Source organism: Paraburkholderia sp. 2C, assembly GCF_054589215.1.
Map to the genome: position 1 here is coordinate 167,892 of NZ_BAAILL010000036.1, position 44,261 is coordinate 212,152.

General features: G+C 64.5%; 42 protein-coding genes. 22 read left to right on the forward strand and 20 right to left on the reverse strand.

Translation table 11 applies throughout. From position 1 onward, the window contains the following. From ACYPXD_RS13370 to thiC, 5 genes are all read right to left on the reverse strand, one after another. The coding region (locus ACYPXD_RS13370) for an EamA family transporter (protein ID WP_459711885.1) at positions 1-384 on the reverse strand (384 nt) is incomplete at its 3' end. A gap of 261 nt (positions 385-645) precedes the next feature. Continuing rightward, complete coding sequence (locus tag ACYPXD_RS13375; RefSeq protein ID WP_459711887.1) at positions 646-2,244, reverse strand: L-lactate permease; 1,599 nt, start codon at positions 2,242-2,244, stop codon at positions 646-648. A 322-nt stretch (positions 2,245-2,566) separates the two neighbouring features. Further along, positions 2,567-3,103, reverse strand: a complete 537-nt coding sequence (locus tag ACYPXD_RS13380; protein WP_459711890.1) for a hypothetical protein — start codon at positions 3,101-3,103, stop codon at positions 2,567-2,569. 213 nt (positions 3,104-3,316) lie between these two features. Further along, positions 3,317-3,529 carry a glycine zipper 2TM domain-containing protein gene (locus ACYPXD_RS13385; protein WP_459711892.1) on the reverse strand — a complete coding sequence of 71 codons (213 nt, stop codon included), beginning with the start codon at positions 3,527-3,529 and terminating at the stop codon, positions 3,317-3,319. 292 nt (positions 3,530-3,821) lie between these two features. Further along, a complete protein-coding gene (gene thiC / locus ACYPXD_RS13390; protein ID WP_459711895.1) occupies positions 3,822-5,768 on the reverse strand; it encodes a phosphomethylpyrimidine synthase ThiC in 1,947 nt (648 codons plus the stop codon). Between the two features lie 533 nt (positions 5,769-6,301). Between thiC and ACYPXD_RS13395 the strand changes: the two genes are divergently transcribed. The 5 genes from ACYPXD_RS13395 (at position 6,302) to ACYPXD_RS13415 (ending at position 10,542) form a co-directional block, all read left to right on the forward strand. Next, positions 6,302-6,976, forward strand: a complete 675-nt coding sequence (locus tag ACYPXD_RS13395; RefSeq protein WP_459711897.1) for a cytochrome b/b6 domain-containing protein — start codon at positions 6,302-6,304, stop codon at positions 6,974-6,976. Positions 6,977-6,986: 10 nt separating this feature from the next. Next, positions 6,987-7,787, forward strand: coding sequence for a molybdopterin-dependent oxidoreductase (locus ACYPXD_RS13400; protein WP_459711899.1), 801 nt, complete (start codon positions 6,987-6,989; stop codon positions 7,785-7,787). A gap of 99 nt (positions 7,788-7,886) precedes the next feature. Further along, complete coding sequence (locus ACYPXD_RS13405) at positions 7,887-8,144, forward strand: pentapeptide MXKDX repeat protein (RefSeq protein ID WP_459711902.1); 258 nt, start codon at positions 7,887-7,889, stop codon at positions 8,142-8,144. A gap of 277 nt (positions 8,145-8,421) precedes the next feature. Beyond that, on the forward strand, positions 8,422-9,339 hold the full coding sequence (locus tag ACYPXD_RS13410; protein WP_459711904.1) for an EamA family transporter: 918 nt from the start codon (positions 8,422-8,424) through the stop codon (positions 9,337-9,339). Positions 9,340-9,759: 420 nt separating this feature from the next. After that, positions 9,760-10,542, forward strand: a complete 783-nt coding sequence (locus ACYPXD_RS13415; RefSeq protein WP_459711906.1) for a DUF4397 domain-containing protein — start codon at positions 9,760-9,762, stop codon at positions 10,540-10,542. A 122-nt stretch (positions 10,543-10,664) separates the two neighbouring features. On the opposite strand, the gene ACYPXD_RS13420 is transcribed toward ACYPXD_RS13415, so the two are convergent. After that, positions 10,665-10,808 carry an entericidin A/B family lipoprotein gene (locus ACYPXD_RS13420; RefSeq protein WP_459711908.1) on the reverse strand — a complete coding sequence of 48 codons (144 nt, stop codon included), beginning with the start codon at positions 10,806-10,808 and terminating at the stop codon, positions 10,665-10,667. A gap of 231 nt (positions 10,809-11,039) precedes the next feature. On the opposite strand from ACYPXD_RS13420, the gene ACYPXD_RS13425 reads away from it, so the two are divergent. From ACYPXD_RS13425 to ACYPXD_RS13435, 3 genes are all read left to right on the forward strand, one after another. Then, entirely contained in the window at positions 11,040-11,216 is a 177-nt protein-coding gene (locus ACYPXD_RS13425; protein WP_134195119.1) for a DUF1328 domain-containing protein, read from the forward strand. 50 nt (positions 11,217-11,266) lie between these two features. Continuing rightward, positions 11,267-11,428 carry a DUF1328 domain-containing protein gene (locus tag ACYPXD_RS13430; protein WP_012400904.1) on the forward strand — a complete coding sequence of 54 codons (162 nt, stop codon included), beginning with the start codon at positions 11,267-11,269 and terminating at the stop codon, positions 11,426-11,428. An 82-nt stretch (positions 11,429-11,510) separates the two neighbouring features. Continuing rightward, on the forward strand, positions 11,511-12,074 hold the full coding sequence (locus tag ACYPXD_RS13435) for a ferritin-like domain-containing protein (RefSeq protein ID WP_459711911.1): 564 nt from the start codon (positions 11,511-11,513) through the stop codon (positions 12,072-12,074). 101 nt (positions 12,075-12,175) lie between these two features. Here ACYPXD_RS13435 and ACYPXD_RS13440 read toward each other — a convergent pair whose 3' ends face one another. From ACYPXD_RS13440 to ACYPXD_RS13470, 7 genes are all read right to left on the reverse strand, one after another. Then, a complete protein-coding gene (locus tag ACYPXD_RS13440) occupies positions 12,176-13,378 on the reverse strand; it encodes an MFS transporter (protein WP_459711914.1) in 1,203 nt (400 codons plus the stop codon). A gap of 163 nt (positions 13,379-13,541) precedes the next feature. Beyond that, positions 13,542-14,369, reverse strand: coding sequence for a phosphodiesterase (locus ACYPXD_RS13445; RefSeq protein ID WP_459711916.1), 828 nt, complete (start codon positions 14,367-14,369; stop codon positions 13,542-13,544). 88 nt (positions 14,370-14,457) lie between these two features. After that, complete coding sequence (locus tag ACYPXD_RS13450; RefSeq protein ID WP_459711918.1) at positions 14,458-15,504, reverse strand: ABC transporter ATP-binding protein; 1,047 nt, start codon at positions 15,502-15,504, stop codon at positions 14,458-14,460. Next, a complete protein-coding gene (locus ACYPXD_RS13455; RefSeq protein ID WP_459713286.1) occupies positions 15,501-16,460 on the reverse strand; it encodes an ABC transporter permease in 960 nt (319 codons plus the stop codon). Before ACYPXD_RS13455 ends, ACYPXD_RS13450 begins: the two co-directional genes overlap by 4 nt. 2 nt (positions 16,461-16,462) lie before the next feature. Then, positions 16,463-17,287, reverse strand: coding sequence for an ABC transporter permease (locus tag ACYPXD_RS13460; protein ID WP_459711920.1), 825 nt, complete (start codon positions 17,285-17,287; stop codon positions 16,463-16,465). After that, positions 17,284-18,294, reverse strand: coding sequence for an ABC transporter substrate-binding protein (locus ACYPXD_RS13465; protein ID WP_459713288.1), 1,011 nt, complete (start codon positions 18,292-18,294; stop codon positions 17,284-17,286). Before ACYPXD_RS13465 ends, ACYPXD_RS13460 begins: the two co-directional genes overlap by 4 nt. Before the next feature lie 270 nt (positions 18,295-18,564). After that, positions 18,565-19,731, reverse strand: coding sequence for a LacI family DNA-binding transcriptional regulator (locus ACYPXD_RS13470; RefSeq protein ID WP_459711922.1), 1,167 nt, complete (start codon positions 19,729-19,731; stop codon positions 18,565-18,567). A 677-nt stretch (positions 19,732-20,408) separates the two neighbouring features. Here ACYPXD_RS13470 and ACYPXD_RS13475 point away from each other — a divergent pair. The 8 genes from ACYPXD_RS13475 (at position 20,409) to ACYPXD_RS13510 (ending at position 26,630) form a co-directional block, all read left to right on the forward strand. Next, complete coding sequence (locus ACYPXD_RS13475; RefSeq protein ID WP_459711925.1) at positions 20,409-21,503, forward strand: hypothetical protein; 1,095 nt, start codon at positions 20,409-20,411, stop codon at positions 21,501-21,503. 203 nt (positions 21,504-21,706) lie between these two features. Beyond that, positions 21,707-22,336: a glutathione S-transferase family protein gene (locus tag ACYPXD_RS13480; RefSeq protein ID WP_459711927.1), complete on the forward strand. Its 630-nt coding sequence runs from the start codon at positions 21,707-21,709 to the stop codon at positions 22,334-22,336. Positions 22,337-22,544: 208 nt separating this feature from the next. After that, positions 22,545-22,751, forward strand: a complete 207-nt coding sequence (locus ACYPXD_RS13485; protein WP_459711929.1) for a hypothetical protein — start codon at positions 22,545-22,547, stop codon at positions 22,749-22,751. Positions 22,752-22,984: 233 nt separating this feature from the next. Further along, positions 22,985-24,385, forward strand: a complete 1,401-nt coding sequence (locus tag ACYPXD_RS13490) for an FAD-containing oxidoreductase (protein ID WP_459711932.1) — start codon at positions 22,985-22,987, stop codon at positions 24,383-24,385. A 16-nt stretch (positions 24,386-24,401) separates the two neighbouring features. Further along, entirely contained in the window at positions 24,402-24,821 is a 420-nt protein-coding gene (locus ACYPXD_RS13495) for a cupin domain-containing protein (RefSeq protein ID WP_459711934.1), read from the forward strand. Between the two features lie 100 nt (positions 24,822-24,921). Beyond that, the gene (locus tag ACYPXD_RS13500) at positions 24,922-25,497 is read left to right on the forward strand and encodes a TMEM175 family protein (protein ID WP_459711936.1); all 576 of its coding nucleotides are present in this window, start codon (positions 24,922-24,924) and stop codon (positions 25,495-25,497) included. 6 nt (positions 25,498-25,503) lie between these two features. Beyond that, entirely contained in the window at positions 25,504-25,995 is a 492-nt protein-coding gene (locus ACYPXD_RS13505; RefSeq protein WP_459711938.1) for a metallophosphoesterase family protein, read from the forward strand. A 296-nt stretch (positions 25,996-26,291) separates the two neighbouring features. Beyond that, entirely contained in the window at positions 26,292-26,630 is a 339-nt protein-coding gene (locus ACYPXD_RS13510; RefSeq protein WP_459711940.1) for a PRC-barrel domain-containing protein, read from the forward strand. Positions 26,631-26,655: 25 nt separating this feature from the next. On the opposite strand, the gene proP is transcribed toward ACYPXD_RS13510, so the two are convergent. The 5 genes from proP to argA form a co-directional block, all read right to left on the reverse strand. Beyond that, on the reverse strand, positions 26,656-28,125 hold the full coding sequence (gene proP, locus ACYPXD_RS13515; RefSeq protein ID WP_459711942.1) for a glycine betaine/L-proline transporter ProP: 1,470 nt from the start codon (positions 28,123-28,125) through the stop codon (positions 26,656-26,658). Next, positions 28,085-28,402, reverse strand: coding sequence for a hypothetical protein (locus ACYPXD_RS13520; RefSeq protein WP_459711944.1), 318 nt, complete (start codon positions 28,400-28,402; stop codon positions 28,085-28,087). The genes proP and ACYPXD_RS13520 overlap by 41 nt, the downstream gene beginning before the upstream one ends. 52 nt (positions 28,403-28,454) lie before the next feature. Continuing rightward, on the reverse strand, positions 28,455-28,580 hold the full coding sequence (locus tag ACYPXD_RS13525) for a hypothetical protein (protein WP_459711945.1): 126 nt from the start codon (positions 28,578-28,580) through the stop codon (positions 28,455-28,457). Between the two features lie 213 nt (positions 28,581-28,793). Continuing rightward, a complete protein-coding gene (locus ACYPXD_RS13530; protein ID WP_134195193.1) occupies positions 28,794-29,069 on the reverse strand; it encodes an oxidative damage protection protein in 276 nt (91 codons plus the stop codon). 44 nt (positions 29,070-29,113) lie between these two features. Then, positions 29,114-30,493, reverse strand: a complete 1,380-nt coding sequence (argA, locus tag ACYPXD_RS13535; protein WP_459711946.1) for an amino-acid N-acetyltransferase — start codon at positions 30,491-30,493, stop codon at positions 29,114-29,116. 23 nt (positions 30,494-30,516) lie between these two features. Here argA and hrpA point away from each other — a divergent pair, with 23 nt between their 5' ends. Further along, on the forward strand, positions 30,517-34,890 hold the full coding sequence (hrpA, locus tag ACYPXD_RS13540) for an ATP-dependent RNA helicase HrpA (protein WP_459711948.1): 4,374 nt from the start codon (positions 30,517-30,519) through the stop codon (positions 34,888-34,890). Positions 34,891-35,181: 291 nt separating this feature from the next. Here hrpA and ACYPXD_RS13545 read toward each other — a convergent pair whose 3' ends face one another. Continuing rightward, complete coding sequence (locus ACYPXD_RS13545) at positions 35,182-37,230, reverse strand: YadA family autotransporter adhesin (RefSeq protein WP_459711950.1); 2,049 nt, start codon at positions 37,228-37,230, stop codon at positions 35,182-35,184. 448 nt (positions 37,231-37,678) lie between these two features. Between ACYPXD_RS13545 and ACYPXD_RS13550 the strand changes: the two genes are divergently transcribed. The 4 genes from ACYPXD_RS13550 to ACYPXD_RS13565 all read left to right on the forward strand — a co-directional run bounded on the left by ACYPXD_RS13550 (position 37,679) and on the right by ACYPXD_RS13565 (position 41,761). Continuing rightward, positions 37,679-38,692: a YVTN family beta-propeller repeat protein gene (locus ACYPXD_RS13550; protein ID WP_459711952.1), complete on the forward strand. Its 1,014-nt coding sequence runs from the start codon at positions 37,679-37,681 to the stop codon at positions 38,690-38,692. Positions 38,693-38,761: 69 nt separating this feature from the next. Then, on the forward strand, positions 38,762-39,763 hold the full coding sequence (locus ACYPXD_RS13555; protein ID WP_459711954.1) for a sterol desaturase family protein: 1,002 nt from the start codon (positions 38,762-38,764) through the stop codon (positions 39,761-39,763). A gap of 205 nt (positions 39,764-39,968) precedes the next feature. Then, a complete protein-coding gene (locus tag ACYPXD_RS13560) occupies positions 39,969-40,799 on the forward strand; it encodes an EI24 domain-containing protein (protein ID WP_459711957.1) in 831 nt (276 codons plus the stop codon). Between the two features lie 125 nt (positions 40,800-40,924). Next, positions 40,925-41,761 carry a competence/damage-inducible protein A gene (locus ACYPXD_RS13565; RefSeq protein ID WP_459711960.1) on the forward strand — a complete coding sequence of 279 codons (837 nt, stop codon included), beginning with the start codon at positions 40,925-40,927 and terminating at the stop codon, positions 41,759-41,761. 129 nt (positions 41,762-41,890) lie between these two features. Here ACYPXD_RS13565 and ACYPXD_RS13570 read toward each other — a convergent pair whose 3' ends face one another. Further along, positions 41,891-42,355 carry a rhodanese-like domain-containing protein gene (locus ACYPXD_RS13570; RefSeq protein ID WP_459711963.1) on the reverse strand — a complete coding sequence of 155 codons (465 nt, stop codon included), beginning with the start codon at positions 42,353-42,355 and terminating at the stop codon, positions 41,891-41,893. Between the two features lie 462 nt (positions 42,356-42,817). Here ACYPXD_RS13570 and glnA point away from each other — a divergent pair, with 462 nt between their 5' ends. Continuing rightward, positions 42,818-44,233: a type I glutamate--ammonia ligase gene (gene glnA / locus ACYPXD_RS13575; protein WP_459711965.1), complete on the forward strand. Its 1,416-nt coding sequence runs from the start codon at positions 42,818-42,820 to the stop codon at positions 44,231-44,233. Positions 44,234-44,261 lie beyond the last annotated feature (28 nt).

Here is a 44,261-nt window from a genome sequence, read left to right on the forward strand (position 1 = left end):
GAACGCGACGAGCGCGCCCCACAGCGGCGTCGTCGCGTTGATTACCGACGTCACGCCGGCCGACAGCGTGAGCTCGGCATACGCGAAAAGGCAGAACGGCGCGGCCGAGTTGAGCACGCCGACGACCGCGAGCGGCCACGCGCGCTGCCTGAGCGTATCGACCGACGCCCGCAACGGACGCCGGATAATCAGCACGACGACAAGAAACAGCGCACCGATGCCGACGCGCAGCGCCATCAACGGTGCGACACCGAAATCGGTCACACCGATGCGGATAAAGAGGAACGACGCGCCCCATAGCGCGGCGAGAATCAACAGCTGAACGATATTGACTGGAGTCATGGGCGGGACGTCGCGCACAGTTGAGTCGAGACGCGCACGCATGGTATCACCGCGTGTAAGCCAGACAGTTCACGCTGGAATGAAATAGCAAGAAACGGGAAGGGAAATCGAAGCGAACGCGCGAACCGCGATGGATCGGGCACACAGGCGCACAGGCGCACAGACACATACGCACATACGCACATACGCACATACGCACATACGCACATACGAAAACGGGCGGCGCTTCGAAAGCGCCGCCCGTACAGATCGATCGTACCGCGCAACCGCGCAAAACCGCGCACAGGGCGCGGCTTGCGGCGATCAATGCGGGATCATCCCTTGCAGGTAATTCTGCTGCAGCCAGACCAGAATGCCGAGCAGGATCGTAAGGAAGATCGAGTGCTTGAAGGTCTTCGCGAAGACGACGCCTTCCTTGCCCTTCAGTTCCGTCGTCGCGACACCGGTCGAGATGTTTTGCGGCGAGATCATCTTCCCCATCACGCCGCCCGACGAGTTGGTCGCGGCCATCAGGACCGGATGCAGACCCAGCTGATTCGCGGCGACCACCTGCAGGTTGCCGAACAGCGCGTTGCCGGAGGTATCGCTGCCCGACAGGAACACCGCGACCCAGCCGAGGAACGCCGACACGAGCGGGAAGAATGCGCCGACCGACGCGACGCCGAGGCCCAGCGTGTAGTTGAGACCCGAGTAGTTCATCAGATACGCGAGACCGACGATCGTCGCGACCGTGAAGATCGCGATGCGCGTCTGCACCCACGTGTCGACGACTGCACGGCCGAACTCCGACGGCTTGAGCCCGACGACGAACGACGTGATGATCGCCGCGACGAGAATCGCGGTGCCGGTCGCCAGCGGCTGGAAGTCCCAGATCGCGCCGTACGGCTGGTTATACAGCGTGATGTAGACGGCCTTGTCGAGACCCGGCCACGGCACCTTGACGTCGCCGATCAGGAAGACCTTCGCGACCGTCCAGATGATCACGACTGCCGATACGATCAGCCACGGATACCAGCCCTGAATGCCGCCGATTTCGCTGCGCACTTCGCTCGCGCGATCGACGTTGATCGCGAATTCCGGATCGGGCGCGGGGCGCCAGACACGCAGAAAGAGAATCGTGACAACGAGCGACACGAGCGACGACAGCACGTCGGTCAGGCTGTAGTTGATGTAGTTCGACGTAATGAACTGCGTCAACGCGAAGCTGCCGCCCGACACAAGCAGCACCGGCCAGATCGCGACCATCTTGCGGAAGCCCGCGTAGACGGCCATCACATAGAACGGCAGCAGGAACGCGAAGAACGGCAACTGGCGTCCGACCATCTTGCCGAGCGTATCGGCGGGCAGGTGCGTGACCGCGCCGAGCACCGTGATCGGCACGCCGAGCGCGCCGAACGCAACCGGCGCGGTGTTGAAGATCAGCGTGAACGTCAGCGCTTCGAGCGTCGGGAAGCCCATCATGATGAGCAGCGAACTCGTGATCGCGATGGGCGTGCCGAAGCCCGAGATACCTTCGAGCAGCGCGCCGAACGAGAAGCCGATCACGACGAGCACGATGCGCCGGTCGTTGGGCAGGTGATCGATCATCCACATCCGGAATGCGGCGAAGCGGCCCGAGCGTACCGCGATGTTGTACAGCAGGATCGCGGTCACCACGATCCACATCACCGGCCAGACCGCGAACACCGCGCCCGCGACGACCGAATTGATCGCGAGTCCGACCGGGAACTGCCACACGAAGATCGCGACGATCAGGCCGACAATCAGGCCCGCAAGCGAAGCCTGCCATGCGGGCCGGCGAGCCCAGCCGAGCAGGATGAGTACGACGATGATGGGTAAGGCAGCAACGATGAACGACGGGAACAGCGAGTTACCGATGGGCGTCAACAGCTGGTGAAACATCACGTCTCCTTCTTTGTTGTTCGAATCGACATGCTTCTGTGCCTGGCCGCGCACCACATGGCGAGTCGAGGGCGAGCAGTACGGATGACGATGGCGCCGCGCGAACGCGGCTCCCCTTTTTTAAGCAGGCATAGCAGTGGCAACCGCAAGGATAGAGCGCGCGCGAATGCAGTCAATAGGGAAACAACCTTGAAACGCACGCTCGGCTCGCGAATGCCGCCAGAAGAGGTCAACACTTCTCGTTGGCCTCTATTCCGTCGTAATGAAAATGAATGGTTGCCGCTGAATATGCGATGGATGAGCGGCATGCCGCCGCGGTCGATCAGTGATGGTGGTAGCCGTAATGACCGTAGTGGCCATAGTGACCGTAGAAGCCGAAGTTGAGCGCGACGCCGGGCCCTCCCCAGCCGGGCCAGCCGTAACCGCCGTAATAGGGCGCACCGTAGTAGGGCGGATAGTACGCCGGATAAGCGGGATAGTACGCAGGCGCGGCGACGACCGGCGGCGCTGCATACACGCCGGGAGGCGGCGGCTCTTGCGGTCCCGGTTGTGTTTGTGCACCGGCTTGTGCACCTCGAGGCAGCGGCGCGGCATTGCCGTTCGCTGCGTCCGCATTCGGATCTGCGTCTTCCGGTTCCTCGTCGGGACCGGCGGGCACAGCGTACTGGCCGTTTGTTTCGTCGCCCGGTGCGGCGCCTTGTATCGCGCCGGGTGCCGCTCCGGTCGTCGCGTACGGAGACGGATACGGCGCCGCGCCGTAATAACCGTAGGGATAAGGGCCGACGTAATAGCAGCCGGCTAACGCGAGGGCAACAGCGGCAGCGCCGCTCACGCGAACTGCGGCGGGTAACGGATTCATGACGTGCTCCTGATACTGGTCGCGGCCATGCTGCCGTGGCGCGCATTTATTGATGCGAGGAGCTTACGTCAGCGCTGCAACGCTCGCGTTGCAAAGTGGTTACTGCATATTTCACAGCGTTGCAAAAGATCGCGGCGCGCGATACACAGCCCGTGTACACAGCCCATGTACACAGCCCATGCATCGCGCGCCCCCGCGCTTCGCGTTGGCCGCTTATTTACCGACTTCGTGACCGATAAGACCGCCGGCCGCCGCGCCGCCGACCGTCGACAGACCCGTGCCGCCGATTGCCGCGCCGGCCGCCGCGCCGACGCCGGCACCGACCGCTGTATCGCGCCCCTGGCGGGACATGTCACCGCACGCCGAAAGACCCGCGGCCAGCAGAGCCATCACCGCGCAGGCTCCGATTCGCTTCAACGATTTCATGATCTCACTCCTTATTCTTGAACGGGCGGACCGCGAACCGTCCGCAGCCCTTCAACCCTTACGGATCATGGTATCGCCACGTGAAGTTTCGATTTGTGTGGGCTTGTCAGCAAAGCGTCTGTTCGGTAATGAAATGTTTCACCGCGGCCTGATTCTTGCAGCGAAGCGGACGCATGGCCGCAGAGGGCGCAAAAAAGCCCGCACGTCCAATGGAACGGCGGGCTTTCGCGTCGCACTGCATCACGCAAAGATTGCGTGAGTCGACGCGTCGAGGCCTAAGAGAAGGCGCTTTTTACTGCCGCTGATAAATCTCGGCGCCGCTCTTCACGAATTCGACGGCCTTCACTTCCATGCCCTTGCGCAGCGCTTCGGCATCGCTCACGCCCTGTTGCGCGGCGAACTCGCGCACATCCTGCGTGATCTTCATCGAGCAGAAGTGAGGACCGCACATCGAGCAGAAGTGCGCGACTTTCGCCGAGTCTTTCGGCAGCGTTTCGTCGTGGAATTCGCGCGCCTTGTCCGGGTCGAGACCGAGGTTGAACTGGTCTTCCCAGCGGAACTCGAAGCGCGCCTTCGAGAGTGCGTTGTCGCGCACCTGCGCGCCCGGATGGCCTTTCGCCAGATCGGCCGCGTGCGCGGCGAGCTTGTACGTGATGATGCCTTCCTTCACGTCGTCCTTGTTCGGCAGGCCGAGGTGCTCCTTCGGCGTCACGTAGCAGAGCATCGCGGTGCCGAACCAGCCGATCATCGCGGCGCCGATTCCCGACGTGATGTGATCGTAGCCCGGCGCGATATCGGTCGTCAGCGGTCCGAGCGTGTAGAACGGCGCTTCCTTGCACCAGTCGAGCTGCAGATCCATGTTCTCCTTGATCAGCTGCATCGGCACATGGCCCGGGCCTTCGATCATCGTCTGCACGTCGTGCTTCCATGCAATCTGCGTGAGCTCGCCGAGCGTCTTCAGTTCGCCGAGCTGGGCTTCGTCGTTCGCGTCGTAGATCGAGCCGGGGCGCAGGCCGTCGCCGAGCGAGAAGCTCACGTCGTACGCCTTCATGATTTCGCAGATGTCCTCGAAATGCTCGTAGAGGAACGACTCGCGATGATGCGCGAGACACCATTTCGCCATGATCGAGCCGCCGCGCGACACGATGCCCGTCATCCGGTTGGCCGTGAGCGGCACATATTGCAGACGCACGCCGGCGTGAATCGTGAAGTAATCGACACCCTGTTCGGCCTGCTCGATGAGCGTGTCGCGGAAGATTTCCCACGTCAGTTCCTCGGCCTTGCCGTTCACCTTCTCGAGCGCCTGATAGATCGGCACGGTGCCGATCGGCACCGGGCTATTGCGGATGATCCATTCGCGCGTCTCATGAATGTGCTTGCCGGTGGAGAGATCCATGACCGTGTCGCCGCCCCAGCGGATCGCCCACGTCATCTTGTCGACTTCCTCGCCGATCGACGAGGTGACGGCCGAATTGCCGATGTTCGCGTTGACCTTCACGAGGAAGTTGCGGCCGATGATCATCGGTTCGCTTTCCGGGTGATTGATGTTGGCCGGAATGATGGCGCGGCCGCGCGCGACTTCTTCGCGCACGAAATCGGGCGTGATCTGGTTCAGCGTATTCGTGCCGGTCGCCGCTGTGCCGAATGCGGCGGCGCCGAAGGCCTGGCCCGGATGCTGGCGGCCCATCATGTCGGCCAGCTTCGCGCCGGTCGGGCCGCTGGTGCGCAGGCTCTCGATATATTCGGCGCGCCGCTGGTTCTCGCGAATCGCGATGTACTCCATTTCGGGCGTGACAATGCCCTTCCTCGCATAGTGCATTTGCGACACGTTCGCGCCGGCAGCCGCGCGGCGCGGCGTGCGGTGCAGGCCCGGGAAGCGCAGTTGCGCGGTGGCCGGGTCGGCGGCGCGCTCGCGGCCGTATTCGCTCGACAGGCCATCGAGCGAGACCGTGTCGCCGCGCGCTTCGATCCAGCGCTGGCGCAGCGCGGGCAGGCCCGCGCGGATATCGATGCGTGCCTCGGGGTCCGTGTACGGGCCCGACGTGTCGTACACATAGATCGGCGGATTCTTCTCGCCGCCGAAGCCGGTCGGCGTATCGGCTTGCGTGATCTCGCGCATCGGCACGCGGATATCGGGCTGCGACCCGGTGACGTAGACCTTGCGCGAATTCGGCAGCGGCTCGACAGCTGCTGCATCGACATGCGCTTCGGCGGAAATGAACTTCGGATTGGCGTTCACGTGGCTCTCCTGTGGCGGACCGCTTCTGGTTGAGCTACACGGGAGACGAGGAAGTGGGACGGGTTCGCGAGAGGCTTGCAATTGAAAGCGGCGTAACCCGGACGCTTCCCTGCGCTGGCATTATCCAGATCAGGTTCAAAGGGTATTTCTCACCCACGCTACGCGATATTGGCTGCCGATCCGGATTGACTGCGCGGATACTGCGCGGCCTGACTGTGCGGTTTGCCTGAACAATCGAGCCGGATGCGGCGGACAACGATGCGCAACGCAGGACCCCCGCGTTAGCAGCGGACAAGATAACCTGGCTCGGTGGTGCTTGGCAACCCGTCGATACGGGATGAGACACCCATACCTTCGTACGGCTGTCGCGCGCCGGCTCAACCACTAATATTTTGACAGGCACGTCGAAGATACCGGGCGCATCGCCCTCCCTCCTGATCGACGTGTTTCCCGGAGAAAAAAATTTCGCGCGCGGCTGTCATATCGACGGCGGCGCTTCGACAAACGTCTGAAACTGAATAACGGAGTCTGCCATGCAACCTTTCGCGAAGCTTGCCGTCAACCCGGGCGATACGCACCCCCCGGGTGACACCCAGGCCGCGCCGCCGCCCACTGCCGGCTCGCGCACGATCCACCCGCTGTGGGTGCGCATCGGACATTGGCTCAATGCGCTTGCCGCGATCGTCATGATGTTGTCGGGCTGGCGCATCTACGACGCGTCGCCGGTGTTTCACGGCTTCGAGATTCCGCCGGCCCTGACCTTGGGCGGCTGGCTCGGCGGGGCGCTGCAATGGCACTTCGCGGGCATGTGGCTGCTCGTGTTCAACGGCATCGTCTATCTCGCGCTGAACATGGCGAGCGGGCGCTTCTTTCACAAGTTCTTTCCGTTGTCGCCCCGCGCGATTCTGCGCGACTTTATCGCCGCGCTGACCGGCAAGCTCTCGCACGCGGACCTCTCGCATTACAACGCGGTGCAGAAGTTCGCGTATCTGTTTGTAATCTGCGATCTGATCGTGCTCGTGCTGTCGGGGCTCGCGATCTGGAAGTCGGTGCAGTTTCCGCTGTTGCGCGAACTGATGGGCGGCTACGACAACGCACGGGTCGTGCACTTCTGCGCGATGGCGCTGATGGCGGCGTTTATCGCCGTGCACGTCGCGATGGTGGCGCTCGTGCCGCGCTCGCTGATCGCGATGCTGCGTGGCCGGTGAGGAGAGCGCAATGAATAATGCACGCCAACCCGCACGCCAACCCGCACGCCAACCCGCCCACCAACTCGACCGGCAATCGATTTTGCAGGACGCGCAGCGCGAACTCGCGATGCCGTCGCGGCGCCTCTTCGGCAAGCAACTGCTGACGCTCGGCGGCTTGTCGATGCTGACCGGCTGTTCGCTGACCGACGACGATTCGGTCAACAAGTTTCTCATGGCGGTGTCGCGGCTCAACGATCGCGCGCAGGCCTTGCTGTTCAGTCCGACGCAGCTTGCGCCGACCTACACCGAAGCGCAGATCACGCGGCCGTTCCCGTTCAATGCGTATTACGGCATCGACCAGGTGCCGCACGTCGATGAAGCGTCGTACCGTCTGCAGGTGGGCGGCCTCGTCACGGGCAAGCGGACCTGGACGCTGCCCGAACTCGTCGCGCTGCCGCACGAGGAACAGATCACGCGGCATATCTGCGTCGAAGGCTGGAGCGCGGTGGGCCGCTGGGGCGGCACGCCGTTCGGCGATTTCCTGAAGCGGGTCGGCGCCGATACGAGTGCGAAGTACGTCGGTTTCAAATGCGCGGACGACTACTACGAAAGCATCGATATGCCGACCGCGCTGCATCCGCAGACGCTGCTCGCGTTCGACTACGACGGCGAGCGTCTGCCCGCGCAATACGGCTTTCCGATGAAGCTGCGGATGCCGACCAAGCTCGGCTACAAGAACCCGAAGCACATCGTCGAGATTTTCGTCACGAATACCTACCCCGGCGGCTACTGGAGCGATCAGGGGTACAACTGGTTCGGAGGCAGCTGATGTGTGTCATTGCTCGCGCGATGGCTTGCAGCAGCAGCTTCAGAAAGCACCCCGGCAGCGCCGGTTCATAAAAGGCAATACACACACACGGAGTCAATCATGAAGAAACTCGCAATGGCAGCCATGGCGGCAGCATTCCTCGCAACGGGCACGGCTGCATTCGCCCAGGCCAGCGGCGCGATGTCGAACGATGCCATGTCCAATGACGCAAAACACGGCGCCATGTCGCACGACAACATGTCTCACGACAGCATGTCGAAGTCGGGCTCGAAAGACAAAATGAAGCACGACAACATGAAGAAGGGCGACGACGCGATGGGCATGAGCCACGAGGCATCGGGTGCGATGAGCCACTAAGCCGCCGGCCGACCGGAGGCCGGCAGCGCGCCGGGGGCGGCACGGCGCGCGAACGATTCGTTACGATTGCGTCGCCATGATTTCGCCGGCAGGCGGAACGGTTACTGCATAATTGCGGGGCTTCGTTTCAAGCGCCCATCTATCGTTCCACTGCCATGCGTTTCCGCCCAGTCTGCTTTGCCGCCGCCGCGCCTCTTTGCGCGGCGTGCCCCGTCGTGTTGCCGCCCGATCGTCGTGGTCCGGCGCGAGCGTCGAGCGGCAGCGGCAGGCGGCGGCCATGCGCCTGAATCTGCCGGCCCGCTTTCCGTTCCGTTTGCCCGAATCGACGGGTGGCCGCATTGCGCTCGCGCTCGCGGTCGTCTATTTCGTCTGGGGCTCGACCTATCTGTGCGTGCACGTCGCGCTCGGCTCGTTCCCGCCGCTTCTGATGTCGGGCCTGCGAAACTGCTTCGCCGGTATCGGTCTCTTCATCTTCGCGATACGCCGTCGTCCGTCGTTGCCGAGCCTCGAACAGGTGCGCAATGCGGCGCTGGTCGGCACGATGCTCGTCGGGCTTTCGAGCGGGATGCTCGCCTACGGGATGCGCACGGTCGGCACCGGCACCGCGGCCGTGATGGTCGCGACGGTGCCGCTCTTCGCCACGGTGATCGCGGCGGTGGCCGGCCGGCGCATCGCGCGCGGCGAGTGGTTCGCCGTCGGCCTTGGCCTGATCGGCATCATGATCCTGAGCCACGGCGATACAGCACCGGGCTCCGCCGGCGGCAGTCTCGCGATTCTCTGCGGCGCGCTCTTCTGGGCCGGCGGCGCGCATCTGGCCGGGCGCCTCACGTTGCCGTCCGACCTGTTTCTGTCCACCGCGTTACAGATCGGTCTTGGCGGTGCGATCTCGACGCTCGTCGCGTGGGTGTCCGGCGAGCGGATGCTCGAACTGCACTTTCTGCCGCTCGTCGCATTTCTCTATCTGATGCTGATCGGCACGATGGCCGCGTATGTTGCGTACGGCTATCTGATCCGCCACACGAGTCCGATCATCGCGAGCAGTTGCATGTACGTGAATCCGCTCGTCGCGGTTGCACTCGGTGCGCTGCTGCTGGCCGAGCCCGTCACGCGTTCGACGGTGATCGCGACCGTCGTCATCCTGGCGAGCGTCGGGCTGTCGTTCTGGTTCGACTACCGGCAGCGCCCGCGCGCGTAGACGCGCCGCTGCGCGAACGCAATCCACGCCACCCGGTAAGCGCCGTACACGGGCATGTAACGCCGGCCATTCGCCGGCGGCGCTCGCGCCTCGCGCTGCTTCGCAGCAAGTAACTTCGATGAAGACCTCTAAACATCGGAGTCCTTTATCTGACAGGTCATCTTTGACGTTTGCACTGCGTACTGCTTTGCTGGCCTTCCTGCGGCACAGCGTTTGCTGATTGCGCACCGTCCAAACGACGCGGACAGCGACGAACGATAAAACGTCATTCGCCGCCGCCCGCGACCCAGGGACAGGAAAGGCGCGCCGCCGTTTGGAAGGCCCGCTGCGCATTCGGCAACAACCACCGGAAGCGCATCGTGCCTGCGGCAAGCCGCATATCAATGGGCGAGGGCATGCCCGATATCAGAGAGGTGGGAAATGAAGCTCATCCGTACGGTTGCGGCGCTGGTTAGTGCGGCGTCCTTGTTAACGGCTTGCGGCGGGGGCAGCGACGCGAGCAAGGAACTCGGTTTGACGAATCCGGAAATGCGTTTCGTGCATGCGATCGCGGGCGGTCCCGCCGTCGATTTCCTCGTCAATGGCGCCGCGTTGCAGACGAATATCAACTACAAGGGCGTCACCAATTTTGCAAACGTCAATACCGGCCAGAACGTGGTCGCCTATGCGGCGACGGGAACCACGACCGCGCTGGCGAGCGGCACATTTCCCGACGTCGCGAAAGGCCATGAATACACGGTGCTGGCCGTGCCCGGTTTGAGCGCGCCCGACATCGGCCTGATCGACGATCCGTTCGACAAGGGACTTCTGTCCAATAGTGCTCGCGTGCGCGCGTATAACGCCACGGTCAACGCACAGAACGTCGACCTCTATATCGTTCCGCAGGGGACCAACATCAACGCGGTGGGCCCGACGCTGTCGGCTGTGTCGTTCAAGAACGCGGTGCCTCCGTCCGGCCAGGATTCGGTCTATATGGACGGCGGCACCTATGTGCTGATCGCGACGACGGCCAACACCAAGACCATCATCTTCCAGTCCGGCACGTTCTCGCTTTCGAACAACGCGGACTGGCTGCTGACGACGGTGCCGATCGCCGGCGTATTGAGCCAGCTGCTGCCGAACCAGATCGATGTGCTCGTTGCGCAAGGCGGCAACACATCGCAGCCGGGCGTGCTGCTGACCAATACGTTGACGGGACAATAACGACGAGGCTTCAGGGAGGAGCTGTTGTGGCGGCCCGCGTGATGAACGCGGGCCGTTTTTTCGAGGATCGTTCAGAAGAGCGGCGCACACTGACCGCATTCGTGCGCCGTCTGACTGCGGCGTTACTCCTTCGCCTTGTCGGCGGAGTTGGTGATAGCCTGGCCACCCTTAGAAATATCCTGGCCGGCGCCGGAGACCGTATTGCAAGCAGAGAGCGTGGTCGTGCCTGCCGCCACGAACAGAAGCAAAGCGATGAGTCGAGCCATGAGTCTTCCCCTTGTCAAGGATGCACGATGGATTCGCGTGCGCCGCTCGAGCGAATCGAGCCGGCTCGCGTTACGTTTCGACCCGGCTGATGACGTCAGCCGATCCGGTCTGATTTCCATAGCGAGCAAGCGGCGTTCCCGCCCGCCGGGATCGCTCGCGGCGCGGCATACGGAGCAGGCCCGTTCCGTGCTAAGGACGATGATGTGATCGACCTGGAGGAGGAAATCATCATGCTGAAGTGGGCGCTGTTCTTTGCCATCGTGGCCGTGATCGCAGGATTGCTGGGCTTTACCGGTGTGGCGGCGGGCGCGGCGGCGATCGCGAAGATCCTGTTCATCGTGTTCGTGATCCTGTGCGTCGTGTTTCTCATACTCGGCTTCGTCGTGACGAAGAAGATCGTCGATTAGCGACGGCCAGCGAGGAGCAACCGCGCATCGTTGAAAAGGGGAACGTCGCCATGCTGCATTACGCACTCGTATTTTTCGTGATCGCGATCATCGCCGCGGTATTCGGTTTTACCGGCATTGCAGCCGGCGCCGCTGAAATCGCGAAAATTCTGTTCTACATCTTTCTCGTGGTGTTTGTCGTCACGCTGTTGCTGGGCGTGTTCCGAACGTAGCCACGGCATCTTTCCAATAAGCGCGGCGGCGCGCGAGATGCGTGCCGCCGCGGTCCTCACCCATCGCACAAGGAGCCGTTAAATGTCGAAGTCATCTGAAACGCAGGGCACTGCAACGAAAGGCCCATTCGTGATGGACCTCGAAAAAATCCGCGCGCAGGCGCGCCAGGATATGGAAGACGGTCCGGTGACGCAAAGTTACAACGCCGACCGCCAAACCGTGCTCAAGCTGTTGAACGGCGCGCTCGCGACGGAAATCGTCTGCACGCTGCGCTACAAGCGCCACTATTTCATGGCGAAGGGCATCAACTCGGAAGCGGTTGCGCAGGAGTTCCTCGAGCACGCTACCGAAGAGCAGCAGCATGCGGACCAGCTGGCCGCGCGCATCGTGCAACTGGGCGGCGAGCCGGATTTCGCGCCGGACAGCCTGACTGCGCGCTCGCACTCGGAATACAAGGAAGGCGCCAACCTCACGGACATGATCCGCGAGAATCTCGTTGCCGAGCGGATCGCGATCGACACATATCGCGAGATCGTGCGCTACCTGGGCGACGCGGATACGACGACCCGCCGTATCTTCGAGGAAATCCTCGCGGTCGAAGAGGAGCACGCGGACGATATGGCGGATCTGCTCGCGAGCCGCTGACACGGTGGTTGCGGACGCAACGTTAGCGTGCGAACGCACGTGCGTTGCGTCTAGCGGTGACGTCTAGCCGCGACTGCGATAGCGGCTGCGATCGTGGATCGTTACTGCGACGTGGCCACCACGTCGCGCGCGGTACGCAGATGATTCCACGCGGCGAGGCCTGTGAAGAGCAGCCCCGCGATACTCACGCCGACCCAGCCGAAGCGCGGCCACACGAGCGCGGCCACCAGCGAGCCCACTGAGCCGCCAATAAAGTAGCCGACCATATACACGGTATTCACGCGGCTGCGCGCCTCGGGTTTCAGCGCATAGATGCGCGACTGATTCGAAATCTGCGCGGCCTGCACGCCGATGTCGAGCACGATCACGCCGATCACGAGGCCGATCAGACTCGCGCCCGACAGCGCGAACACGATGAACGATAGCGCGCAAAGCGCGATCGACAGCGTAACGACGGCGCGCGGACCGCGACGGTCCGCCGATTTGCCGGCGAGCGGCGCGGCAAGCGCGCCCGCCGCGCCGACGATGCCGAACAGACCTGCGGCCTGCGGACCGAGATGGAAAGGCGGTCCGGCGAGCAGCAGCGCGAGCGTCGACCAGAACGCGCTGAAGCCGGCGAAAAGCGATGCGCCGGTAATGGCCGCTTCGCGCAGTCCGCGCAATTCGACGGTCAGATACCACATCGACGCGAACAACTGGCCATAGGGCAGCGTCGAGGTCGGCTTGCTGTGCGGCAGCCGCATGATGATCACGATGGCGAGCACGATGAGGACGACGATCGATACGCCGAATACCGCGCGCCAGCCGAAGTATTCGGCGACAAAACCCGCTGCGGTACGTGCGAGCAGGATGCCTAGCAGCAACCCGCTCATCACGATGCCGACTGCGTGGCCGCGCGCCGACGGTGACGCGATTTCGGCCGCGAACGGCACGGCCTGCTGCGCGATCGTCGCGAGGATGCCGATTGCGAGACTGGCCACGGCGAGTATCGACAGCGTTGGCGCGAAGGTCGCGCACAGGAGCGCGATGCACATGCCGGCGATTTGCAGCAGGATCAGCGCGCGCCGGTCGAATCGGTCGCCGAGCGGCGCGAGCAGCAGCATGCCGGCCGCATAGCCGAGCTGGGTCGCGGCCGGCACGACGCCGACCCATTCGGCGCTATGCGGATACGACTTGCGGAAATCGTCGAGCAGAGGCTGGTTGTAGTAGATGTTCGCGGCCGAGATACCGGCGATGGTCGCGAGGAGCAGCAGCAGGCCGCTGAGCGAGCGATCGGGCAGTTCGGAGCTTTCGGAAGTGGACATGAGGCGCGGCTGATGGTTGAAACGGCGGCGCGCCCCGTGGCAAGGCGCGCCTTGGTCGCACGTACCCGATCGGGACGCGCCTGGCGTGCCCGATGATACCGGACAGACGCCGATCGCGCACCGGCGAACGGCGCACGGACGCCGACTCCATCCACCGCCGTCTTCAGTCGATCAGCGCACCCGCGGGCTCATAGAACGGATAGGGGCCGTCGCCCGCATCGACATACGCATGATGCGTGACGAGCCCGGTCGCCGCGTCGTAGCGATGCAATGCGAAGGCCGGCGCTTCCATCCGGAATGCGGACGGCGCATCGTCGCGCAGATCGAGCGCGACCTGATGCGCGGGCGCCGGCACGGCCGACGCGATCGTGCCGGCAAAGCGCGCGAACATCGGCCGGTGTACATGCCCGCAGATCACGCGCTCGACATTGGGATGGCGCGCGATCAAGGTTTCGAAGTCGCGCGCGGCGTCAGGGTCGAGCCGCACGCGATCCATGTGACCGATTCCGGACACGAACGGCGGATGATGAAGCGCGACGATCACCGGTTTGCCGCGCGCCGCGCCGAGCTGCTGTTCGAGCCACGCGAGGCGCGCCGCGCATAGCGTGCCGCCGCTCGCGCCGGGCACCATCGAGTCGAGCGCGAGCACGCGCAGCGCGCCGACATCGACCGCGTATTGCACGAATGGGCCGCCGGCGAACAGTTCTTTCCGGTCGGCGAACACGGCTCGCAAGGCGGCGCGGTCGTCGTGATTGCCGACCAGCAGGTAGTACGGAATTCGCAGCGGCGCGAGCAGCGTTTTCAGGTGCTCGTATTGTTCGACGTCGCCTTGATCGACAAGGTCGCCGGTCACGATCACCGCGTCCGGACGCGGCTCGAGCGCGTTGAGCGCCGCGACGCAGCGGCTGAAATACGCCGCGGTGTCGACGCGGCGGTAGGCGAGCGCGCCGGGGCGTTTGATATGCAGGTCGCTGATCTGGGCTAGCAGCATGAAAGTCTCTGGCGGTTCGAAAAAGGGGCGGGGGTCGTCGCGGCGGGCGAGGCGTGCGGCGGCGCGCGTCGGCGGCGAGGCGTGTCGTTCACGATAGCGCAATCAGCGCATCCTGCGCGATCGAGATGCCGACGGCCGTGCCGCGCGCAAGCTCGACGCGGCCCGCGACGTCGACGATCAAGGCATCGGGTGCCGCATCGCGGATCGTGAGCCGCGTGCGTTCGCCGAGAAACGCCGCGTGCTCGACGGTGCCGCGCAACTGCGCGGTCGATGGATCGGCGAGCCATGCGTCTTCGGGGCGGAAAAACACTTCGTGCGATTCATGCGCGACGGCACGCGGCGGCGGCGCCGGCAGCGCGCCGCCGCGCGTCGTCAGCACGCCCTCGCGCCACGCGCCGGCCAGCCGGTTGAGGGTGCCGATAAACTGCGCGACCGCGCGATTGGCCGGGCGATAGTAGATGTCGCGCGGCGTGCCGATCTGTTCGATGCGTCCCTCGCTCATCACGACGATGCGGTCGCCGAGTTCCATCGCTTCGGCCTGGTCGTGCGTCACATAGACGGTGGTGATGCCGAGTTCGCGCAACAGCGCATTCATCTCGCCGCGCAGCGCATCGCGCAGCCGCGCATCGAGCGCGGTCAGCGGCTCGTCGAGCAGCAGTACGCGCGGCTGCGGCGCGAGCGCGCGGGCCAGCGCGACGCGCTGCCGCTGGCCGCCCGAGAGCTGGTCGACGGGTTTGTCCGCGTGCTCGGTAAGCCGCATCATCGCGAGCAGTTCATCGACGCGGCGATGTGTTTCGTCTGCGGCGACACGGCGGATTTTCAACCCGTAGCCGATGTTGCCGCGCACCGTCAGATTCGGAAACAGCGCGTAGTTCTGAAACACCATGCCCACGGCGCGTTTTTCGATCGGCAGCGTGGTGACGTCGTTGCCGCCGAAGCGTACGCGGCCGCCGGGGTCGGGTGTTTCGAGCCCGGCGATCAGCCTGAGCGTCGTGGTCTTGCCGCAGCCCGACGGGCCGAGCAGCACGAGCGTCTCGCCGGCGCCGATCTGCAATTCGAGCGGCTCGAGCACGCGTGTGCCGCGAAACGTCTTCGCGCAGTTCGACAGGGTGATGGAGACGGGAGCGAGCTTCATGATGGCGTGGTGTCGTCCGTGGAATCGGCAGGCGATGAACGCGCCGCGCTTGCAACTGCGGCTGCGGTGGCGGCTTTCGGCGCACGCGTCGCGCGGCGCTGACCGGTCGCGTCGACGCCGAGCCATTGCATCGCGACGAGCAGCGGCATCGTCATGATGAAAAACAGAATGGTGTAGGCGCTGCCGACTTCGATGCGCATCGAGGCATAGGTATCGGCGAGGCCGACCGGCAGCGTTTTCGTGTCGGGTGTATGCAGCATCCACGTGAGGTTGAATTCGCCGATCGACAGCGTGAGCACGGCGAGCGCGCCCGCGACGATGCCGGGCCGGATATTCGGCAACACGATCGTTACGAAGCGTTGTGTGAAGGTGGCGCCGAGGCTCGCCGCGCCTTCTTCGAGCGTGCGCAGGCCGGCGCTCGCGCAGATGGCCGCGACCGCGCGCACCATGAACGGCAGCGTAAACACGACATGGCCGACAACGATAAACGCCGCGCTCATGCGGAACGCGGTGAAGCCGCCATAGACGGTAAGGAGCGCGAGCGCCGACGCCAGTCCCGGCAAGGCCACGGGCAGCACCAGCAGTTCTTCGACGACGCGCGCAAAGCGCGCATTGCTGCGCGCGAGTGCGTAACCGGCCGGCACACCGGTGACGAGCGTAATGACAAGCGTGGCCGCCGCGACTTCGAGCGACAGGAACACCGATGCGTGATACTGCGTCCATACTTCGCCGAGCCAGCGCAGGGTGAGTCCGCTCGCGACACCGCGAAAGTAATTGACCGTCAGGCCCGCGACGATCGACATCACGATCGGCGCGATCAGGAAGGCGCACAGTGCGAGCGTGACGAACCATTGGCCGGCTGCAAGGCAACCGCGCCAACCGCGCAGCGACGGCCGCGCGATCGCATCGCCTCGCGGCCGTGCGGGCGCGTCGAGCGGGTCTTCCTGCGTGCGCATCGTCATGCGGTGGCCGCCACCGCCGAGCCGGTCGCACTGCGGGCCGCGGCGAGCACAGCCCACGTCACGATGCCGAGGATGATCGACAGGCCGGCCGCCGTCACCATGTTCGCGCTCAGCGTGAATTGCGTATAGATCGTGATCGGCAGCACGTCGATATCGGTGGCGAGCGTGAAGGCGGTGCCGAACGCGCCCATCGAGGTCGCGAAGCACACGGCGCCCGCCGCGATCAGCCCCGGCGCGAGCGCGGGCAGCACGATGTCGCACACGATCCGCCATGGCGATGCGCCGAGCGAGCGCGCCGCTTCTTCGAGCGACGCATCGAGCTTCGTGGCCGACGCCATCACGGTCACGATCACGCGCGGAATCGAGAAATACAGATAGCCGATGAAAAGGCCCGCCATCGAGTAGGCGAACACCCAGCGGTCGCCGGTCAGCTTCATCGACAGCGTGCCGATCAGGCCTTGCCGTCCCGCGAGCATGATCACCATAAAGCCGACCACGACGCCCGGAAACGCAAGCGGAAACGTCAGCAGCGCGAGCAGCGTGCGCTTGCCGGCGAATTCGCGGCGCGCGAGCAGCAGGCCGGCGATGACCGACAGCACTAATGTGGTTACCGTGACAGCCGCGGACAGCACGACGGTTTCGCCGAGGCTCTGCATATAGCGCGCGTTGGTCAGGAGCGCCGTGTAAGTCGCAAACGGATGACCGTCGCCGCTCACCTGCACGAGCGCGGCGATCGGCAGCAGCCAGAAGGCGATAAACACCGACAGCGCCGGTGCAACGAACGCCATGCGCCAGTGCCGCGGGAACGTGATGTCGTTCAATGCATCACCTGCAGATATTGCTCGCCGAAGCTTTGCTGCTTGCCGGCCATCTTCGCGAAGTCGACGGCTTTGGCGCGCGCGTAGTCGCTTGCCGGCAAAAACCTGCTTGCCGCCTCGGCGCTGATTTCGTTCGCGCGCACCGGGCGCAGATACGCGTTGGCCCACAGCTTCTGGCCTTCGTCGGACAACACGAAATCGAGCACCTTCCTGCCGTTCGCATCGTGCGGCGCGTGCTTCACGAGGCTCATCACGTACGGCACGGAAATCGTGCCTTCCTGCGGAATCACGAATTCGACGTTGGCGTGGTCGTTGTACTTCGCGCGATACGCGTCGAAGTCGTAGTCGAGCAGAATCGGAATCTCGCCGGAGAGTACGCGTGCATACGCGGTCTGCTTCGGCACGATCGGGTCGTTCGCCTTGAGCTTGCGGAACCAGTCGAGACCGGGCTTGAAGTCATCGAAGCTGCCGCCCAGCGCCTGATTGACGGCAACCGCGCCCGCATAGCCGACGAACGCGCTCGACGGATCGAGATAACCGATCATCCCTTTGTATTCCGGTTTCAGCAGATCGGCCCATGAGCGCGGCACGGGCTTGCCTTCGAGCGCGTCCTTGTTGACGAAAAAGCCGAGCGTGCCCGAGTGGATCGCGAACCAGTAGCCCTGCGGGTCCTTCATGTTCGCCGGGATGTCGTTCCAGTGCGCGGGCTTGTACGGCTCGATCACGCCCTTGTCCTTCGCCTGGAAGGCCGACGACACGCCGAGATAGACGACATCCGCGACCGGGCTCTTTTGCTCGGCGATCAGTTGCGCGATGGCCTGGCCGGAGTTTTTGTTGTCGAACGGCACGCGGATGCCGGTCTTTTGCTGGATCGCCTTGATCTGGCTCGCCCAGTCGGCCCATTCGGGCGGGCAGTTGTAGCAGATCGCGGTTTCTTCCGCATGCGCGAGCGGTGCGGCGCCGAGTGTGCCGAATGTGGCGAGCGCGGCGAGCGTCGCGGCGGCTGCGATGCGGGCCGTGAACGCGGAGACGGCACGGCGTCGCCGGGCGAACGGGCGGAGCAGCGTAGCGAGGATCGTGCGGCGAGGCGGATTCACAGCGTTTCTCCAGGGCGGTGAGAAAGAAGTCGGGGCGAAGTGGCGGACGGCTCGGTCGTGGTCGGTTGTGTCGTGCGCTGCGGATGCCTCGGACGCATCGGTTGCGTGGGGTGCTTCGCGTGTTTTCTTCGGCATCGATGGCGCGTGGCATGCATGCACAGGTGCAATCGGCGGTATGCGGCGTTATTCGGTTGAAGCGGCGGTCGAGTGCGCTGCCGGACGCGCGACCGCGTGCGAGCCCGTGCGCAGCGCGTGATGCGCACGGGCGGGCTGCTGTGCGACGGTATGCGTCGAGTGTGTCGAGTGCGGCGCGTCATGCATGCGCGGCATCGACACCGTATCGGCGTTATTCGAGATCGCCGCGATCGTCGCGCCTTCGCGCAGCGTGTGCGGCAGGGTCAGCGAAAGCGACGCGTCCGTATAGGTGCCGTCGATCCGCGCGATCAGGCGCCGCCACGCGGAGCAGCCGATCTCGCGATTGGGCGAGCCGATGCTGGCGAGCGGCGGCGCGAGCAGTTCGCCCATCGCGAGGCCGTCGAAGCCGAGAATCGACATGTCGCGCGGCACGTCGAAGCGGGCGCGGCGCAGGCCGCGCATGACGACCATCGCGAGCAGATCGTTGCTGCAGAAGAGGGCGGTGGGGCGCTGGCTGCCGGTCAGATGCGCGAGCACCGACGGTGCGAGCTCGTCCGCGTTGAAATCGATTTCCAGAGCGGGGGCGGGTGTGAGGCCGGCCTGCTGCATCGCCTGCGTGTAGCCGACGTGGCGCAGCCGCGCGCGGTCCGACGCGGCAAGCGTGCCGGCCAGCATCAGGATGCGCCGGTGGCCGTGCGCGATCAGCATGCGCACGCCTTCGAACGCGGCGAGCCGGTTATCGACCGACACCGACGGGCGGCGCACCGTGTCGTTGTGCATCAGCACGTAGAGCATGCCGGAGCGATCGAGTTCGTCGAGCAGCGGGTGGGTGTCGGCGTCGGCGACGGTCAGGATCAGCCCTTCGACACGCTGCTCGCGCAGCGTTTCGATCGCATGGCGTTCGCGTTCGGCGTCGTATTGGGTGGTCATCAGCATGAGCCGGTAGCCCTGCGCGGCGGCGAGTTCGTCGATGCCTTGCAGGCATTCAGCGAAGACGGGATTGGCGAGCGTCGGCAGCACGACGCCGATCAGGCGGCTGCGCTCGCCGCGCAGCTGGCGGCCAAGCGGGCTCGGGCGAAAGTCGAGCGCATCGATTGACTGGCGGACTTTTTCGAGCGTCACCGGGTTGACGGTGTGCGGCGCGTTGATGGCGCGCGAAACCGTCGCGATCGAAAAGCCCGCGTGCGCAGCGACATCCTTGATGGTGGGAGTCATCGTGTCGGCCCGGTTCGTGTAAACGTTTTCGTCGCGCGCATTATCGGGAACGAATATGACGGAACCGTGACGTACAAAAGGCTGACACGCCGTTTTGGTGCGGTTCGCCGGGCGATGGTAGAATCCGGTCCGCCCTTGCCGGGGTGATGAAATTGGTAAACATAGCGGACTTAAATGATTGAGTGCCTGGCCGGAAACGGCTGGTGCAGAACCCCTCAAATTCGGCGAAACCCCTGGACGGCTCATCGCATATGAGCTGCCGCGGCAACGCCGAGCCAAGCCCGCCGCCGCTCATGAGGCGAACGCGCGGAAGGTGTAGAGACTAGACGGGGGGCGCCTAAGGCGGCACGCAGCTCGATGCTGCGGCTCGCGGCGATGGCGAAGGCATAGTCCAGCGCACGAACGGCAATACCGCCCGGTATCCGCCGGCGTCGAAAGACGTGGTGTGAAGAAAATCCGCCGCTTAACGGCTTGCCGGTTCGAGTCCGGTCCCCGGCACCAGCTGCTTGCAGCGTCTCGGGCTTGACTTCCCATCTCCCCTCGGCGGCGGGACGTTTCCATTTCATGCAAACCCTCAAGCCGCGCCCCCAATCTGCCGATATCGTCAGACAAGCACCGGCGGGTTGGCCATCGTGGCGGCCCGCGGTATCCGGAAACCACCCCTCCGACCACCTGACATGTCGACTCCTATTAGCGGCAATACCGTCGCCGGCTTGCTGGGCGCACTCAATCCCCAGACCCAGTCCGCCAATGCAAACCGGACCAGGTCCAGCCAGACCGGTACGGCGTCCGACGCCGGGTCGCTGGCGGCCGCGGCGCTTGCTGCCGCGATGCAGGCAGCGGCAAGCGTCACTCAGCTTGCGCAGGCATTCGGCCAGGCCGCGCAAGGCGCGTCGACCGTCGATCCGTCGACCGGTCTGCGCGAAGTGTCGGCGACCTCGAGCGCCCAGCTGGGTTCGGCGCTCGACCAGTTCCTCGTGCAAAGCGGTTTCAGCCAGCAGCAGGCCGACGCGGCGAGCCAAAGCTTCGTCGAAGAGCTGCAAAAGGGCGGTCCGGTCGACCTGAACGCGAGCTTCGACGAATCGACGACGGTCGCGATGGCGATGTCCGCCAGCTACGGCTCGACGACGATGTCGGCGTCGTCGGTTGCAGTCAACGAGCGCTCGGGCTCGGTCTCGATCGACTTCGATCCGACGAGCGGCAAACTGTCGATTTCGCTGAAGGAACAGCAGATCAGCTCGGTCACGTCGGTCACCGAAATCTCAGGGCCAGGCGCCACGGCGCTGCCAATTCTCGCGCTGCAGGCGCCGAACGGGATCCTGAATCTGCTGCCCGGCCAGGCAGGGCACGGCAACGGCGACGGCGAGGACGCAACCAACGATCAGAATCCCGCCACGCCGCCCGCTGGGTCCAACGGCAGCATCGCGTCGGCCAACGATGCAGCCCAGATATTGAGCCAGCTGCTCGCCGCGCTCGCGCACCCGACGCTGCACGGCACGGAGGACGCGTCGAACCGGTTGAGCCAGGTGAACAAAAACAAGGACTCTGGAACGGCCAGCGCCGACGGCGCCGACAGCGCAGACGAAACGAACAACGCGGCGGCGGCTGCCGATCAAGGCTCCGACGAACCCGTCTCCGTAACGATCGGCTTCACGCAGACCTTGTCGATCTCGCTGCTCGATCTGAGCGGCCATGGCACGACGATCTTCAGGCGCCCGGACGGCAACACGGGCGCCATGTCGTTCGAACCGACGCACGTCGTCGCAACCTGAGTCCGGCTCGCGCGTGGTGCGGTGTGCACTCGTGCCGCGCGCGATATGGGTAGAAGCTTCCGGTCGCGGCAGGCTGCGCCCGCTCGCAGCGCGCGCAACTGCCGCTCGCCACTCGCTCTCCATTCGTCTAAAGTAGCCGCTCGGTCGTGCCGGTCTCGCGCACGACTGACCGAAAAATTAGACCCCATGGAGGAGCCCGGACCATGCAACTGATCGGCATGCTCGATTCCCCGTTCGTGCGTCGCGTTGCGATCTCGCTTGCGATGTACGGCATCCCGTACGAGCACCGCGCGCTATCGGTGTTTCGTCACTTCGACGAATTCTCGAAAACGAACCCGGCCGTCAAGGCGCCCACGCTCGTCACCGACGACGGCACGACGCTGACCGACTCGACGCTGATCCTCGACTACCTCGAGCGCATGGCCGCGCCCGAGCGGCGGCTGATGCCCGAAGACCTCGGCGCGCGTGCGAAAGCGCTGCACCTGATCGGCTTCGCGCTCGCCGCATGCGAAAAGACCATGCATACCGTCTACGAGAACCTGCTGCGGCCGGAAGAGAAGCGGCATGAGCCGTGGCTCGAGCGCGTGCAGCGCCAGTTGCACGGTGCATACGGTCAGCTGGAAGCGGCGCTCGCCGGGCACAACGGGACGCCGCGCGACGGCTGGCTGCTCGGCGAGCGGATGATGCAGCCCGATATCACGGTCGCGATTGCGTGGCGCTTTACGCAGTACATGTTGCCCGGCGCCGTCGATCCCGCACGTTATCCGGCGCTCGTCGCGTTTTCCGCGCGCGCCGAGGCGTTGCCCGTATTCATCGACACGCCACTCGAGTAGCCGCCGTCCGCCGCACAGCCACAGGGCGCGCGGTGCCGGCCGGGTTGGGTCGACCGTGGCCACGTGCCGGGATTGTTGTCTCTGATTGACAAGTGACTTCGTCCTGGCGGCATTTATCCACAGGGCGCCTATCTCTAGAATTGCTTCCATAGAAACGTAGGTTGGCGGCGCGCTCGGCATAGCCAGGCGCCGCGCATTGGGAGCAGTCATGAAATCCTTGATCGAGCGGCAGATTTATCATCCGGCAGTCGTGTTGCCGATGTTGTCGCTGATGCAAATGATGGTGTCCACCGACTTCAATCTCGGACAGGTTGGCGTGCTGGTCGCGACCAACGGCGCGCGCGCCGCGCTGCAGCGCTCGCGCGAATTGATGTGCCATATGGTTTGCCATTCCGACGAAGAACGGGCGCATTGAAACGGCGACATCTGAATCCAGGCCTGAGGCAACGGCAAAATTCATTGGTCAGGCCGCAACCCGCAACAAGGTTGGCGCGCACATAACCCGCGGCTGCCGATCGAACCGGGCGCATGTCGCCCGGTTTTGTTTTTGTTGCACGCTTTTAGCATGGGCTTGCGACTGCCGCGCGGGCTCCGACCATCGAGCTGGCGTAAGATGACCGATCCTCGACCGCGCTTGGGAGATCCGCCATGCCACAGCACTTCGACGCAATCGTGATCGGTACAGGACAAGGCGGTTCGCCGCTTGCGGTACGGCTCGGCAAGAGCGGCCGCAAGACGGCCATTGTCGAGCGCGAGCTGTTCGGCGGCACCTGCGTAAATGTCGGCTGCACGCCGACGAAGGCGTATGTCGCCAGTGCGCGTGCGGCGCATGTGGCGCGCCACGCGGCCGCTTTCGGCGTGCACGTGAGCGGCGATGTGACGGTCGATCTCGCCGAGGTCAAGGCGCGCAAGGACCGCATCATCGGCCAGTCGCGCACCGGCGTGGAGAAGTGGCTGCGCACGGCGCCAAACGTGTCGGTATTCACGGGCCATGCGCGTTTTATCGGCCCGCATCGAATCTCGATTGCCGATCATGAAGGCCGCGTCATCGACGAACTGAGCGCCGACGAATTCTTCCTCAACACGGGTACGCGTCCGATCATTCCGCAGATCGACGGTCTCGAGCGGATCCGCTACTTCACGAACGCGTCGCTGCTCGATCTGACCGAGCTCCCCGAGCATCTGGTGATTGTCGGCGCGAGCTATATCGCGCTCGAATTCGCGCAGGTGTTTCGCCGCTTCGGCAGTCGCGTCACGGTGCTCGCGCGCGGTGGGAGCGTGCTGTCGCGCGAGGACGCGGACTTCTCGGACGCCGTGCAAAAGGTGCTCGCGCGCGAGGGCATCGCGTTCCGTTTCCAGTCGGCGCCTGTGCGCATCGAGCCGCTGAACGGCGAAGGCTCGACGGCCGTGCGCGTGTCGTGCGCTTCAGGCATTCCCGTCGAAGGGTCGCATCTGCTGTTCGCGACCGGCCGCCGGCCGAACACCGACGACCTCGGTCTCGATGCCGCAGGCGTCCATGCGGACGCGCACGGCACGATCCCGGTCGATGGCCAGTTGCGCACGAATGTGCCCGGCATCTGGGCGATCGGCGACGTCAACGGCCGCGGTGCGTTCACGCACACGTCATACGACGATTTCCAGATCGTCGCCGCGAACCTGCTCGATGGCGGCAAGCGTAGCGTCGACGACCGCATCATGGCGTACGCGGTATTCGTCGACCCGCCGCTCGCGCGCGTCGGCTTATCGGAAACGGAGGTTCGCCAGGCGGGCCGCGCGGCGCTGATCTCCACCATGCCGATGACGCGCGTGGGCCGCGCGCGCGAGCGCGGCGAGACCGACGGTTTCATGAAGGTGCTCGTCGATGCGCAAACGAAGCAGATTCTCGGCGCGACGATTCTCGGCATCGAAGGCGACGAAGCGATTCACACGATCATCGACATCATGACGGCGCGTGCACCGTATCCGACGCTGCAATACGCGGTGCACATCCATCCGACGATCAGCGAACTGGTGCCGACGCTGCTCGACGGTCTGAAGCCGCTCGACTAGGGCAGGGCGCGCTCGCATGAAGCCCGGCGCAAAGAAACCGCTATGGCCCGCCGATGCCGGCAATCTGTTCAGCCTCGTCGAACACGGCCCGCTCGAGCATGTCGAGGTGCTGGTCGAACGCGGCGATCTGACGATCGAACGCATCGTCTCGATGGGGCATACGAGTGCGCCGGACTTCTGGTTCGACAGCCCGCGCGACGAGTGGGTCGTGCTGCTCAGCGGCGCGGCGGCGCTCGAGTTCGAACACGGCGAAGCACTGCACGAAATGCAGCCGGGCCACTATATCCGCATCGAAGCGCATCGCCGGCATCGCGTCGCATGGACGCATCCGGATCAGCCTTCCGTGTGGCTGGCCGTTCACTACCGCGCCTCGGCCGAGCCCGCGCCCGAGCCCGAGGCCAGGTCCGAAGTCGACAAGTCGCCGGATGATCGCTGATAATCGGCCGCAGCGCGCACTTTTCAGCACGGCGGCGTCCTGGCCCGGTTGCCGTGCGCACACCGTCGTCATCGAATCGATTAAAAAAGGAAACCGGCAGATGGGCAAAGGGCGTATCGAAGCGTTCAGCGATGGTGTGATCGCGATCATCATCACGATCATGGTGCTCGAGCTCAAGGTGCCCGAAGGTTTCGATCTCGAGTCGCTGCGGCCTGTTGCGCCGGTGTTCAGCGCCTATGTGTTGAGCTTTATCTATGTCGGCATCTACTGGAACAACCATCACCATATGTTCCATACGGTGCAGAAGGTCAACGGCGCGACGCTGTGGGCCAATCTGCATCTGCTGTTCTGGCTGTCGCTGCTGCCCGCGGTCACGCACTGGCTCGGCGAGAGCCATCTGTCCGCGTGGCCGACCGCGCTGTACGGCATCGTGCTGTTCATGGCGGCAATCGCGTATTTCATTCTCGCGCACGTGATGATTCGTCAGCACGGCCCCGACTCGACACTTGCTCGTGCGCTCGGGCGCGACAGGAAAGGGAAGCTGTCTGTCGTGCTGTATCTGGCGGGTGTCGTGTGCGCGTTCGTGATGCCGTCGGTGTCGGCCGCGCTGTACACGCTGACCGCGGCGATCTGGCTCGTGCCGGATCGCCGCATCGAACACGTGCTCAAGGAGTGAAGGGCGATGGGTTCGAGGTCTCCGGCTGGTTCGAAGGCGGCGCGTATCGGCCTCATTTCCGATACGCATAACCTTCTGCGGCCCGAGGCGCTACGGCATCTCGACGGTTGCGATGCCATCGTTCATGCCGGCGACATCTGCGAGCCGGCGGTGCTCGACGCCTTGCGCGAGATCGCCCCGCTCACGGCAGTGCGCGGCAACAACGACATCGGCGCATGGGCCGCGGCCTTGCCGACGCACGCCACCCTGAGCGTGCAGGACGTGACGATTCTCGTCGTTCACGATATCGCCGACGTCGGCACTCGCGCGCAGCGAGACGGCGTGCGCGTCGTCGTCACCGGCCACTCGCACAAGCCGCGCATCGACGAGCGCGATGGCGTGCTGTACGTGAACCCGGGCAGCGCCGGGCCAAGGCGCTTCACGCTGCCCATCTCCGCCGGCATCCTGCTGATCGACGGCGCGCAGGTTCATGCGACGCTGCATACGTTGGTGGCCTGATCGCATCCAGTCGCAGGGGCGCAAGCGCGCAAAGGCGGTCCGATCTTGCGTGGACCTCGCCGTCGTTCGCGCGCGCCCAGCCCTGCGATACGCGGCACGGCCCTTGCTCAGTCTGCTGAAAAGACGCATCGGAGCGCGGCGCCCGCCCCGCGCGCATGCGCTTTGCCGAATTCATTCAACGATTGCGCGGCCTGCCCGTACAGGAAGGCATCGGCGCGAAGGGAGGAGCCGTGATCCAGCGACCTGTTTTTATGCTTGTAGCCGGACTCGTCGCCGCATGCTCGACGATAGGCGCGATGTCGGACGCCATCGCGCAAGGCGCGCCGCAGTCGGTGACGGAACGGCGCGTCGACGTCGTTCAGACCGGGCAAGGTTTTCGCGCGTCGAAACTCGCCGGCGCGACCGTGTATAACCGTGACAAGGATCGCATCGGCACGATCGACGACCTGATCCTCTCGCCGGCGGACCGCAATGCGTTCGCGATTGTGTCGGTCGGCGGCTTCCTCGGGATCGGCAAGCACTACGTCGCGGTGCCGTTCAGCAGCCTGCAGATCAGCGACAAGCAGGTCCTGCTGCCCGACGCGACGAAGCAGTCGATCGAATCGCTGCCCGAATTCAAATACGCGCCGGACTGATTGCCGGCGCGTCCTCAAGCCTGATTCAAGCCCGCACCGCGGCCGTTGCCGCGTAGGCTTCTTCGAGTTCTTCCGCCTCGCGGTGGCCGCGCAGCACCGCATGGGCTTCGGCACGCGTCGCCACGCACGGCGCTGAGCCGAGCAGCGGTTTCTTCGCGGTCTCGCGCAACGCCACCACCGACACGATGCCGATCAGCGACGCACCCATCAGGTAATACGCAGGCATCATCAGATTGCCCGTGTGCTCGACGAGCCACGCGGCGACGAGCGGCGTCGTGCCGCCAAACAGCGACACCGACACGTTGAAGCCGATCGCAAGCGCGCCATAGCGGATCTTCGTCGGAAACAGCGCGGGCAGCGCGGACGGCATCACGCCGGTGAACGTGGACAGCAGCGCGCCCAGAATCAGCAGGCCGGCGAACACCGGCAGCACCGTGCCCATGCGGATCAGCAGCAGCGCGGGCGCGGCCAGCACGAAGAGGCCGACGCAGCCGAACAGCATCACGGGCTTGCGGCCAATCGTGTCCGACAGGCGGCCGGCGAAGAGCGTCATCGGCATCATCAGCACCATCACGAGCAGCACAAGGAAGAGACCGTGCGTTTCGTTGAAGTGGAGCGTGGCCGACAGGTAGCTCGGCAGGTAAGACAGCGCCATGTAGTCGGTCACGTTGAAGATCAGCACGAGACCCACGCACAGCAGCAGCGGCTTCCATTGTTGCGCCATCAACTCGCGCAGCGTCTGTTGCGGACGCGACTTTTCTTCCGCTTCACGCGCCTCGGCTTCCTTCCTGAACGCCGGCGTTTCCTCGAGCTTCATGCGGATGTACAGGCCGACCAGACCGAGCGGCCCGGCGATCATGAACGGCACGCGCCAGCCCCACGACAGCAACGCCTCCTGCGACAGCGTTGCCGTCAGCACGGCAACGGTGCCCGCGCCGAGGATATAGCCGACCAGCGTGCCGAATTCGAGGAAGCTGCCCATAAAGCCGCGCCGACGATCGGTCGAAAACTCGGCGATGAAGGTGGCTGCGCCGCCGTATTCGCCGCCCGTCGAAAATCCCTGCACCAGACGCGCGACGAGCAGCAACGCGGGCGCCATGATGCCGATCGACGTGTAGCTCGGAATCAGGCCGATCGCGAAGGTGCCGATCGCCATCATGATCATCGTCATCGCGAGTACGCGCTGACGGCCGATGCGATCGCCAAGCGGCCCGAACACCATGCCGCCGACCGGCCGCACCAGAAACGCGGCGGCGAACGTGCCGAACGTGGCGATCAGTTGCGCGGACGGGCTGCTGGACGGGAAGAATACTTTGCCGAGCGTGACGGCGATGTAGCTGTACACGCCGAAGTCGAACCATTCCATCGCGTTGCCGAGCGCCATGGCGCCGACGGCACGTTTGAGAAGGCTGTTGTCGACGATCGTGATGTCGTCAAGCGATAGACGGTTGTCGTTATTGTGGTTTCGCCAGAAGCCGTTGCTGGAAGCGGTCAAGGTGGTCAATCTCCAATGACTGCGGCCGAACGCCGATGCGTTGAGCCACGGGTGCTGGGGAAAGTGCGGTTTCGTCGACGGCCGGCCTGGAGCGGTTCCGGCGGAATCGGGTCTGTTCCGGGCCCCGATACGCGGCGAGCGCAAAAAACAGGGCGCCCTGTGCGTCGCGGGTCGTCGCGAAATTGCACTCGGTCAGGTACTGCTGCAGGTTTGCATCCGCTTCGCGGTCAAGCCGCGAACCCGCGTAGCGGGCGCAGATGCAGGATGGCGTGGGCAATCGGGCGGGTTGCCGCGCTTGCTTACGCCGGTTGAAGGGCTAGCGGCAAGGCTTAGCCTTCGGTTGAAAACGATTCGACACCGACGATGGATGATGCGGCGCGCAGGCGCGCAAATGATCCGACCAATGCGGGGCGAATGGCGAAATGCAGGTGAATTGCTGTTAAAACGATGAACATGTTAGCACGATGACAGAGGATCGTGCAAACGCCTTGTCCGGAAAGGCTCGGCCGGAAGCGCTGTATCCCTTACCGGGCGGGGGATACAGCTTATTTTGGAGACCGCGCGCGAACAAGGTCGGTGTACGGGGTCCGGTGTAAAAAAGGTAAAAAAAATCCGCGCAGGAACGCGCGGATTTTTGGGGCTTGCAGCGTGTGATTTTTAGCGTTGATTTAGCCCTGAGACGGCGGCACGTAGCCTGACGCCTGATCGGCGCCTTCACCGAAGAAAAACTTCTCGGTCTGCTTCATCAGATACTGGCGCGCACGCGGGTCGGCCATATTGAGGCGGTTTTCGTTGATCAGCATCGTCTGCTGCTTGAGCCATGCCTGCCACGCTTCCTTCGACACGCTCTCATAAATCCGCTTGCCGAGTTCGCCCGGCAGCGGCGGGAAATCGAGGCCTTCGGCTTCCTTGCCGAGCTTCGTGCATTGAACCATGCGAGCCATACTGTGCTTCTCCTGAGAAATAGGGGTGGCGGGCGCGGCTGCGCTCAAAGCTGCTTCATCAGCACGAGCGACTTGCGTTGCCAGTTGTAGAGGCGGCGGCGGTCTTCGGGCAGGTCGTCGACCGTTGCCTTCACGAAGCCGCGCTTCAGGAACCAGTGTTCGGTACGGGTGGTGAGCACGAAGATGCGCGTGAGGCCGCGCGCCCGCGCGCGCTGTTCGATGCGGCGCAAGAGTCGTTCGCCGTCGCCGGAGTTTTGCGCTTCGGGGGAGACCGTCAGGCACGCCATCTCGCCGATGCGCTCCTGCGTGTACGGGTACAGCGCCGCGCAGCCGAACAGCACGCCGTCGTGCTCGATGACCGAGAAGTGATCGATGTCGCGTTCGATCTGGTGCCGGCCGCGCCGCACGAGCGTGCCGTCGGTCTCGAGCGGCTCGATCAGCGTGAGGATGCCGCCGACGTCGTCCGGGCTCGCTTCGCGCAGGCTCTCGAGGTTCTCGTACGAGATCATCGTGCCGACGCCGTCGTGCAGGAACAGTTCGAGCAGCAGGCTGCCGTCGAGCGCGTACGGAATGATGTGCGCGCGCGCGACGCCGCCGCGGCATGCGCGGATAGAGTGCTTCAGATAGAAACCCGCGTCGCCTTGCACCTGGCCGCTTTCCTGCAGCCGGTACGCGTCGTCGAGCGACAGTTCGCGGATCAGTTCGCCGCCTTCGACCAGCCCGTCGGTTTCGGTCAGAAACACGAGCTTGTCGGCGCGCAGCGCAATCGCCGCGGCGGAGGCGACATCTTCCATCGCGAGGTTGAACGCTTCGCCGGTCGGCGAGAAGCCGAGCGGCGACAGCAGCACGAGCTTACGGCTTGCGAGCGAATGGCGGATCGACTCGGCATCGATCTTGCGCACGACGCCTGTATGCTGGAAATCGACGCCATCGAGAATGCCGACCGGCCGCGCGGTCACAAAATTGCCCGACACGACGCTAATGTGCGCGTGCGCCATCGGCGTGTTCGGCAAGCCCTGGCTGATCGCCGCTTCGATATCGAGGCGCACTTCGCCGGCGGCTTCCTTCGCGGATTCGAGGGCGCGCGCATCGGTAATGCGCATACCCTGCGAGAATTCGGATTGCACGCCGTGCAGGCTCATCTGTTCTTCGACCTGCGGGCGCGAGCCGTGGACGAGCACGATCTGAATGCCCATCGCCTGCAAGAGCGCGATATCGGACACCAGCGCGTTGAGCAGCCCCTGATGCACCACTTCGCCGCCGAATCCGACAACGAACGTCTTGTTGTGGAACGCGTGGATGTACGGGGCGACCGAGCGCATCCAGTCGACGAATTGCGCGTGCTGCGCGGGACTTGCGATCGCGCCGCCGGTGGCGACCGGTGCGCTCGCGGATGCGGGGATGAGGTCGGTTTGGGAATTCATGCCCAGGATTATAATGCGCCCCCATGTCGAATGTACCCAAAAGTCCTGCCGCCGATGACGTGAAAACCACGCCTGAGCGAGGGCCCGGGAAGTTGCCTGACGCAGCTGGCAAGAGCGCTGGCAGGAGCGCCGGCAAAACCGGTAGTGAAACAGCGCGTGGCGACGATGCCGGGCGGGACCGTGCGCGCGGCGACGATGCGCGCCCGCCGCGGCAGCGGCCCGTACCCGAACAGCAGCAGCGGCGCGCTCCAGAGCAGCAGCGGCACGTACCGGAACCACAGCAGCGGCGCGCTCCGCAACAGCAGCGCGTGTCCCAGCAGCCGCGTTCGCCCGACCCTTCCCGCGAGTCACAGCCGTCGCGCGCTTTGCGTCCAGCGCGCGCGCCGCGCGTCGTCGAACCGAATCCGATCCCGCCGGTTACGTTCCCCGAAGCGTTGCCGGTGTCGGGCCGGCGCGACGAGATTGCGCGCGCGATTGCCGGCCATCAGGTGGTGATCGTGAGCGGCGAGACCGGCTCGGGCAAGACGACGCAGTTGCCGAAAATCTGTCTCACGCTCGGGCGCGGTCTCGGCGCCGGCGGCAGCGGTCTGATCGGCCACACGCAGCCGCGCCGGATCGCGGCGTCGGCGACGGGCCGGCGCATCGCCGAGGAACTCGGCACGCCGTTCGGCGAAGTGGTCGGCTACAAGGTGCGCTTTACCGACAATCTCGCGCCGGGCGCGTCGGTCAAACTGATGACCGACGGCATCCTGCTCGCCGAGACGCAGACCGACCCGCTGCTCAAGGCGTACGACACGCTGATCATCGACGAAGCGCACGAGCGCAGTCTCAACATCGATTTTCTGCTCGGCTATCTGAAGGAAATCCTGCCGAAGCGCCCGGACCTGAAGCTGATCGTCACGTCCGCGACGATCGATGCGGAACGCTTCGCCCGCCACTTCGGCAGCGACGAGAAGCCTGCGCCGGTCATCGAGGTCAGCGGGCGCCTGTATCCGGTCGAGCTGCGCTACCGGCCGGTGGTCGAGGAAAGCGCGGCGGTCAAGTCCGCGCAGGGCACGCCGTTGCGCGGCGATCGTCCCGAGCGCCAGAAATCGCAGCGCGAGACCGACCGCGATCTGATCGACGCGATCGTCGATGCCGCCGACGAATTGTGTCGCGAAGGTCCGGGCGATGTGCTCGTCTTTCTGCCCGGCGAGCGCGAAATTCGCGACGCGGCCGAGGCGCTCAGAAAGCACCATCCGCCGCATACGGAAATCTTGCCGCTGTTCGCGCGGCTTTCGGCGGCCGAACAGGAGCGCGTGTTCCGGCCGTCCAATGCGCGCCGCATCGTGCTCGCGACCAACGTCGCCGAAACCTCGCTGACGGTGCCCGGCATCCGCTATGTGATCGATACGGGTCTCGCGCGCGTGAAGCGCTATTCGTATCGCAACAAGGTCGAGCAGCTGCAGGTCGAGCCGATTTCACAAGCGGCCGCGAACCAGCGCGCGGGCCGCTGCGGGCGCGTCGCCGACGGCATCTGTATACGTCTTTACGACGAAGACGACTACGCCGCGCGTCCGCGTTTCACGGACCCCGAGATTCTTCGCTCGTCGCTCGCGGCCGTGATTTTGCGGATGAAGTCGCTGCATCTCACGGCGATCGAGACGTTCCCGTTTATCGAGCCGCCGCCCGGACGCGCGATCGCGGACGGCTATCAGTTACTGAACGAACTCGGCGCCGTCGACGACGACAACGCGCTGACGCCGCTCGGCCGCGAGCTCGCGCGGCTGCCGCTCGACCCGCGCGTCGGCCGCATGATTCTCGCCGCGCGCGACCAGCAGGCGCTGCGCGAAGTGCTGATCATCGCAAGCGCGCTGTCGGTGCAGGACCCGCGCGACCGGCCGATCGAGGCGCAGGAGCAGGCCGACCAGGCGCATCGCCGCTTTGCCGACGAGCGCTCGGAGTTTCTGCAGTGGCCGAAGATCTGGGCGTGGTTCGACGAAGCGATCGCGCACAAGAAATCGAACCGGCAGCTCGCCGACGCGTGCCGCGCGAACTTCCTGTCGCATGTGCGGCTGCGCGAATGGCGCGATGTGCATTCGCAATTGCTGACCGTCGTGCGCGAGCACGGCTGGCGGCTGAACGAATCGGACGCGACCTTCGAGCAGATCCATCTTGCCTTGCTCACGGGGCTGCTCGGCAATATCGGCCTGAAGGCCGACGACGAGCCGTATTACCTCGGCGCGCGCGGCATCAAGTTCTATCTATGGCCCGGTTCCGCGCTCGCGAAGAAAGCGGGGCGCTGGGTGATGGCCGCGGAACTGGTCGAGACGAGCCGGCTCTACGCGCGCGGCATCGCGAAGATCGAGCCCGAGTGGGTCGAAAAAGTCGGCGCGCATCTGCTGAAGAAGTCGCTGTCCGAGCCGCATTGGGAGAAGCGTGCGGCGCAGGTCAGCGCGTTCGAGCGGGCGATGCTGTATGGGCTGACGATCTACCATCGGCGCCGCGTGAGCTTCGGCCAGCAGGATCCGGCGCGCGCGCGGGAACTGTTTATCCGCGGCGCCCTTGTCGAAGGCGAGTTCGACACGAAGCTCGCGTTCTTCGCGCATAACCGCAAGCTGCTCGCCGAGATCGAACAGCTCGAGCACAAGTCGCGCCGTCAGGATGTGCTCGTCGACGACGAACTGATCTTCGGGTTCTACGACGAGGTGATTCCGCAGGGCATCCATACCGGCGCCGCGTTCGAGCGCTGGTATCGCGACGAGGTGAAGAAGAGCGGGCAGGCCGAAGACAAGCTGCGCCTTCTGTATCTGTCGCGCGACGATCTGATGCGCCATGAAGCGGCCGGCGTGACGACCGATCTGTTTCCGAAGCGGCTGACGATGGCCGGCATCGAAATGGCGCTTACGTATCACTTCGAGCCCGGCTCGCCGCGCGACGGCGTGACGCTCGCGGTGCCGCTTTATGCGCTGAATCAGCTCGATGCGCGGCGCGCCGAATGGCTTGTGCGCGGCATGGTGAAAGAGAAGGCGCAACTGCTGCTGAAGTCGCTGCCGCAGAAGCTGCGCCGTCACGTCGTGCCGTTGCCGCAGTATGCGGCGGGCTTTGCCGAGCGCACGAGCGATGGCGCGCGCTTCGGCGCGGGCGGTCTGATCGATGCGCTGATTGCCGACGTGCGCGGCGAGACGCAGGTCGCGCTAAAGCAGTCGGACTTCAAGCTCGAGACGTTGCCCGCGCATCTGTTCATGAACTTCAAGGTGATCGACGAACATGGGCGGCAGCTTGCGATGGGACGCAATCTCGCGCAACTGCGCGCCGAGCTCGGCGGTGAAGCGCAACAGCAGTTTCAGAAACTGGCGGCGAGCGCAACGCTTGTCGATCAGGCCGGCGATGCGCTGGGTCGAGGTGGCGAGGCGCGTGGGGCGGGCCGTTCGGGAGCCGGCGTGGCGGGCGTTGCAGCGGGCGCTTCCAGCGCATCGGCTGCGGTGCGCGGCGCTGGCAGTGCTGCCGGTGGCGCTGCTCCGCATACGACGCCGCCGGGCGCCGATGCTGCGCCTGCCACCGCGCTCTACGAAAACCTGACGACGTGGAACTTCGGCAAGCTGCCCGAGCTGCTCGAGATACGCCGTCGCGGGCAGACGCTGTTCGGCTATCCGGCGCTCGTCGATCGCGGCACGCACTGCGACGTCGAAGTGTTCGATTCGCCCGACGAGGCGGCGCGGATTCACCGCGCGGGCTTGCGGCGCCTGTTCGCGCTGCAATTGCGCGAGCCGATCAAATACCTCGAAAAAAACCTGCCGGGCCTGCGCGAGATGGCGATGCAGTTTATGGCTCGCGCGACGCAGGAAGAACTGCGCGATCAGCTGGTCGACACGGCGCTCGACCGCGCGTGTCTGCAAGACCCGCTACCCGACGACGACGCGAGCTTTCACGCGCGACGCGACGAAGGCCGCAGCCGGCTTACGTTGCTGGCTCAGGAAATCTCGCGACTCGTCGGGCAGGTTCTCGGCGAGTACGCGACGGTGCTGAAAAAGCTCGCGCAGGCCAAGCCGTTTGCGGCCGCGTATGCCGATATGCAGAGCCAGCTCGACGCGCTGATCGGCAAGCGATTCGTGGTCGATACGCCGTACACGCAATTGACGCATTTCCCGCGCTACCTGAAAGGGATCGGCTTGCGCATCGACAAGCTGAAGGCCGAACCGGCGCGCGATGCCCGGCAATTCGCGGAATTCGCGCCGCTTGCGCAGCACTATCAGCGCGCGCTTGCTCAACGCGGTGGCGTGATGGATGCGCGGCTCGCCGAGTTCCGCTGGCTGCTCGAGGAACTGCGCGTTTCGCTGTTCGCGCAGGAATTGCGTACGCCGATGCCGGTTTCGGTGAAGCGGCTGCATAAGGTTTGGGAATCGATGCAGCGGTGAGCGGGCGGCGGGTATCGCGCACGAGACGGGCGAACTTGGCGAACTTGGGCAGCGGACAAGGCTGGAGAAACTGGCAGGTGAAACTGGCCGGCGCGTGCGGCGCGAGGATCGCCGGGGGGCACTGCGAAACTCGCGAAGCGAAACACAGGAGCGGCAAGAACGGCAGGCCCGTTCAAACACAAAAAAGGACGCGACACCGATGGATCCCGACATCGGCATCGCGCCAAAAGAATGCAGGCACATGGGGACATGCCTGCATCCGTCCCACCGATTCCTGGAACCGGGACGCGCTTAAAAATGCGCGCCCGCGCCTAGTGCCGCGCCGACTTCGCCGCGGGAGCTCGCCGTGCCTTGCACGCCGTACGCCCACTGGCCGGTTTCCGACAGATGCGACACACCGAAGGCCAATGCGGACTGTCCGCCGTACGAACCGCCCGCCATCGCGACCATGCCGCGGCCCGGCAGCACCGCGCGTGGTAAGGCGGCGACCGCGAGCGCCGCGGCCGCGCCGCCATACGCGTCACGACGCACCGAGCGCACCTTGTCGTCGGTGTAGCGGTTGGCCGTTGCGAGCGAGCCGCGCATCGTCTGATTCAGCTGGTTCAGATTGACGGCGTCGGTTCCTTCCAGCGCGGGGGCGACGTGCGTGATGTGCCGCTCGTTGCCGTTAGCGCCGATCGAGACGCTGTTTGCGCGGTCCGCGACCGAACCGTAGCCGAGCGCAACCGAGTTGTCGGCGTTCGCATGAGACGCTGCGCCGAGCGCGAGTGCATTCGCTCCGCTTGCCCGGCTGTTCGTGCCGATCGCAACCGATTGCGCGGCTAATGCCTGCGCGTTTGCTCCCGCGGCGACCGAATGCACGCCACTGGCATGAGCCGTTTCGCCTGCGGCGTCGCCCGCGGCGGCAAAGAGCGGATTGCCTCCCGCGTTGCCGCCGCTGACGGACGCATTGCCGATCGCATCGGCGAGCATCGTCGAAAGCTGGCCGAGGTTGACCGCGTCGTGTGCGTCGCGCGCGTTAGCGACGTTATGGATTTGCGTGCCGCCGCCATCAGGATCGCCGGCGAGCGCAACGCTATGGCGGTCGACCGAGCCGTCCGCGTTGGACCCGTAGCTGAGCGTGCTCGCGAGTTGCGCGGCCGCGGCGTCGATCTTGCTGTCGAGCGCCTTGAGCTGCGCGACGTTGACCGCATCGAGATCCGCCGCGCCGGCAGCGACACCGCTGATGGTGCGTGTGCCGATATTGAGCTCGCCGACCGACGTTTGCGGCGCGGACAGGCCGTACGCGAGATAACCCGTGCGGGCGCCGACCGTCGTCCCGGAACCGGCGCCGAGCGCGATGCTGTTTTCGTGCATCGCGCTCGCGTTCTGGCCGAACGCGAGCGACGCCCGTGCATTGGCGCTTGCATAAGCGCCGATCGCGACTGCCTGGTTTTCCGCATGAGATAGCGCACCCACCGCGACGCTGTCGGCGGCCGCGGCGTCCGCGAGATTGCCGAGCGCCGTCGCATGCGTGCTGTTGGCAACGGCATGCTTGCCAACCGCCGTGGCGCCCGGTTGCGCGGCGACCGCGGACGCGCCGAGCGCGGTGGCGTCGTCGCTCGCGGTGGCGAATGCTCCCGCCGCCAGCGCGCGGTCGCCCGGGGCTTGCGCACCGTTGCCGAGCGCGATTGCCTGTTCGCCCAACGCCGCGGCCCGGCTGCCGAGCGCGAGCGCTTCGCGCCCCGTTGCATTCGACAGATGGCCGGCCGCGAGTGCATCGCGACTGGTTGCGCTCGCGCCGCCGCCGAGCGCCACGGCGCCGATGCCATCGGCCTTCGATGACGCGCCGAAGGCCGAAGACGTATCGCCGGTCGCAGCCGAATAAGCGCCGACCGCGGTCGATAACAGCTCGGCGCGCGCCTGCAGGCCGCCGGCGAACGCGCCCGATGCGCTCGCGAGTGTCTGGTTGCCGAGCGCGATCGCGTCGGCGCCGAAGGCGCTGCTGCCGCTGCCGACCGCGATGCCGCCGCTGCCCGCCACCCCCGCGCCGTAACCGATTGCGATGGACTGCACGCCGAGCGCGTGGGCGCCCGCGCCGGCCGCGAGCGCCTTCGTGCCGAACAGCACGGTGACTGCATCGCTCGGGTTCTGCAGCCCGTCGGCGTCAAAGTAGTACTGCGCGGCGGGAATGCTGGCGCGTGCGAGGGGCGCCGCGGTCATGGCAACCAGACCCGCGAGCGCAAATTGAGCAAAGGTGAGAATGCCCGGCGCGCACCGGTATGCGCGTGCGATTTCGGGTGAGCGGATTAAAGACGGGTGCAGGCTTTTCACAAAGCCGTTCAAATCTGATTTACGCATATCGGTTATGCCTCCAGAAACGCCGGAATGTATTTGGCCAGCACGCGGACGGCTTGAGCCGGCATGTGCTTGTGCCTGAGTTGGCGGGTCATTCGGAAAGGCGATTCTCCGGCAATCGGCGCGGCGCGCGATATGAGTAAACTCTTAAAACCGCTTTAGCCAAAAGTAGTAGGACAGTCCTTTTAATTTGAAGAATATGGTCGTGAATTTAGGACGATTATCGATTCATTAAATGCGGTTAAATAAAATCCGGTTTAAAGAATGAGAATTACAGCAGCCACAGGATTCGATTCGGACAATCTGCAGGCGGAGCTCAGTACTTCTCGTTTCTGGCCGCTTCGCACAAGGTGTTGCGGCGGTGCCCCGCAATTGGAAATTCCTGCGCTCCGTCAACCGTTTCAACGCGCAAACGTTCTACAATGGCGGCTGTCTTCAGTAGTGAGTCTTCATGCGCAAATTTTCCTTCCCCGGCTTGATCAGCACGTTTCCGGCAGGCGCGGTGCTCGCCGCGGCGGCTGTTCTTTTCTCCCCGGCAGTCCACGCGAATAACGTGATCGTGCTCAATTCCGGCGAAGCGACGCTGAGCCTGATCGACGAGGCGACGCGCCAGGTCGTCGATACCGTGCCGACCGGCAAGGAACCGCACCACCTGATGGCGACGCCGGACAACACGTCGCTGATCGTCGCGAATTCGGTGTCGAACAACCTGCTGTTCGTCGATCCGAAGTCGGGCAAGGTGCAGCGCTGGGTTGAAGGGATCGAAGATCCTTACCAGATCGGCTTCTCGCCGGACCGCAAGTGGCTCGTCACAACGGGCCTGCGCCTCGACCGGCTCGATATCTATCACTACGACGGCCATAACCTCGCGCTCGCGCAGCGTCTGCCGCTGGCGGTCATGCCGAGCCATATGGCGTTCTCGGCCGATAGTAAGACCGTGTTCGTCACGCTGCAGGTGTCGGGCGAACTCGCCGCGGTCGATCTGGCCACGCAGACCGTGAAGTGGAAAATGAAAGTCGGCAAGGTGCCGGCGGGCCTCTGGATGACGCCCGGCGACAAGTACCTGCTCGTCGGCATGACCGGCGCCGATTACGTCGCCGTGGTCGACTGGAAAAACCAGAAGGTCGTGAAGACCATCCCCACGGGCAAGGGCGCGCACAACTTCCGCTCGCTTGCGGACGGGCGGCATGTGGCGGTGTCGAACCGCGTCGCGAATACCATCAGCATCATCGACGAGGAATCGCTCACGAACGTCGGCGACATCACCGGGCTGCTGCCGGGTCCCGACGACATGGAACTTTCCTCGGACAAACGCTATCTGTGGGTAACGTTCCGCTTTGCGAAGCACGTCGGCATCATCGATCTGACCCAGCGTAAACTGATTCAGACGATCGCCGTCGGACGTTCTCCGCACGGCATCTATTTCTACGACCGCGCGCCGGTCACCGCACCGAACGGCGCCTGAGGCGGCGTGCGGCGGCGTGCGGCGTAGGGCACGGCAACGGCACAACGGGTTCGACGAACAGCGAGCATCATGTTCCATCTGATCTTCTCCACGCTCGATAACGCAGTATCGACGCTGCAGACCGCGCTGTACGAAAGCGTCGTGCAGCCGCTGCTGTTTCACTTCGGCCTGATGGACTACGACGAAGACACGTACGACAGCCTGTACTGGGTCATCGTCGGCGTGTTCGAGGTGCTCGCGATGTACGCCGTGCTGCGGCCGCTCGAAGCCTTGCGTCCGGTCGAGAAGTGGGAGAACCGCAAGGCGGTCCGCGTCGACGTGCTGTACACGTGGATTGCGAAGCTCGGCATCCTGAACCTGTTTTTCTTCTTCGCGCTGCAGCCGATGTTCGACACGGTGCAAGGGTGGTTGCGTCTGCACAACATCGCGAACGTCGAAATCGACAATCTGTGGCCGGGCGTCACGACCATTCCGATCGTCACCTTCGCGATTTATCTGCTGATGCTCGATTTCGCGGGCTACTGGTATCACCGCTGGGAACATCGCTTCGGTGTCTGGTGGGAACTGCATGCGGTCCATCACAGCCAGCGCCAGATGTCGCTGTGGTCCGACGACCGCAACCATCTGCTCGACGATCTCCTGCAGGCGTGTTTTTTCGCGCTGATCGCCCTGTTTATCGGCGTGCCGCCGTCGCAATTCGTCGTGCTCGTCGCGATCACGAATCTTGCGCAAAGCGTGCAGCACGCGAACATCCGGCTGTATTTCGGCTGGCTTGGCGAGCGCCTGCTCGTTAGCCCGACGTTCCATCGCCGCCATCATGCGATCGGCTACGGCCATGAAGGGCTCAAGTACGGCTGCAACTTCGGCGTGCTGTTTCCGTGGTGGGACATGCTGTTCGGCAGCGCGTCGTGGAACCGCGAAATGGAGCCGACCGGCATTCGCGACCAGCTCGACGGCCACCGCTACGGCGATGGGTTTGTCACGCAGCATTGGCTTGCGTTCGTGCGCATCGCAAGGCGTCTCGCGCCGAAGCGGCGTGCGTCGCCGGGCAATGACGCCGCAGCGCTCTGAGCGCCCCGTTTTCTTCTGAAGCCGGCAGCGGGGCGCTGCCAGGCTTCCCACGCGCGCCGACTCCCGCCTTACGCGTTCGCCTCCGCGGCCGTCGTTGCGTGGCGCGTTCCGGCACCGACAGTTACCGCCGACCCGCCGCGTGGTTTATCCTGTCCACGTTCACACCGCTTTTTCCCCAACATTTCTTTCACCGACACCTGCTCGCATGAATGACCTGTTGCGCTCGTTCGGACGCGCGCTCGCAAGCGTGCTCCACCCGCGCATGCTCTGGCTGACACTGGCGCCGTTCCTCGCGGCGGCCGCGGTGTGGGGCGCGATCCTGTGGTTTTCGTGGCAGACGCTGATCGGCGCGACGCGCGGCTGGCTCGACAACTGGTCCTTTACGACCACGCTCTACCATCTGTTCGACTGGGTCGGTTTTTCATCGCTGCACGCGGCAGTCGCCCCGTTTATCGTGATCGCGATTGCGATTCCACTGATCGTCGTCACGGTACTGCTGCTGATCGCGACCTTGTCGATGCCGGCCGTCATCAAGCATTTGTCCGCGCGGCAGTTCCCGAGCCTCGAGATGCGGCACGGCGGCACCTGGTACGGCAGCCTCGCCCATTCGTTGTGGACCACGTTCGTCTGTCTCGTCGTGCTGCTCGTCACGCTGCCGCTGTGGCTGATTCCGCCGTTTTTCGCGCTGATTCCGCCGCTCCTGTGGGGCTGGCTCACGTATCGCGTGATGACCTACGACGCGCTCGCCTTGCATGCAAGCAGCGACGAGCGGCGTATTCTCGTGCGGCGGCACCGGCTGCCGCTGTTGCTGATCGGCGTCGCGAGCGGGCTGCTCGGTTCGCTGCCGACGCTTCTGTGGGCATCGTCGGTATGGCTGATCGTGCTGTTTCCGGTGATGACCGCGGCGACCATCTGGATTTATGCGTTCATTCTGGTGTTTTCGGCGCTGTGGTTCGGCTATTACTGTCTGCGCGCGCTGCAGCGTCTGCGTGCGGAACAGCAGGGGCCGCACGGCACGGCGCCGGTTCTGTATTGACGCACATGAGTGGCGTCAATGAGCGACATACCTGAGCGACATACCTGAGTGACATACCTGAGCAACACGACTGACGTCACCGGCGCTGCAATTCAATTTGGGCATTTCATTTTCGCGAGGCGGCAATGGCATTTGGCGTGATCATCATCGGCGACGAAATCCTGTCGGGCAGACGGGTCGACAAGCATCTGCCGAAGGTCATCGAACTCCTGAAGGCGCGCGGCCTGTCGCTTGGCTGGGCCGAGTATGTCGGCGACGACCCCGAGCGCATTACCGCGACGCTGCGCCGTACCTTCGCGAGCGGCGACACGGTGTTTTCGACTGGCGGGATCGGCGCGACGCCCGACGACCACACACGCCAGTGTGCGGCCGCGGCGCTCGCGGTGCCGCTCGAATTGCATCCGGAGGCCGCGACTCTGATCCGCGAGCGCATTCGCGAAATGCATCCCGCCGATGCTGCGCAGCCGGTCGACTATCAGTCACCGGAGAATCTGCACAGGCTCAATATGGGCACGTATCCGCGCGGCGCATCGATCATTCCGAACGGCTACAACAAGATTCCGGGCTTCTCGATTCGCGACCATCATTTCGTGCCGGGTTTCCCGGTGATGGCGTGGCCGATGATCGAATGGGTGCTCGATACGAAGTACGCGCATCTGCATCACGCGACGCCGCACGCCGAGAAATCGCTGCTCGTGTTCGAGCTGCCGGAGTCGACGCTGACACCGCTGATGGAGAAGATCGAGCACGACTTCCCCGGCGTGCGCGTGTTCAGCCTGCCGAGCGTCGGCGATGCGGAGCGCGGCGGCGTCTATGCGCGGCGGCATATCGATCTCGGTGTGAAGGGCGAGCCCGAAGCGGTCGCAGCGGCCTTCGTCAAGCTGCGCGAAGGCGTGCATCTGCTGGGCGGCGATATTGTCGAACCGGATGCGGCTGCCGCATCGGCCAAGCCGCAGCGGTGATCGTGCGGTGATGATCTCGCCGCGATGACTTCACCGCGATACTCTTTAAGGCAAGCGTGTGAGGGCGATAACCTCACACGCCTGCGACGCGTTCCGGATGCGCATCAGCTCCGTTCCCGAAGCCGAACCTCAAGCGCCGATCCACGGCAAGCCGCGGAAACACCAGCCCGACACGGTCTTTCTGTGCCCCTGGCTGTCCTTGTCGCCTTCGAATCCTTCGAGCAGATCCATTGCCTTCGTGAAGCCGGCCTGCGTGGCGGCAACGGCCGCGAGCTTCGAGCGTGCGGCGCTGCGGCACAGCAGCAGCACGGGCGTATCGGGCGTGGCGACCTGGCGCAACTGATCGAGAAACTCGGCGTTCGGCACGCCGCCCGGATAGCGCGTCCACTCGACATGCGCATACTGGCCGTCGCCGACGAGCGGCCGGCCGACCCAATCGAGTTCGGCGCGCGTACGCACATCGACGAGACGGGTGCGCGGATCCAGTTCGAGGAGCTCGAAGGCCTCGGCGGGCGATAACGCGCCTGCATACGGCAATTGATTGTCGATGCGGCGCTTTTCGGCCTGCGCGTATAACTGCTCAAGTGTGGTCATGACAGCGAGTCTCCTTTGGGCCAAAGGACCATTTTAGCGCGCCGCGTATCGCTCGCATGTGATGACCCGTTATCGAACCTCCTGCCGGGTCTTGTCCAGCGATTCGCACCGTTGTCCATGGACAGCACGGCTGACGCTCCATAGAGGTGCAAAATTGCACCATTGCACCAAACATAGGCGTCCACACAGTATCGATTTTGAGATTGCACGTAATTGGTGCGTACGCCAAAGCGAACCGTCATCCCGGTTCCCGCAAAACGTGCGACGATTCACGGCAGTAGCACGGGCAAAGGCATGGCGCACGCCATTGGAGCGCGGATGGCACGAAAGCTGCTTTATCCGGGCCGTTCGACCCGAACGCATTTCGGATTAAAGAGCACGAACCCTGTAGACGCGGGGCAGCGGGTCAGCTAGATTGGGCGGCGGCTAAAACCGCCGAATTCGTTAATCAGGAGATAGGTTATGAGTAAATCCGTGGCCGACGTCATGCAACTCGTCAAGGACGAGGACGTCAAGTTTGTCGACTTCCGCTTCACCGATACGCGTGGCAAGGAACAGCACGTCTCGGTGCCGGTGTCGGCATTCGGCGACGACAAGTTCGAGAGCGGCCATGCGTTCGACGGTTCCTCGATTGCCGGCTGGAAGGGCATCGAAGCATCGGACATGCTGCTCGTGCCGGATCCGGACACGGCGTTCATCGACCCGTTCTACGAAGAATCGACGCTCGTGCTGACCTGCGACGTGATCGAGCCGTCGGACGGCAAGGGCTATGAACGCGACCCGCGTTCGCTCGCGAAGCGCGCCGAAGCGTATCTGAAGAGCACGGGTCTGGGCGACACCGCGTTCTTCGGCCCGGAACCCGAGTTCTTTATTTTCGACTCGGTGCAATGGAACACCGATATGTCGGGCTGCTTCGTCAAGATCGGCTCGGAAGAAGCCCCGTGGTCGTCGGCGAAGGAATTCGAAGGCGGCAACACCGGCCACCGTCCGGGCCCGAAGGGCGGTTACTTCCCGGTTGCGCCGGTCGACACGTTCCAGGACATCCGCTCGGAAATGTGTCTGCTGCTCGAGCAGATCGGCATTCCGGTCGAAGTGCATCACCACGAAGTGGCGGGCCAGGGCCAGAACGAAATCGGCACAAAGTTCTCGACGCTCGTGCAGCGCGCCGACTGGACGCAGCAACTGAAGTACATCGTCCACAACGTCGCGCACACGTACGGCAAGACGGCGACCTTCATGCCGAAGCCGGTGGTCGGCGATAACGGCTCGGGCATGCACGTGCACCAGTCGATCTGGAAGGACGGCCAGAACCTGTTCGCGGGCAACGGCTACGCGGGCCTGTCGGAATTCGCGCTGTTCTACATCGGCGGCATCATCAAGCACGCTCGCGCGCTGAACGCAATCTCGAACCCGACGACGAACTCGTACAAGCGTCTCGTGCCGCACTTCGAAGCACCGGTGAAGCTCGCTTACTCGGCGCGCAACCGCTCGGCATCGATCCGCATTCCGCACGTGAGCAATCCGAAGGGCCGCCGTATCGAAACGCGCTTCCCGGATCCGATGGCGAACCCGTACCTGCTGTTCTCGGCGCTGATGATGGCGGGTCTCGACGGCGTGCAGAACAAGATTCACCCGGGCGAAGCCGCTGACAAGAACCTGTACGACCTGCCGCCGGAAGAGGATGCAAAGATCCCGACCGTGTGTGCCGGCCTCGATCAGGCGCTCGAGTCGCTCGACAAGGACCGCGAGTTCCTGACGCGCGGTGGCGTGTTCACGGATTCGATGCTCGACGCTTACCTCGAACTGAAGGAAGCGGAACTGCAGCGCGTGCGTATGACTACGCACCCGGTCGAATTCGAACTGTACTACTCGCTGTAAGCGGCGATGCGCTTCGCCACGCGGCGAA

What these genes read in the sequence shown, in the direction of transcription:
- ACYPXD_RS13440 (WP_459711914.1), bottom strand. Translation starts at nt 13,378, where the DNA reads ATGTCCACTTCCGAAAGCTCCGAACTGCCCGATCGCTCGCTCAGCGGC.
- ACYPXD_RS13405 (WP_459711902.1), top strand. Translation starts at nt 7,887, where the DNA reads ATGAAGAAACTCGCAATGGCAGCCATGGCGGCAGCATTCCTCGCAACG.
- ACYPXD_RS13485 (WP_459711929.1), top strand. Translation starts at nt 22,545, where the DNA reads ATGAAATCCTTGATCGAGCGGCAGATTTATCATCCGGCAGTCGTGTTG.
- ACYPXD_RS13415 (WP_459711906.1), top strand. Translation starts at nt 9,760, where the DNA reads ATGAAGCTCATCCGTACGGTTGCGGCGCTGGTTAGTGCGGCGTCCTTG.
- ACYPXD_RS13505 (WP_459711938.1), top strand. Translation starts at nt 25,504, where the DNA reads ATGGGTTCGAGGTCTCCGGCTGGTTCGAAGGCGGCGCGTATCGGCCTC.
- ACYPXD_RS13420 (WP_459711908.1), bottom strand. Translation starts at nt 10,808, where the DNA reads ATGGCTCGACTCATCGCTTTGCTTCTGTTCGTGGCGGCAGGCACGACC.
- ACYPXD_RS13545 (WP_459711950.1), bottom strand. Translation starts at nt 37,230, where the DNA reads ATGCGTAAATCAGATTTGAACGGCTTTGTGAAAAGCCTGCACCCGTCT.
- glnA (WP_459711965.1), top strand. Translation starts at nt 42,818, where the DNA reads ATGAGTAAATCCGTGGCCGACGTCATGCAACTCGTCAAGGACGAGGAC.
- ACYPXD_RS13510 (WP_459711940.1), top strand. Translation starts at nt 26,292, where the DNA reads ATGTCGGACGCCATCGCGCAAGGCGCGCCGCAGTCGGTGACGGAACGG.
- ACYPXD_RS13410 (WP_459711904.1), top strand. Translation starts at nt 8,422, where the DNA reads ATGCGCCTGAATCTGCCGGCCCGCTTTCCGTTCCGTTTGCCCGAATCG.
- ACYPXD_RS13435 (WP_459711911.1), top strand. Translation starts at nt 11,511, where the DNA reads ATGTCGAAGTCATCTGAAACGCAGGGCACTGCAACGAAAGGCCCATTC.
- ACYPXD_RS13480 (WP_459711927.1), top strand. Translation starts at nt 21,707, where the DNA reads ATGCAACTGATCGGCATGCTCGATTCCCCGTTCGTGCGTCGCGTTGCG.
- ACYPXD_RS13445 (WP_459711916.1), bottom strand. Translation starts at nt 14,369, where the DNA reads ATGCTGCTAGCCCAGATCAGCGACCTGCATATCAAACGCCCCGGCGCG.
- ACYPXD_RS13470 (WP_459711922.1), bottom strand. Translation starts at nt 19,731, where the DNA reads ATGACTCCCACCATCAAGGATGTCGCTGCGCACGCGGGCTTTTCGATC.
- ACYPXD_RS13475 (WP_459711925.1), top strand. Translation starts at nt 20,409, where the DNA reads ATGTCGACTCCTATTAGCGGCAATACCGTCGCCGGCTTGCTGGGCGCA.
- ACYPXD_RS13395 (WP_459711897.1), top strand. Translation starts at nt 6,302, where the DNA reads ATGCAACCTTTCGCGAAGCTTGCCGTCAACCCGGGCGATACGCACCCC.
- ACYPXD_RS13385 (WP_459711892.1), bottom strand. Translation starts at nt 3,529, where the DNA reads ATGAAATCGTTGAAGCGAATCGGAGCCTGCGCGGTGATGGCTCTGCTG.
- ACYPXD_RS13380 (WP_459711890.1), bottom strand. Translation starts at nt 3,103, where the DNA reads ATGAATCCGTTACCCGCCGCAGTTCGCGTGAGCGGCGCTGCCGCTGTT.
- ACYPXD_RS13495 (WP_459711934.1), top strand. Translation starts at nt 24,402, where the DNA reads ATGAAGCCCGGCGCAAAGAAACCGCTATGGCCCGCCGATGCCGGCAAT.
- ACYPXD_RS13375 (WP_459711887.1), bottom strand. Translation starts at nt 2,244, where the DNA reads ATGTTTCACCAGCTGTTGACGCCCATCGGTAACTCGCTGTTCCCGTCG.
- ACYPXD_RS13570 (WP_459711963.1), bottom strand. Translation starts at nt 42,355, where the DNA reads ATGACCACACTTGAGCAGTTATACGCGCAGGCCGAAAAGCGCCGCATC.
- ACYPXD_RS13525 (WP_459711945.1), bottom strand. Translation starts at nt 28,580, where the DNA reads ATGTTCATCGTTTTAACAGCAATTCACCTGCATTTCGCCATTCGCCCC.
- ACYPXD_RS13450 (WP_459711918.1), bottom strand. Translation starts at nt 15,504, where the DNA reads ATGAAGCTCGCTCCCGTCTCCATCACCCTGTCGAACTGCGCGAAGACG.
- hrpA (WP_459711948.1), top strand. Translation starts at nt 30,517, where the DNA reads ATGTCGAATGTACCCAAAAGTCCTGCCGCCGATGACGTGAAAACCACG.
- ACYPXD_RS13555 (WP_459711954.1), top strand. Translation starts at nt 38,762, where the DNA reads ATGTTCCATCTGATCTTCTCCACGCTCGATAACGCAGTATCGACGCTG.
- ACYPXD_RS13400 (WP_459711899.1), top strand. Translation starts at nt 6,987, where the DNA reads ATGAATAATGCACGCCAACCCGCACGCCAACCCGCACGCCAACCCGCC.
- argA (WP_459711946.1), bottom strand. Translation starts at nt 30,493, where the DNA reads ATGAATTCCCAAACCGACCTCATCCCCGCATCCGCGAGCGCACCGGTC.
- ACYPXD_RS13490 (WP_459711932.1), top strand. Translation starts at nt 22,985, where the DNA reads ATGCCACAGCACTTCGACGCAATCGTGATCGGTACAGGACAAGGCGGT.
- ACYPXD_RS13430 (WP_012400904.1), top strand. Translation starts at nt 11,267, where the DNA reads ATGCTGCATTACGCACTCGTATTTTTCGTGATCGCGATCATCGCCGCG.
- ACYPXD_RS13530 (WP_134195193.1), bottom strand. Translation starts at nt 29,069, where the DNA reads ATGGCTCGCATGGTTCAATGCACGAAGCTCGGCAAGGAAGCCGAAGGC.
- ACYPXD_RS13560 (WP_459711957.1), top strand. Translation starts at nt 39,969, where the DNA reads ATGAATGACCTGTTGCGCTCGTTCGGACGCGCGCTCGCAAGCGTGCTC.
- ACYPXD_RS13425 (WP_134195119.1), top strand. Translation starts at nt 11,040, where the DNA reads ATGCTGAAGTGGGCGCTGTTCTTTGCCATCGTGGCCGTGATCGCAGGA.
- ACYPXD_RS13565 (WP_459711960.1), top strand. Translation starts at nt 40,925, where the DNA reads ATGGCATTTGGCGTGATCATCATCGGCGACGAAATCCTGTCGGGCAGA.
- ACYPXD_RS13455 (WP_459713286.1), bottom strand. Translation starts at nt 16,460, where the DNA reads ATGCGCACGCAGGAAGACCCGCTCGACGCGCCCGCACGGCCGCGAGGC.
- ACYPXD_RS13500 (WP_459711936.1), top strand. Translation starts at nt 24,922, where the DNA reads ATGGGCAAAGGGCGTATCGAAGCGTTCAGCGATGGTGTGATCGCGATC.
- ACYPXD_RS13550 (WP_459711952.1), top strand. Translation starts at nt 37,679, where the DNA reads ATGCGCAAATTTTCCTTCCCCGGCTTGATCAGCACGTTTCCGGCAGGC.